Below are 57,671 nucleotides of genomic sequence, written 5' to 3'. Positions count from 1 at the left end.
CTGCACGCCCGCCTCTACCCAGGCCCTCGACGCCGGGTTGTCGTTCCGGAGGTCGGAGACCTCGAACTCACCGAGGCCGCCGTGAAACTGGCTCTCGCCGCCGCGATAGCGCTCGTAGCGCCGGAAATAGGGCAGGACGTCGCGATAGTTCCAGCCGTCGGCGCCGAGACGTTCCCAGTCGTCAAAATCCTCGTGCTGGCCGCGGATGAAGATCAGGCCGTTGATCGACGACGATCCGCCGAGCACGCGGCCACGCGGCCAGACGATGGCGCGGCCGCCGCTTCCTTCCGACGGCTCGGTCTTGAACAGGCGCGAGAAGCGCTCGTCGTAGATGGTCCGGTAATACCCGACCGGCAGCTTGAGCCAGAAATTCCGGTCCGATCCGCCGGCTTCGAGCAACAACACGCGGCAGGCAGGATCGGCCGACAGTCTGTTTGCGACCACACAGCCGGCCGACCCCGCACCGACGATGATGTAATCGTAGCCAAGCCCCGACATCACGCGGTCCGGTATTGTTCGATCGAGGCAAGATCGGGCGCAATGCCGAGACCCGCCTCGTCGCCGAGCTCGATCATTCCATCGCTGACGTGAAGCACGGGGCCGCAGAATTGATCCCGCAGCGGGTTCTCGTTGCTGTCGACCTCCAGCAATCCCTCGCCGCCGACGCCCGCCAGCAGATGCGCCGACGCCAACAGGCCGATGCCGGCGCCGAGATAGTGCGGACAGAACATCTTGCCTGACGTCAGGATGTCGCGGGCGATGCCGGCGCAAGCCGAAAGCCCGCCCCACTTGGCGATGTCAGGCTGGACGACACCGAGAACCGGCTCGCTCAGCACCTCGGCAAAGCCGGCGTAGCTCGCGATGTTCTCACCGGCCGCGAGCGGAAAACGGATCGTCTCGTGCAGCTGCTTCCATTCCTGCCGCGGACGGTCCGCGCGGATCGGCTCCTCGAGCCAGGCAAGGCCGAACGGCTCGAGCTGCGGCGCACGCTCGAGCGCCTGCGCGATGGTCCAACCCTGGTTGACATCGGCCGCAAGCATGCCATTGCCGACGAGGTCGCGCAGCGCGGCGAGGTTGGCCCGGTCGTCTGCCGGATCGAAGCCGATCTTCAGCTTCAAGGCGCGATAGCCGCGGCCGAGCGCCGCTTCCGCCGCTCGCTCCGATCCGACCGGATTGATACCGCTGGCATAGACCTTGATCCGGCTCCGCGATCCGCCGAGCAATTCCCACAACGCAACGTTCCGGCGGCGCGCATGGAGATCCCAGACGGCGAGATCGATGCCGGCGATCGATTGCGCGAATGGGCCCGCTTCGCCGGATTGCAACGCGAGCACCGAAGTTCCCTGCGTCAGTCGCTCGAATGCGGCACCAGGTTCGCTTGCCCTGAATCCGACAAGCGCCGGTGCCAGGACCTCATTGACCAGCCGAACACGATGCTCGGCGCCCGGCGCCGGAAAGTTGCACCAGACCTCGCCCCAGCCCACGTAACCGTCCGTGTCCTCGACCCGAACGAACACGGCAGGCCGGTCCCCCATCCGCCCGAACGAGGTGATGACCGGTGTCGTCAGAGGATAGCGAAAGCCAAAGGCCTGGACGCTCCGGATGGTGAAAGGCGGCGATGTCATGCGCGGAAACCTGCGGCGCCTACGACCAAAGCGGCGCTTGTATGGTCATCCTATTTATAATATGACTTGGGCAAACATCAACTGCAATCTGGGTGGACGCGTCGAATGGACGGAGCTGGCGTGAGACGCTTTGGTCTCGGGTTGATACCGTGGGTCGGTGCGATCCTGCTCTGGTATGCCGTGCGCTGGAGCGGCTTCGTCAACGCATCGCTGATCCCCGCCCCGCACCAGGTCGCCGCGAAGTTCGTCGAGCTTCTCACCAAGGAAGGCCTCCTGATCGACATCTTCGCCTCGACCAGGCGCGTCTTTTTCGGCGTCTCGCTTGGAATTCTGGTCGCGGTGCCGGTCGGCTTTCTGCTCGGATGGTATCGCCCGGCCCGCACCTTCGCCGACCCTATGATCAATTTCTTCCGCGCGCTGCCGCCGATCGCGCTGATCCCGCTCGTCATCGTCTATTTCGGCGTGGACGAGCTCGCAAAGCTCGTCATCCTGTTCTACGCCTCGTTCTTCTCCGGCGTGATCGTCATGTATGAGGGGGTCTCGCAGATCACGCCGCTCTATATCCGCGTGGCGCAGACGCTAGGCGCCAATCAGGCGGAAATCTTTCGCAAGGTGATCATTCCCCTCACCGTTCCGCACATCCTCACCGCGCTGCGGGTCGCGCTTGGCGTGGCCTGGGCGACGCTGGTGGCATCCGAACTGATCGCGGCCCAGCGTGGGCTTGGCGCCATGATCCAGAATGCGTCGACCTACTTCCTGCTCGACGTCATCTATGTCGGCATCATCTGCATCGGCCTGATCGCGCTGATCATGGACATGATCCTGCGCAAGATCACGGCCCGGTTGCTGGTCTGGCAGGATCGGGCCATCGCATGACCACGCGTGCACAATTCGACAAGGTTTCGCTTGCCTTCGAGACCCCGAAGGGACGCCTCAACGTCGTCGAGGATGTCAGCTACGATATCAGCGATGGCGATTTCATCGCAGTGATCGGCCCTTCAGGCTGCGGCAAGACCACGATGATGAGCATGCTCGCGGGCTTCCAGAAGCCGACGACCGGAAGCGTGCTGTTCGACGGGCGGCCCGTCACGGGTCCTGGTCCCGAGCGCGGCGTCATCTTCCAGGAATATGGCGTCTTCCCGTGGCTGACGGTGAAACAGAACATCGCTTTCGGCCTGACGCTCCGGGCCAATCACGTCGCGGCCGGCGAGCGTGATTCGATCTGCGATCACTATCTCGGCCTGATGGGGCTGTCCGACTTCGCCAACTCCTATCCGAAGCACTTGTCCGGCGGCATGCGGCAGCGGCTCGCGATCGCGCGGGCTTACGCGGTCAAGCCGCAGTTCCTGCTGATGGACGAGCCGTTCGGTGCGCTCGACGCCCAGACCCGTTCCAACATGCAGAACCTGCTGCTCAAGGTGCTCCAGACCGAAGGCAAGACGGTCATGCTGATCACCCACTCCGTGGAGGAGGCGATCTATCTCGCGTCCCGCATCGTGGTCGTGACCGCGCGGCCGGCGCGGATCAGGCAGATCATCGACGTGCCGTTCGCCTATCCGCGCGATGAATCGATCCAGGAACGGCCCGAATTCGGCGAGTTGCGAAGCTATATCAAGCATCTGGTGATGGACGAGTATCGCGCCCAGCAGGCGCAGATGCGTCCGGTCTCATTCTCGGAATAACAACACAGCGGAGGACGACCTATGGATCGGCGACAATTTCTGACCACGACGGCCGGGCTTGCCCTGGGGTCCTTCACCGCCGCAGCCCCTGCGATTGCTCAGGCAAAAACAAAAGTTCGGGTCGGCTATCTGCACACCGTTGCCGTCGACGGCCAGATCTGGACCGGCATGGACCGCGGTTCCTTCGAAAAGCAGGGACTGGATCTCGAGCTGCGGCAGTTCAATACCGGCCTCGAAATCTTCCAGGCGCTGATCGGCGGCAGCCTCGACGTGCTGGCGACGGGCGCCGTGCTCTCGAACTTCCCCGCCCGGGGCCAGGGCAAGGTCTTCCTCATCAACGACATCGAGGTCGCGACCGCACAGCTCTGGGTGCGCGGCGATCAGGGCATCAAGTCATTCGAGGATCTGAAGGGCAAGCGGATCGCAACTGCGACCGGCACCACCGCGCATGTGTTCCTGGACACCGCGCTGCGCGCGAACAAGGTCGATCCCAAACAGGTCGAGCTCGTCAACCAGACCATGCCGGCCGCCGTAACCGCCTTCATTTCAGGGGCGGTGCCTGCCGTCGCGCTCTGGGTGCCTTTCAACGTGACGGTTCGCGACAAGGTGCCGGGCGCGGTCAAGCTCGCCGACGCCTCAGCCTATTATCCAAAGGCCGCGATCATCGGCGGCTGGGCCGCGGCCAACGACTATTACGAGCCCAACAAGGAAACGCTGGCGAAGCTGATCCGTGGCTGGGCCGATGCCAATGACTACATCATCGCGAACAGTACCGAAGCGATGGAAAAGCTGCAGAAGGGCCATTACAGCCAGACGCCGATGGCCGACATCGACGAATCGTTCAAGGCGCAGAAGATGTTCTCGTCGCGGGACTGGAAGCGGATGTATTCCGACGGCACGGTCACCAACTGGCTGCAGCAATCGACCGACTTCTTCATGGCCAATGCCGGCATCAAGGACTTTACCCCGGCAAGCAAATATTTCGATCCGAGCCTGTATTTGAAAACGATTGCGTGACGCACCTGGACGCAAATCGCGTCCTAGAGGTAGCTCTCGAACGCGACCCGCTGCGCGGGCGTCAAGTGCAAGCCGTGCTTGGTGCGCCGGTCCAGGAAGTCGGCAGGCCGCCTGGCCCACTCATTCTTGCGGAGATACACCGCTTCGCATTCATAGAACTCACCGCCGAAATGACGGCCGAGGTCTACGGCGCGGCGGACCGGACCCAGCAGTTGGCGCGCGCGCGTCCCATAAAGACGCGCATAGTGATGGATGAGCGTTCGCGGCAAATCGGGATAGTCGCGTGCCAGCCGATTTGCGAACTCATCGAAGCTGCCGCCGATGTCGCCGCCCGGCAGCGGCCGATCCGCGGTCCAGGCCGACGACAGCTTCGGAAACCACGGCGCGAGGCGCTGCAGCGCCTGCTCCGCCAGCCGGCGGTAGGTCGTGATCTTGCCGCCGAAGATCGACAGCAGCGGCGGCACATCCTGCGCGCCATGAACCTCGAACACATAGTCGCGCGTCACGGCCGACGGATTGTCGGCGTTGTCGTCGTAGAGCGGCCGGACCCCGGAGAACGCATGCACGATCTCGCCGGCCTGCGGCGGCGTTCGGAAATAGCGGCGCAAGATCTGCAACAGGTAATCGGTCTCGTCCTCGCCGATCGCGACGTCCTCGGCGCGGCCGTGATAGGGAATGTCCGTGGTGCCGATCAATGCGAGATCGCCCTCATAGGGATTGACGAAGATCACCCGGCGATCGCTGTTCTGCAGCAGATAGGCCTGCGGCCCGCTCCAGAATTTCGGCACCACGATATGGCTGCCCTTGACCAGCCGTACGCTCTGGGCCGAGTTCAGGCCCGCCACGCCCTGGATGACATCCTGAACCCACGGCCCGGCGGCGTTGACCAGCGCGCGCGACCGCACGACCTGCGTTGTGCCGTCGTCGCCGTGCATTTCGAGCAGCCAGGTCCCGCCGTCGCGGCGTGCGCGCACCGCCCGCGTGCGCGGCAGGATGCAGGCGCCGTTCTGCGCGGCATCGATCAAATTGAGGATCACCAGCCTGCTGTCATCGACCCAGCAGTCCGAATATTCGAAGCCTCGCCGGAACTCCCGACGCAGCGGCGCGCCCTCCGGAGCGCACGACAGATCCAGGCTGCGGCTCGCCGGCAGTTGCTTGCGGCCACCGAGATGGTCGTAGAGCAACAGGCCGGTGCGGACCAGCCACGCCGGCCGTTGCTCCGGCGAATGCGGCAGCACGAAGCGCATCGGCCAGATGATATGCGGCGCCGACGCGAGCAGCACCTCGCGCTCGATCAGCGCCTCGCGCACCAGGCGGAACTCGTAATATTCGAGATAGCGCAGTCCGCCATGGATCAGCTTGCCCGAGCGCGACGAGGTGCCCTCGGCGAAATCATTCTTCTCGCAGAGCAGCACCTTCAAGCCGCGGCCGGCGGCGTCGCGGGCGATGCCGGCACCGTTGATGCCGCCACCGATGATGGCGATATCGACCAGCCCGTGATCCGTACCTGCGACCGGCGCAGTGCCCGTCATCGCTTGCTGCTGCGCCTTTTCTCGGCGCGGCGCGGCGCCGCCTTTGCGGTCGCGCGGGCCTTGTTCGGCTTCGGCGCCTGCAGACCGTAAGTGGAGAACCCCTTCGCGGTGTCGGCAATCTCCTCGTCGGTCAGGATGACGCGCGAATCGAGCGCCAGCGAGAGGTAGTACTGACGCGCGATGGTCTCGAGCTCGACCGCGAGCCACATCGCCTTGTCGAGATTGGCGCCGAGCGCGATCATGCCGTGATTGGCGAGCAGGCAGCCATTGCGGCCTTCGAGCGCCGCAATCGCATGATCGGACAATTCCTTGGTGCCGTAGCGCGCATAGCCGGCGCAGCGGATTTCGGTACCGCCGAACGCCGCCATCATGTAATGGCAGGCCGGGATCGGCTTGCGCGCGATCGCGAGCACGGTCGCGTAAGTCGAGTGAGTATGGACGATGGCGCCGACATCGGGCCGGGCGCGCGTGATGTCGAGATGGAAGCGCCATTCGGTGGACGGCTGCAGCGGCCCCTCCCACGCACCATAGTCGCCCTCGAGCGGCATCGAGGCGATCATCTCCGGCTTCATCGAATCGTAGGGGGTCGCCGACGGCGTGATCAGCATCCGGTCCTTGTAGCGGGCGGAGATGTTGCCCGATGTCCCCTGGTTGAGACCCGACGCATTCATCCACTGGCACTTGGCGATGATCGCCTCGCGCAACTGTCGTTCCTCACGGGTCATACGAACTGCCTTTCTCTTCAGCACGGATTGCGTGGCGGCTCGCCGGCCAGGAAGCGACGAACCTCTTCGGCCGCCTGCCCAGCGGCCACGGTGACGGTACGCACGGAGGCGCCGGCGATGTGCGGCGTCAGCGTGACGTTGGGAAGTCGCAAGAGCGGCCAGTCCGCCGGAACCGGCTCGACCGCGAAGGTGTCGAGCATGGCGCCGCCGAGATGCCCCGATGCCAGCGCATCATGCAGCGCTTCGTAGTCGACCAGCGGACCGCGCGCGGTGTTGATCAGGAACGCGCCCGGCTTGATCCGCACCAGAGCCTCGCGCCCGATGAAACGGGTGGTCTCCGGCGTCACCCGGGCGTGCAGCGTGACGACGTCGGCGCGGCCGAGCAATTCGCCGAGCGCGACATGCTCGACGCCGTCATTGCGGTCCTGGGCGCTGAGCTGGACATAGGGATCGGCGACCAGGATCTTGCAGCCGAAGGCCTTCAGCAGCTTGACCACGCGGCTGCCGATCGCGCCGTAGCCGACAATGCCGACCGTCATCTCGCCGAGCTCGCGCCCGGTGCGGTCGGCGCGATAGAGATCGCCGCGCCATTCCCCGCCTCGCAGCGCCTCGTGACCACTGCGGATCAGGCGTGTCTCGGCCAGAATGGCGCCGATCGTGAACTCCGCGACCGCACCCGCATTGCGGCCGGGCGTATTGACCACCAGCACGTTGTGGTCGCGCGCCGCCTGCATGTCGATGTTGACCGGGCCGCCGCGCGACACCGCGATGAACTTCAGCTTCGGCAACCGCTCCAGCATCGACCGCGAGATCGGCGCCAGATGGGTGACGAGCAGTTCGGCATCGCCGATGAAGCCGATGATCTCGTCGGGCTGCCCCATGAATTCCTTCAGACCGTCGAGCTTCGAGCCGGCGTAACCGTGCTCCATCGGCTCGTCCGGCCACGGCTGCTCCAGGGTGCGGATATCGACGCCATCGCCGCAGGCTGACCGGATGTGCTCGGCGAACACCGAGGGCAGCATGAAGCGGTCGCCGACAATGGCGATGGACTTAGACATGATCGCCTCCGGCGCGCAGCGCAGCGAGTTGCTTCCAGACCGGCCGCGACGCCAGCCTTGCCTCGAGATAGGTCGGGAAGATGCTGGCATAGCGCTTCGCCAGCGCAGCGTCCGGCGATTGCGGCGCACTGAGATGCGGCGCGACCCACTGCTCGGCGCAGGCGCGCATGTCGGGATAGGCATCGATCGCGACCGCCGCGATCATCGCAGCGCCCGCGGCGCCGGCCTCGGCGCGGCTGCAGATCCGGACGTCGCAATCCAGCGCGGCCCCGAGGATGGCGCCAAGCGCACGGCTCTTCGCCGCGCCGCCTGTGATCCTGACATCGCGCGGCAGCGACCCCATCGCCGTGTAACAATCCCGTGCGGCGAAGGCCAGGCCCTCCATCACGCCGCGCATCAGGTCGCCATAGCGGTGGCGCGACCGCAAGCCGAAGAATTGCGCGCTGGCCTCATGCGCGACGAACGGACCACGCTCGCCGGCATCGGAGATGAACGGGTGGAACAGCACCTCGCCGGGCCTCGCCCGCAGCACCTGATCGTCGAGCCGGCGGATCAGTTCGGCGCGCGTGCGCGTCACGCCTTCCGCCGCCAGCATGTCGCAGGCGAGATCGAGCATCCAGTCAATGTTCAGCGTCGCCGCCATGTTGGACTGCATTTGGGCATAATGACCGGGCACGGGGAACGGCATGGTATAGCCGGTTGCCTCCCGATTCAGTGTCACCGCGTCGGCGCTCGGTACCAGCCGCATATGCATGCCGGTCGACCCGATGATGGTGCAGCCGACATCGGGTGACGGATCGTAGAGCCCGGCGCCGAGCGCATTGCAGATCACGTCCACATAGCCGAGGCAGACCGGCACACCTTCCGGCAGGCCGATCTCGATGGCGGCGGCCGCGGTCAGCGGATGCGTCATGACCGCGCCGTCAACGACCGGCGGGAACAGGCGCGTCAGGTCGGCGATACCGATCAACCGCGCGGTCTCTGCGTCGAATGCTCGCTTGCGGAAATCGCCGCAGGAGAACGTGGCTTCCGACGGATCGGTTGCGCGTTCACCGGTGAGCAGGAAATAAAGCCAGTCCTTGCAGTGGAAGGCCGTGGTCGCGCTGGCGATCGTGTCGGGCATGTGGGCCTGCAGCCACGCCAGTTGCGGCCCTTGCTGGCAGGCATTGAGCCCGGAGCCGGTTCGACGGTAAAGGATCGCGTTGTGCTCGCCACCGCGAATCGCCTCGACCAGCCGCCCGGCGCGCGAGTCGAGCCACAGCAGCGCCGGCGCGACCGGCCGGCCGTCGTCATCGATCAGCCAGGTGCCGTCGCCCTGCCCGGTCACCGCGACGGCCGCGATCCGCGCCGACAGGTCAGGCACGGACTTCGCCAGCGCACGAATGACCGCGACCGTATCGCTCCAGGTCTGCGCCATGTCCTGCTCGACATGGCCGCCGGCCAGGCTGCTGTACGCATTCGGCCGCGAGACATCTGCGAGTTGCTCGCCGGTCAGCGTGAACGCCACCGCCTTGATCAGGGAGGTGCCGGCGTCAATGCCGATGATAACGTCGCGGCTGGCCGAAGCGGTCATCGTCACGCTCCCTCCGCATGGCGAATGTAGGTTCCGTCGCTGCCAAAGATGTGCAGGTGACGCGGCTCCAGCGCAAACGAGATGATCTCTCCCGGCCGCGCGGCGACACGGCCCGGTATGACCGCGATCAGCATGCGGCCACCGCAATCGCCGGCGACATGCGATTGATCGCCGAGCCACTGGTTGGAGACGACCTTGACCCTGACGTCACCGGTCCCGACCACGATCTTCTGCGGACGAATGCCGATCCGCACCTGCGGCGTGGCCGCGAGCGTCTTCGCCGCCTCAACGTCGAGTCCGGCGCCGGCGATATCGAAACCCATGTTGGTTCCGACCGACAGACGGAAGCCGCCATCGGACCGCGTCACCTCGGCGTCGAGCAGGTTCATCGGCGGCTCGCCGATGAAGCTTGCAACGAACAGATTGGCCGGTCGGCCCTTCAGCTCCTTCTCGCTGGCGAACTGCTGCAGCAGGCCGCCTTCCATGACAGCGATGCGGTCGGCCAGCGCACTCGCTTCGGTCTGGTCGTGGGTGACGAAGATCGCGGTCATGCCGCGCTCGGCAAGCAGGCTCTTGATCCGGCCGCGCAGCACCGCGCGCAGCTGCGGTTCGAGCTGCCCCATTGGCTCATCGAGCAGATAGAGATCGGCGTCGCGCACCAGCGCCCGCGCCAGCGACACGCGCTGCTGCTGGCCGCCTGAGATCGCGCGCGGATAGCTGTCGAGGATGTCCTCGATCTCGACCAGACGGGCGATCTCGCCGACGCGACGCGTCACCTCGGCTCGCGGCAACTGGGCAGATTTCAGCGCGAACGCGATGTTCTCGCGGACCGTGAGCGGCGGATAGAGCGAGTAGCCCTCGAACGCCATCGCGACCTTGCGCCGCGCCGGCGGCAGCTCGTGGATCCGCCGCCCGCCGAGCGCGATCGATCCGGCGGAGACGTCCTCGAAGCCTGCGATCATGCGCAATGTCGAGGTCTTGCCGCAGCCCGACGATCCCAGCAGTGCGACGATCTCGCCTTTTTCGACCGCCATGTCGAGCGCGCGCACCGCGTGCACCGGCTCCTTGCCGCGGCTGCGATAGACCTTGTCGATGCCTCGAAGCTCGAGCATGTCCATGACCATTCGCTCCTATGCCGCCTTGAGCCGGTGCGACGCCCCGATCCGCAGCCCGGTGGCGCGATCGAACAGCATCGCGGCGTCGGGCGCAAAGCGAACGAAAATAGCATCGTCAGCCGCGCCTTGCGGCGCATCCGGCGGTAGCGCCGCCAGCCACTCCGTGCCGTCGGCAAGACGGAGCAGCAGCACCGCCTTCTCGTGCATCGGCGTGATCGCGAGAATGCGCGCCGGGATGGCGTCGTCGGTGGATGCAGACGAGACCACGAGATCCTCGGGCCGGACGCCCAGCCAACATGCACCGGCAGGTGCTGCGCCATCGGCCGCGCCGAGCCGGATCCTGGCGCCGGCGATGTCAGCCGACAGCATGCCGTGCTCCGCTACTGGCGAGACTTCCGCGAGGTTGACGGTCGGATCGCCGAACAGGCGCGCGACCGCGACCGATGCGGGTTGGGCATAGATATCGGTCGGCGTCGCGACCTGCGCGAGCCGGCCGTCGATCAAGACCGCGATGCGGTCGGCGATCGCCATCGCCTCGCGATAGTCCTGGGTCACGTAGAGCACCGCGGCAGTGCCGCGACGCAGCAGGTTCGGCAGCTCGAGCCGCATCTCGTAGCGCAGCTTGGCGTCGACATTGCGCAGGGGATCATCCAGCAGCAGGACATCCGGATTGCCGATCAGCGCCCGTGCCAGCGCCGTGCGCTGCTTCTGTCCGTTCGACAATTCGCGCGGCGCGTGACCGAGCACGTGCTCGATCTTGAGCAGCCTGCTGATCGCGGCAACGCGACCGGCGACATCGCCGCCGCCGGCCCTGGCGCGCAGGCCGCTTGCGATATTGTCGCGGGCGGTCATGTGCGGGAACAAGGCAAAGTTCTGGAATGCCATGCCGATCCCGCGCCGCTCGGGCGGAGCACCGACGACCGAGCGGCCGCCGACCAGGATGTCGCCGTCGTCGGGCTCGAACATGCCCGCGATCATGCGCAGCAGCACGGTCTTGCCGCTGCCGGACGGTCCGAACACCGCCACGATCTCGCCTGGCTCGACCGCCAGCGACAATCCGTCGGCGGGCCGTGCCGCACCGAATGCTTTGCTCACCGAGTTGATCTCGAGACGCGCCATTGGATCAGCCTTTCACCGCGCCGAGCGAGAGACCCTCGACCAGGTAGCGCTGTGCATAGAGCGCGAGCAACAGGGTCGGCGTCACCGACAGCACGATCGCCGCCGCGATCTGGCCGTACTGTATACCTGACGCGGTGACGAAGGCGAGCGCGCCGACCGTCACCGGCTGCTTGTCGGCGGAGGCCAGGATCAGCGCGAAGACGAAATTGTTCCAGCAGAAGATGAACGACAGCAGCCCCGCCGCGGCGATCCCCGGCCCCGCCAGCGGCACCGCGATCCTGGTGAAGGCCTCGCGCCAGGAATGCCCGGCCAGTCGGTAGGCATGCTCGATATCAGGGCTGATATCCTCGAAATAGCCGCGCACGATCCACAGGATCAGCGGCAGCGCGATCAACTGATAGACCCAGACGATCCCGAAATAGGTGTCGTTCAGTCCGAGCTCCTGGTAGTACAGCGACAGCGGCAGCAGCACGAGCAGCGGCGGCGCGAAGCGGAACGACAGCAGCGTGAAGGCGATGCTCTCGCCGAGGCGGAATTTGAAGCGCGCAAAGGCGTAGGCCGCCGGGACGCCGAGCAGCAGCGCCAGCAGCACCGCCGCGCTCGACAGCACGACGCTGTTGAAGAGGTTGCGCATGAAGGAGATCTGCAGATTGCCCGCCGCGGTGCGCAGCTGGCCGGAGATCAGCGCCTCGTAATTGGCAAGCGTCGGCTCGAACAGGATACGCGGCGGGATCCGCAGGATCTGCTCATTGGTCTGGAACGACATCAGGAAGATCCAGACGATCGGAAACATGAAGAAGATCAGGATCAGCGCGAGCGCCACGCCGCGGAAGATGCGACCGGCAAGGCTGGAATGTTCCATTGCGCCTCTCCCCGTCACGCGTGGCCGTGCGCACGCGCGCGCAGCCGCAGCCAGTTCTTGATGAAGATGTTCGACAGGATGTTGGTGATGAGCCAGAGGATCATCAACAGCGCCGCCGATCTGCCGACATTGGTGTACTGGAAGAACTCCAGATAGGCCTGCACCTGGAACACCATCAGCCGGTCGCCCGGCCCGCCCTGCGTCATCGCATAGATGATGTCGAACTGCTGGATCGAATCGAGCAGCCGGAACAGCGACGCCGTGATGATGTAGGGCGCCAGCATCGGCAGCGTGATGCGGAAGAACACGAAGCTCGCCGGCACGCCGTCGAGTGCCGCGGCTTCGAACGGCTGCCGCGGCAGCGAGCGCAGCCCCGCCAGCAGCAGGATCATGATGAACGGCGTGTAGACCCAGACATCGACCAGCACGACCGTGAACAGCGCACTCGATGGATCGGAGGCCCATTTGAAATCGGTGACGCCGAACAGGCCGACCAGATAGGACAGGATGCCGAAGCTCGGATTGGTCATCAGCTTCCACATCAGCGCGGCGATCGCCGGCGCCGTCATCAGCGGCAGCAGCAGCATGATCGACACTGCATTGTGGAAGCGGGTCGGCCGGCGCAGCAGCAGCGCGATGCCAAGACCGAGCAGCAGCTCGAGCACGACCGTGACCACAGTATAGGTGATCGAGACGCGGAACGTATTCCAGAACGCCGGGTCGGACAGGAAGTCGATGTAGTTTCCGAGGCCGATGAAGCCGCGCAGATGAGGCAGGTTCAGCCGGTAGCGCTGCAGCGAGTAGACCGCCGCGGTCACGAACGGAACCAGGATCGCCACGCAGACGAGCAGCGCCGGCAGGCTGAGCAGATAGGGCAAGAGGCGCACGCGCGGCCTTGGTTTGGCCGGCGCTGCCTGCGCGTTCGTCTGGAGGAGTTGGACCATGCTCATGATGATAAGAGATCACGTTCGGCTGGCAAACGCCGCCGGCTCGGATGGGACAAGGGTCCGAGCCGGCGGATGGGTGCGGTGCGGGGGATCAGGCACCGCACAGTTGATCCGTCAGCCGAGACCGGCCTGCTTGAGCTGGCGGTTGATGCTGTCGGCGAGCTTGTCGAGCCCTTCGTCGACGCTGACCTCCTTGGCCACCATCTTCTGCAGCGAAGCGGCCCATTCCGTCGTCAGGTCGAAGAACAGCGGCTGCGCCGTGAAGTAGATCTTGGCGCCGGGCGACGACATGTCGTGCTGCTCGAGATAGCCGGGATAGGATTTCGCGATGCGGTCGCGGAATTCGCTGTCCTTCCACACCGATGCGCGCACCGGATTGACGAAGTCCATCTTGCGCGCGCCGAACAGATCGTGCTCGACGGATGCCGCCCACTGCATGAACAGCCAGGCCGCCTCCTTCTGCTTGGAGAAGCTCGACATCGCGAGCGACCAGATCCAGACGTTCGGGGTCGGCGCCTTGGCGGCCGGATTGGCCGCGAACGGCGCATAGCCAAGATGCCCCTTCTCCTTGTTGTCGCCGCCGTTCATGAAGTAGCCGAGGATGTCGGCGTCGAAGATCATGCCCGAGGCGCCGGCGCCGAGATCGGTGCCGACCTGGTACCAAGTGTAGGTCGACCAGTTTTTCGGGCCCGAGGTCTGGATCATCTTGACCCATTTGTCGTGGAAATCCTTCGAGGCCTTGGTGTTCATCGCGGCCTTCAGCTTGCCGCCCTCCATCACGAAATCCTTCTGGCCGAAGTTCGAATAGGCCGACAGGAAACCGGGATGGATGGTCGCCCAGGAGCGCGAGCCGCGCACGCCGACGCCGTAGGGACCGCCGGCGTCCTTGGTGATCTTGGCCGCGACCTCCAGCATCTCGTCGAGGTTCTTCGGCGGCTTGACGCCGACCTTGTCGAAGACGTTGCGGTTGTAGGTGATGTTGTTGAGCTCATAGCCCCAGGGGATGCACCACTGCTTGGCCTTGCCCGAGCCGAGCTCGGAGCCGGCGACGCCGTCCCACGCGGTCGAGGCGCGCAGGCCCGGAAGCACGTCGTCCCAGGCGAAGGCCGGATTGGTCTTGGCGGGGTCCTTGATGTAGGTGTTGAGGTCTTCGATCCAGCCCGCCGGACCATAGGTCCAGGTCATGTAGGCGCCGGTCATGAAGGCATCGTACTGGTCCGACTTCGACGACAGCGCCGCCGTCACCTTGTCGAAATAGACGTCCTCCGGGAAGATGTCGTAGGTGACGTTCATGCCGGTGAGCGTCTTGAACGCCTCGATGTCGCCGATCATCGCGTCGACATAGGGGTGCTTGTTGAGCAGCAGCTTGACGCTCTTGCCGCTCTGGGCCTTCCAGTTGAAGTCGGCGGCCATCGCCTTCGACATCGAGGAGGCGAAAGCGGCGTTGGCGGCGATCCCCGCGATGCCGAGCTTGGCGGCGCCGTCCAGGAGATCGCGGCGGCTGATGCGTTTGGCAGCGTAGGAGTCGAACAGATTCTTCTCGCGATCGAACATGTATTTCCTCTCCTTGTTGACGCTTTGTTTTATGTGTCCTTCCGGGTCTTGCTTCTTGTCTTGCCGGATGTGGTCTCCGGCTTGTCGGTGGCGAGCGCCTTTGCGGTCGCTTCGTCGATGATGAGGCCGTGCAGAACGCCGCTGCGCAGCACGCCGCGCAGCGCGGTCACCTTGGCCGGCCCGCCGGCGATGGCGACGATCCGGTGCTTCCTGAGGTCGGGCATGCTCATGGAGGTAGCGCGGGCCGACAGATCGGTGTCCAGCACCGTTCCGTCGGCGCTGAAGAAATGCCCGAGCAGGTCGGCGCAGGCGCCGACACGCTTCAGCTCGACGACCTCGTCGGGCTTGATCATGCCGCTCGACACCAGGAAGCCGTCGCGGCTGACCTGGCCGATGCCGACGAACAGCAGCGAGGCCTTGCGCGCCAGCGCGAAAACGTCGGCGATGCCGAATTGCTGCATCAGCACGGCGCGATCGGCGACCGAATTGGCGAACACCGGCACCGGCAGCAGATAGGCTTCCGCGCCGGTGCGCTCGGCGAGCTTGTGAATCACGTCGAACGGATTGGCGGCAAATTTCCGCGTCAGCCCGCCGAGCAGTGACACGAACTGCGCGTCGCGCGCCGGCGTCTGCGGCATCTGCTCAACGACCGCCGCGAGCGTGCGGCCATGGCCGAAGCCGATCACCTTGTCCTGGCCGCGCTCCAGGATCTGGCGCAGGAAGCTCGCGCCTTCCAGCGCCAGCGCCTTCAGCGGCAGATCGCCCTCGCCGAGATCAGGCGCGACGCGGCAGAACGAGAGGCCGAAGCGCTGCGCGAGATCGTTCTCGAGCGCGACGCATTCGGCGACCGGCCCCTCGACGAACACGCGGATCATGCCCTCGCGGCTGGCGCGTGCGATCAGGCGATGCGCCTTGGTGCTCTGGATGTTGAGGCGGTCGGCGACCTCGGACTGGGTGAGCCCCGCCGCGAAATACAGCCACGCTGCGCGCGTCGCGAGCGACGCCTCGCCGTCGATCACCGGCAGCCTGTCGGGCGGGGGTGCCATATCAGGAAAAGTCCGCTTGCAAATTTCTTCACGTCCTGCAAAAAATTGCAGAGGCCGAACGGGGCGTCAATCCCCCAAACGTGCTGCAGCGCAACCAATGTCGTCGCGCGCGCACCAGAGAGCGATGAGGTCGCATGGGAGGTCTGTATCTCGGCATCGACGTCGGAACCGGCGGCGTGCGCGCTTGTGCAATCGATGCGCAGGCCGCCATCCGCGGCTTTGCGTCCGTCGCGCTGGCTGCACCGCGCGTCGACGGCAACGCCATCGACCAGACACCAGAGCTGTGGTGGCAAGCCGCGACGGCGGCCATCCGCAAGCTCGGCGAGACCGTCGCTCTCGGCGACGTCACGCGCATCGTCGTCGACGGCACGTCGGGCACGCTGTTGCTGGTCGACGCCGCCGGCCGCCCCTGCTCGCCGGGGCTGATGTACAATGATGCCCGCGCCACGCGTGAGGCGACGCGCGTCGCGGCGGTCGCCCCGCGCGAGAGCGGCGCGCATGGCGCGAGCAGCGCGCTCGCCAAGCTGCTCTATCTGCAGAATGACGGCTATGTCGGCGATGCGCGCCACGCCGTTCACCAGGCGGACTGGATCGCCGGCCGGCTCGCGAACCATCACGGCATCAGCGACGAGAACAACGCGCTGAAGCTCGGCTACGACCCGGTCGCGCGCGCCTGGCCATCCTGGCTCGAACAGCTCGGCGTGCGCGACGATCTGCTCCCCGAAGTGCTGGTGCCGGGCACGCCATTTTCCGAGATGGATCCGCAGATCGCGCGGTCGCTAGGACTGCCGCTCACGGCGCAGGTCTCCGCCGGCACCACCGATGGCGTTGCGGCCTTCATCGCGACGCGCGCCGACCAGCCGGGCGATGCCGTCACCTCGCTCGGCACGACGCTGGTGGTGAAGCAGCTTGCGACCCAGCCGATCTTCGCGGCCGACCAAGGCGTCTATTCGCACCGGCTCGGCGAGCGCTGGCTTGCCGGCGGCGCCTCGAACTCCGGCGGCGCCGCTTTGCTGGTGCATTTCACCGCCGCCGAGATGGAGCGGCTGACACCGCAGCTGACGCCGGACCAGCCGACCGGGCTCGACTACTATCCGCTGCCAAAACCCGGCGAACGCTTTCCGATCGCCGATCCAGCGTTGGCCGCGCGGGTCACGCCGCGTCCTGCGGAAGATTGCCGCTTCTTCCAGGGTCTGCTCGAGGGCATCGCCTCGGTGGAAGCCCTCGCCTACCGCCAGCTGGCGCGGCTCGGTGCGCCGCGCCTGCGCCGCGTCATCGCCATCGGCGGCGGCGCGAAGAACGACGCCTGGACCAGCATCCGGCACCGCGTTCTCGGCGTTCCCGTCTCGGTCGCCGAGCAGACCGAAGCAAGCTACGGCGCCGCGCTGCTCGCGCTGAACGGAGGCCTGCCATGAAGGCCGATGCGACCGCGATCGCCGGCCTTCACGCCATCGTCGACCGCTTCGATCATGTGCTGCTCGACCAGTGGGGCACGCTGCATGAGGGGCTGGCGGTGTTCCCCGCGGCGCTGGAGTGCGTGGCGCGGCTGCGCGAAGCCGGCAAGCGGATCCTGGTCCTGTCCAACTCCGGCAAGCGCGCCGGCAGCAACCAGCGGCGGCTCGCGACGCTCGGTCTGCCGCCCGACGCCTATGACGGCGTGTTGTCCTCGGGCGAGGTCACCTGGCGCGGCCTGCATGCGCGCGAGCAGGCGCCCTTTGCCGAGCTCGGACGCGCCTGCTTCCTGATCTCGCGCGACGGTGACCGCTCGATCGTCGACGACACCGACCTTGTGGTGGTCTCGAACATGCGCGAGGCCGATTTCATCCTGCTCGGCGGTCTCGACGATGATGCGGCCGAGCCCGAGCGATGGCGTGAGCCGCTGGCAACCGCTGCCGCACGCCAACTGCCGATGCTGTGCGCCAATCCCGATCTGGTGATGTTCGGGGTCGCGGGCCTGATCCCCGCGCCGGGCGCGCTCGCCGCATTCTACCATTCGCTCGGCGGCACCGCGCTGTTCGTCGGCAAGCCGCATCCGCCGATGTTTGCCGCCGCGCTCGACCAATTGGGACGGCCGCCGCCGGACCGGATCCTCGTCATCGGCGACTCCCTCGATCACGATATCGCCGGCGGACGCACCGCCGGCATGCTGACCCTGCTGATCGGCTCCGGCGCCCACCGCGCGACGCTTGCGCAGGCGAGCGATCTGCCGCGGGCGATCCAGACCGTGGCCGGCACAGCGGCGCGGATGCCGCACTGGACGATGGACCATCTGACCTGGTGAGAACAGCCCCGATGCGACCGCCTCAAATGCTGGATGAACTGCGCCGAATGTCGGCACGCGTCGGCAGGAATATCCTGCTGGTGCAAGGCGCCGGCGGCAATTCGTCGGTCAAGGATGGCGACGTGCTGTGGGTGAAGGCGTCGGGTACCTGGCTCGCCGATGCCGAGGACAAGGAGATTTTCGTGCCGGTCGCCTTGTCGGCCGCGCGCGCGGCGCTGCTGCATGGCGACGAACGCGTGCCGCTGGCGCCGAACGCCGGGACGACGCTGCGCGCCTCGATCGAGACCTCGCTGCATGCCCTGATGCCGCACCGGATCGTGCTGCACGTCCATTCCGTCAACACCATCGCATGGGCGGTGCGCACCGACGCCCGCGACGAATTTGCCCGGCGCCTGGACGGACTGGCCTGGCGTTACCTCGACTATCGCCACCCGGGGCTGCCGCTCGCGCGCGCGGTTAGCGCGGCGATCGCCGATGATACGGTGGACGTCCTGATCCTCGGCAATCACGGCCTGGTGGTCGGTGCGGCTAGCTGCGACGCCGCCGAGGCTTTGGTCGCCGAGGTCGAGCAACGTCTCGCCCTCGAGCAGCGTAGCGCGCCGGCGGCAGATCATGACGCCCTCCGCACGATCTGCGTGGGCACCAACTATCGTCTGCCGCGGGATCCTCGCGGCCACGACATTGCCACCGACCGTTACAGCCGCGCGATCGCGACCAGCGGCTCGTTGTATCCTGATCACGTCGTCTTCCTCGGCCCGGGCCTGCCGGTCCTGGAACATCGCGAGAAGCTGAGCGCCATGATCGCGCAGACCACCGCGAACGGACTGCCGCCGCCGGTGGCGCTCCTCGTTCCCGACCTCGGCAGCCTTATCCGCGAGGATGCGAGCGACGGCGCGGAAGCCATGCTGAGCTGTCTCGCATTGGTCACCTGCCGCCTGCCCCTGACCGCACGGGTCAACTATCTGACCGCAGAGAACGAGCATGCGCTGCTGAATTGGGACGCCGAGCGCTATCGCCAGCAACTGACGGCCGATCGCTGATCGACAGAGACGTTCGTCGCTTCATCCCTTCTCGGCGGAAAGAAACAGGCGATAGGCCGGATTTTCGCTCTCGTTCCAATAGGGATAGCCGAGCGCATCCAGCGCCTGAACGAACCGGGCGCGCTCGTGAGGCTTGACCTCGATCCCCGCCAGGATGCGTCCATAGTCGGCGCCGTGATTGCGATAGTGGAACAGCGAAATATTCCAGTCGGGCGCCAGGCTCTCGAGGAATTTCAGCAGCGCGCCCGGACGCTCCGGAAACTCGAAGCGGTAGATGACCTCGTCCTTGAGCAGCGGAGCGCGACCGCCCACCATGTAGCGCACATGGTCCTTGGCCATCTCGTTCTCGCTCAAATCGAGGATCGGATAGCCTTCGCGCCGAAGCAGCTCCATGACCTCCCGCTTCTCGGCCTCGCCGCGGCTCAGCGCGATGCCGACGAACAGTTGCGCCGGCGCGGTGGTCTCGGCAAAGCGGTAGTTGAATTCCGTGATCGCGCGCGAGCCGAGGATGCGGATGAAGTGCCGATAGCTGCCCGGCTTCTCCGGCACGGTCACGGCAAGCAGCGCCTCGCGATGTTCGCCGACCTCGGCGCGGTCGGCAATGGTACGCAGCCGGTCGAAATTCAGATTGGCCCCGCTGTTGACGGCAATCAGACTCCCGTCACTGAGCGCGCCGCGCTCGGCGTAGGCCTTGAGGCCGGCCAGCGCCAATGCGCCGGACGGTTCGGCAACCGATCGCACGTCGTCGAAGATGTCCTTGATGGCGGCGCACATGGCATCGGTGTCCACCGTGACGACCTCGTCGAGCAGGTCGCGGCAGAGCCGGAAGGTCTCGGTTCCAACCTTGCGAACGGCGACGCCGTCGGCGAACAGTCCGACCTGATCCAGCGCGACGACGTTGCCCTTGGCGAGCGCGGCCGCCATCGACGCGGCGTCCGCCGGCTCGACGCCGACGACCTTGATCGACGGGTTGAGGAATTTCACGAAGGCGGCCACGCCGGCCGCCAGTCCGCCTCCGCCGATCGGCACGAAGATCGCCTCGATCGGATCGGGATGCTGGCGCAGGATCTCCATCCCGACCGTTCCCTGGCCGGCGATCACATCGGGATCGTCGAACGGATGCACAAAGGTCAAGCCACGCGCAGCCTCGATCTCCCTGGCCTTGGTTTGCGCGTCGTCGAACGTATCGCCATGCAGGACAACGTCACCGCCCAAGCGCCGGACGGCCTCGACCTTGATGGCGGGCGTCGTCCTCGGCATCACGATCGTCGCCGGAATGCCGAGCTTGCGCGCCGACAGCGCCACGCCCTGCGCATGATTGCCCGCCGACGCGCAGATCACGCCCAGCCTGCGCTGCGCGTCCGGCAGCCTGACGATCTTGTTGTAGGCACCGCGAAGCTTGAACGAGAAGATCGGCTGGAAGTCTTCCCGCTTCAGCAACACCGTGCGCGACAATCGTTCGGAGAGCCGCGGCATCGGGTCGAGCGGCGTCTCGACCGCCACGTCGTAGACCCGTGCGGTCAGGATGCTTTGGGCGTAGTCGTGGAGCGCGTTAGCGGTCATCGGGTCGCTTCTGTCGATGGGGAGGCAATCGATATCGGTTGCACCTTACCATCGTCGGCGCCGACCCGGCGAGCGGACGGCACGGAGCCGCCGCTGCATCCAGTTCGAAGCATCGCATGAGGGGAGGCTGGCGTGAAGCAAAGACCGCCGCTGCCAAAATATCGAAAACAACCCCATGCACAGTAGCCGGCGGCGGCCAGACTCGACCGAGCCACTTGACACGTCGGGCAACTCAGGGGTACATTTCTAGTATTCCGAATATTGCCAAACGCCTCCAGCGCTGCGGCTGAATCCGTGGCTTAGCCAAAATACCGCCCTGCACTGACCGCTTCAGGCCATGGGACGGGCCGAATTCCACCCCCTGCCATGGTCACCGGGCGCTTCCCAGCCCGATTCGGAGACGATCAGCGTGTCCTCGAGCTTGATGTAGCCGCGCGTTGGATGCAGCAGCGCGGTCTCGATCGAGATCACCATCCCGCGTTCGAGCGGCCGATCAGCGTCAGACGGCGAATAAGGCACCGGACCTGTCGCAGTCAGGCGCGGCGCTTCGTGGCTGACGAGCCCGATGCCGTGTGCGGTGAAGTCGAGCACGGCGCGATGCGGCGAGGCTTTGACGGCCGCCTCGCCCGCCGCGATGATGTCGCCACCCATGGCGCCCGGCCGGATCGCGCGCCGGGCCAACTGCTGGACGTCCTCGATTTCCTGCAGCAACTCGCGCAGCTCGCTGTCGGGTTCACCCAGGATGCCCATGCGGCTGAGGTCGCCGATATAGCCCCGGTAGTTTCCGCCGGAATCGATCGAGATCACGTCGCCTTGCACGAGACGCTGGCTGGAAGGCGCGCGGTTATGGCTCTTGCCCGCGGCAATCAGGCAATATTCGAAGACCAGATCGCGCTCCTGCTCCTCGCGGCGCAGATGGGCGACGACGTCGTGCTTGGTCATGCCCGGTGCGCAGCCACTGAACGTGGCCATCATCGCGTCGACGACCCGTTCGGAAGCCTCTCTGATGAGGTCCAGTTCGGCGGGAGACTTTACGGCACGCAGACGTTCCAGCGTGAAATGGACCTCGCGGAACTCGACGTCGCCAAGGCCGGCATGCAGATGATCCCTGGCATCGGCCGGCAGGAAGCCTGCCTCGATGCCGATGCGCCTGGCGGAGCCAGCGAGCTTCCTCACATGATCGATGACGAGGCCGATCGCATCGATCGTTCCCCACGCCTCCGCCTTGACAATCGGCGTCCATATCCGTCCGAGCGCGTGCTCGAACTTTTCCATGCGGTTGCCGATGTAGGCGGAATTTTCCGGGTGTCCTTTCTGATAGACGAACACCGGCAGATAGCGGCTGGTGCCGATTGCCTCCATGACGTCGAAGAAGAAGAAGCGATATCCACCGAGCAGATACTGCACATTGTGACGCGAGGTGACGATCAGGACGTCGAGCCCCGCTTCATCCATCAGCCGATCGAGCTTTGCAGTATCGAACGGCGCCGCCGTTGCGATCGTGTCGAAAGCGTTGTCCATGGTATGACCTTTCGTCTTTCACTGTCCCGCGGCCGGTTTTGCGGCCAGCGATTTCGGTGCGGCGCTCGCGCCCGCGTTTTCGCCAAACAGAACCACCGGGCGCCCGTGCGGCTCGACGCCGAGGAACGTAAAGGCAAGGCCGATCAGGAGGCCCGCGCCGGCAAGAAAGCAGAACGCCGGCGTCACCGCCGCGGCGGTCGCACTTGGATGCACGAGATTATCCGCGCCGGCGATCAATGCGAGACACAGGGGACCTACGATCTTGCCGATCCCATTCGAGAGCTGGGCAAGGCCGACTGCGCGTCCCGAGAGCTGAACCGGGAAGATTTCCGCCGGATAGGGTCCGATGTTCGAAAATCCGCCATCGAAGAACACGGCGCCGACGATCAGGAAGACCAGGAACAACGGTACCGAGCCGGCAAAGTCGTTGTGAAAATAGGCGGCGAGCGCCAGCGACGCCGCGGTGCCGTAGCCCATCAACTGACCACAGGGCTTGCGGCCGATCCGATGGGCGAGGAAGGCGAAGCCGGTCCGGCCGAGCACGCCGGCGAGGCTGACATAGATGAACATCTTTGCCGCATCCTGGGGCGCGACGCCGAGCAGAAGCGCCACGATCGTCGGCCCCCACAGGAACACGCCGTAATTCGCCGTGCTGGCGCCGAACCAGATCAGGACCGTCAGCCAGAAGCGCCGCTGCTCGGCAAAGAGATCGGCAAATGTCGCCGGGCTCGCCGGCGGCAGCGCAGGCAGCACGAAGGACTCGCCACCGACCCGGTAGAGTTTCCGGATGCTCGCCTGCGCCTCGCGCACGCGGCCCTTGCTGATGAGCCAGCGCGGCGATTCCGGCATGATGATCATGGTCAGAATTCCGAGGAGGATCGGCAGGAAGCCGACCGCCGCCAATCCGCGCCAGCCGACCAGCGGCAGCAGGAAGCTCGCCGTCACCGATGCCGACAGCACGCCAAAGGCGACCGGGACGACCACGAGACTCGTGACCAGCGTGCGATGGCGGGTCGGTGCGAATTCGACGATGGCAGGAACCGCCGCCGCCGCGCCGGCGGCAAGGCCGAAGCCGACGAAGAAGCGCAGGATCGCAAACGCAACCCAGCCGTCTTCCGGAATGAACGCGATCGCACCCGAGGTCAGGCCGCAGAGCAGAACGCCGGATATCGCCAGCGGCTTGCGCCCGAAACGATCCGCGAGGACGCCCGCGACGAACGCCCCCAGCATCGCCCCGATGCCGGCGCTCATCAGCATGATCGAGGTCTGCCCGAACGTCAGGTGCCATTTCGGCGCCAGCACCGAGACCAGAAATCCGACCACAAAGAAATCGAAGAAATCGACCACGCCGGTGACGGCGAAGATGATGATCGATAGCCAATAGCGCGTCGTTACCGGCGCTTCGTCGAACGGCACTGCGCTCGTTTGCTCCGCCATGGTCTCCCCCTGTTGTTGTCAAGCCGCCTTCTTGTTTGAATTCAGAAATGCCGTCATCGCCTCCGCCACCCGCTCGGGGGCCTGGATCGACGCGACATGGCCGACGCCTGCGATGGTCCTGGTCTCGACGCGGGCAAGATCGCAGGCGAGCGCAAATGTTTCCGCATTCGGGATCAGCCGGTCATCACCGCCCGCCAGCAAGAGCGTCGGGCGATCAAAGCCGGTCAGATCGGCGGCGACAGGCTGCGCAAGCAAGGCGCCGCGGCGCGCCTTCTGGCCCTCGTCGCGGCTGGAGCCGCGGAAGATCTCGATCAGTTCGGGTCGCGCCCGCAGATAAGCCGGCGGGAAGAAGAACTCGGCAATCTTCGATGCGTTGGCGATGGTGTCCGCACGGTAAGAAGCGAGCTTGCGGAAGACATCCGCATTGACGTCGAGCGGGCTTCTGTTGACCTTCCAGGTGCTGCTCAGGATCAGGCGGTCGATGCGATCGGGATGACGGGCCGCCAGCACCTGCGCGATCTGCCCACCCAGCGAGGTTCCGAAGACATGGGCAAGATCGTAACCGAGCCCTCCGATCAAGGCCGCGGCGTCGTCGGCCAAATCGGCCAGCGAATAGGACGACGGAGGGTTTCGGGTGGCACCGGAGTCGCGCTGGTCATAGGCGATCACCGTGAAGTTCGCCGCAAGGACAGGCGCAAGGCCGTCGAACATCGCATGATCAGCCTCGCCGCCATGCAGCAGCACGATCGGCTCGCCGCGCCCGGTTTTCTCAAACGCCGTGACGATGCCGTTGGATTCGAACGATTGCATCGGTGTCCCCGCTAATGCAGCAGCGTTGAAAGCGCGCCGGCCAATTCCTTCGCCGGATCCGACGGCAGCCACGGCATCCGCCAGGCCACATGGCCATCGGGGCGCACCAGCACGGCGCCACGCATGCCGAGCTGGAATCCGTCCGCCGGATCGGTTGACGGCAACTGTTTCAGCGACAGCGGCAAGGCGGTCTTCTCCGACACCTGCTTCCCCGCCTCCAGCCACTCGCTGCCGAGTGGCCCCGTGACGACGGTGAACTGCTTGTCGAACCAGTCGAGCGTCGATTTCTTGCGCGAAGGCTCGAGCCACATGTGCGGAAATCGCGCGCCGGGACGATCCGTCGGCGTGTAGTAGCGGGAGTTCAACGCTTTCGCGACGGTGCCATCGGGGATCACCGCGCCCTCCTCGTAATTGTGACCGAGGTTCTGCCCGATGCTGTGCAGGTGATTGTCCATGTCGTTGATCCAGAACCTGATCCGGTCCGGATCGCGCGATCGCACGGCGTCGTCGGTCAGCCCGAATCTCAGCCGATTGCCGTAGCTGAAATTGGCATTGGATTGCGCGATCGGACGTCGCTCGCTGGAATAGCTGTCGAGCAGCTTTTCGTCCGCAAAGCCCTTCAGCACGAAGGCCAGCTTCCACGCGAGGTTATGCGCGTCCTGAACGCCGGAGTTCAGGCCGAAGCCGCCGGTCGGCGGAAAGCGGTGTGCGCAGTCTCCGACCAGAAACACCCGGCCCTTTCGAAAGGTCTCGGCCACCTGCATGCTGACGCGCCAGATCGAGCGGTTCAAAAGCGTGACATCGAGATCGGGAACGCCGACATGGCCGCGCGCGATCTCGATGAACTCCTGGTCGGTCCACGGCCGCTCGCGATCGTCCTTGGTCAGGCCGATTTGCGTCACCGTCAGCCAGCGATCCCGGCCATTGGTGTTCAGGATGCCGGCGCGCGGCAGGTCGGGCTTGTCCGGGACGATGATGAAGCCTGCGGCCTCGCGCGCGATCGGCAGCCGCGACAGATCGGCACGCCAATACTCGTTCGACATCACCGCAAGCGTCGAGGGCCCGACCATCTCGATCCCGGCGCTGCGCCGCGTCTGGCTGCCTGCACCATCGGCGGCGATCAGGTAAGTCGCCGTCCAATGGGTCACCTCGCCGGTCTTTTCGCACCGTGTCGTGACGTTGACGCCGCTGTTGGTCTCCTCGAACGATTCGCAGGACGTGTTGAACAGCACCGTGGCGTGTTTGGACTTCTCGACCACCCGCAGGATTTCCTCCTCGACGGCGTCCTGGGCGACCAGGCTCTTCCAGGCGGGGGTATGACCGACATTCGGTTCGGGACGGGTGCGGCCGAACTCGTGGCCCGCGATGCTGTCGAGGAACACGAACATGTCGGAATTGTCCTGCAGACCGCGGTCGCGGATCGCCTGCTCGATCCCCCACTGCCGGAAGATCTCCATGGTGCGGACCCAGCAGCCGCGCGACTTGGGATGATCCGTCGTCGTCGGGCTCTTCTCGACCACCACGCAGTCGATGCCGAAGCGATCGAGCAGCAGCGACATCGCAAGGCCGACCGGCCCGCCGCCGGCAATGAATACGGACGTCTGGCGTGCCTCATCGGTGGCGATGCCCATCCTCGTCTCTCCTCCGTTTGATCGTTGCGAGGAGACTGCGCCTTTTTTGGTATCTCACAAGAATATGTTTGATATGGTATCCATCTCGATTTGAGATGGAGCGCCCGTCATGGACCTGCGGCAGATCCGCTATTTCGTCGCCGTCGCCGAGCGTGGCGGCTTTGCCGCCGCAGCGAGCACGCTGAACGTCGCCCAGTCGGCACTCAGCCGCCACGTCAAGGAACTCGAGGAGGAATTGGGCGGCGCCCTGCTCGAACGCGGCGCGCGCGGTGTCTCGGTCACGGAATCCGGCAAGGTGCTGCTCGCGCGCGGGCGCTGGCTGCTCGGCACGATCGACGACATCAAGGCCGAGGTGCGCACGGAAAATCGGGAGCCGAGCGGTACGGTGCGGATCGGCGCGCCACCGAGCCTCGGCGATATCCTCTACCCGCCGCTGGCCCAGGCCTTCGTCAAGCAATTTCCACGCGTGCGGCTCGAGTTGAGTGAGGGCCTGACGGAAAGCGCATCCGAGCGCCTGCTGCGCGGTGAGCTCGATCTGGCGATCGTGACGACGCCATCCCCCAACGACCATCTCGACTATGAAACGCTGGTCGTCGAGCAGGTGTTCCTGATCGGGCCGTCGCGCGACCCGTTGCTGAAGCGCGGCCGGCTGACCCGCAAGGAGTTCGACGCCTTGCCGTCCGCGGTGGCCCCGCTCAGCCGCAACCCATTCCCGTCGACCATGCTCTGCGCGGTGCGGGTCGATAACAGCACACCGATGAAACGCATGGTGGCATCTGGCCTCGGCTACGCGCTGCTACCATTCTCCGGCATTCACCAGGAGGTGGCTGCCGGGGTGCTGTCGGCGGCGCTGTTGCCGTGGATGCGCGCCGAGCGCGTGCTGGCGCTGCCGCGCGGACGGCCCGTGAGCCGGGCCACGCGTGAAGCGATTGCCGCGCTGAAGAAGATCTGCCGCGCTTTGATCGACGCGGGAATTATTCTGACAGCGCCGGCGCGCAAGAGCTAAACCCGCCGCTCCACGCAAGCGGTCTGCTCATTCCTCGCTGTAGCCCGACGCACGGGCCGTATCCGTTGCGTCCGGCTGCAGCTTCCGATCGACCAATCCGTCTTGACCATGGTTGTCATGACAACTATAGAGTCATTCCAAGATTGGCGATCAAGCCGGCTGTTCCCGCCGTGAAAAGACGCGAGCCGTGAGCGGCTCTGCGAGCGACTTTTCGCGGCCGGCGGTTAGTCGAAGGGAGGACGTTATGAACGCTGCTTCGCAGACCCACGCGGCAAGGCTGAGCGAGATTTCCCGGCTCATCGACGACCGCCCCGGCGAACGCATCTTTGAAGTCGATCGCCGGATCTTCACCGATCCGGACGTGTTCGACGTCGAGCTGCGATATGTCTTCGAGGCCACGTGGAATTTCATCGGCCTGGAATCCCAGGTCGCTCGGCCCAACGATTTCGTCACCACCCATATCGGCCGGCATCCAATTCTGGTGATGCGGAGCGCTGAGGGCAAAGTCGGCGCCTTCCTCAACACCTGCCGGCATCGCGGAACGATCGTCTGCCCGTTCAAGCAGGGCCGGCAGAAATTCCATGTCTGCCGTTATCACGGCTGGGCCTACGACTCGGGCGGGCGCAACATCTCCGTGACGGAGGAAGCGAGCGGGCAGTATCCGCCGTCGTTCTCGAACAGCAATCACGACCTTCTTCCGGTCGCGCGGCTGGGCTCGTATCGCGGATTCCTGTTCGCGAGCCTCTCGGCCGACGTTCCGCCGCTGGAAGAATTTCTCGGCGACACCCGCGCGTTCCTCGACCTCATCATCGATCAGAGCGACAGCGGTGAGGTCGAATTCGTGCCGGGCGCCAGCACCTACACGTTCGATGGAAACTGGAAGCTGCAGTTCGAGAACGGGCTCGACTACTATCACTTCGCGACCACACACAGCTCCTACGTCGATATCCTGAAGAAGCGCAATGCAAGCGCCGGACCGGATGCCGGATTCACCGCGGAGCCGGAAGGCGAGCAGGAAGGGCAAGGCAGCTTCAGCTTCGATTACGGTCACGCCGTCAACTGGTCGATCAAGCGCACGCAGCTCTATGGCCGGCCGCTCGGCATGGATCCGGCGGGTCTCGACGCCGTGCGGCAGCGCGTCGGCAGCACCCGCGCCAAATGGATGCTGCGCCAGCGCAACCTCACGATTTTTCCGAACCTGCAGGTCATCGACATCCTGTCGGCGCAGGTGCGAACCTGGCGGCCGCTGGCACCCGACAAGACCGAGATGGTGTCGCATTGCCTTGCTCCGGTCGGCGAAAGTGCCGCGGCGCGCACGCTTCGTATTCGCAACTACGAAGACTTCTTCAATGCCTCCGGGCTGGCAAGCTCGGACGACAACGTCATGTATGAGTTCTGCCAGACCGGCTATGACGCGACGACCGCCGCGCCCACGCAAGGTTATCTGCGCGGCATCGCGGAGGTCGGCCACGGCGAGAGCGCGCACACGCGCGAGCTCGGCATCACCCCTTCCGAATGGTCGTTCGGCCCCACCAGCTTCGGCGGCGAGACGAATTTCCATCCCGGGTATCGCGAGTGGCGCAGGCTGCTGCAGCACGCTGCCGGGGAGACGGCGTGATGGCGGCCGACGCAATCAAGCAAACCGATGCCCGCGCGGTCGCAGCCGCGGTCATCTTTCGCGAGGCCCGCCTGCTCGACACCGGCGAATGGGCCGACTGGGTCGCGATGTACAGCGAGGATGCCGTCTATTGGGTGCCGGCCTGGCTCGACGAGTACACCACCACCAATGATCCCGACACGCAGGTCTCGTTGCTCTACCACGATGCGCGGCGCGGACTGGAAGAGCGGATCGCGCGCATCGAGTCGCGCAAATCGATCACCGCGCTGCCGCTGCCGCGCACCGTGCACCAGATCTCGAACCTGGAAGCGTGGGAAACCGGCGCCGATCAGATCACCTGCCATTCGGTGTTCTCGGTCCACGTCTACGACCCGCGCATGGCCAAGGAACATCTGCGGCACGGGCGCTACGAGCACACGCTGCGGCGTGACGGCGAGACCTGGAAGATCGCGCGCAAGGTCATCACGCTGGTCAACGACCGCGTCCCGACCGTGCTCGATTTCTACAGCATTTGAGAGGGCACATGACGGACGATCAGGGAACCTGGCACGAAGCGGCCGCACTCAGCGCGCTGAACGAAGGCGAGCCGTACGGCATCGAAATCGGCCGCCACCACATCGCGCTCTATCGCGTCGGCAATGAGTACTACGCCACGAGCAACATCTGCACGCATGCGGAGGCGCTGCTGTCCGACGGCATTCTGGACGGCTGCGAGATCGAATGCCCGCTGCATATGGGCCGCTTCGACATCAGGACCGGCGAGGCGCTGACCAGCCCGGTCGAGATCGACATCCGGACCTATCCGGTCCGCGTGGCGGGCGACAGGCTCGAAGTCTGCCTGCCCGCATAAGACAACCATCAAAAATCAAGAATCGGGGGAAACAGGGATGACCGAAGTCGTGATGGACAAGGCGGCGATAACGACCGCCGATCCGCAGATCGAACGCACCACAATCCGCAAGGTCGCGCTGCGCCTGATGTGGTTCGTGATGGCGATGTATTTCCTCGCCATTCTCGACCGCGGAAACATCTCCTTTGCCGCGCTGCAGATGAACAAGGAGCTCGGGCTCAATGCCGAGAAGTTCGGCATCGCGGTCGGCATCATGTACTTCACCTATTCCATCTTCGAGATCCCGAGCAATCTCATCCTCAGCAAATACGGCGCGCGCGTCACGCTGACGCGGATCGCGATCCTGTGGGGCATCGCCACGATGCTGATGGCATTCACGCAGGGTCCGCTCAGCCTCTATGCATTCCGCGGCTTCCTCGGATTTGCCGAGTCCGGCCTGTTTCCCGGGGTGATGCTGCTGCTGAGCCTCTGGTTTCCATTCAGCTACCGCGCCCGCTACAACGCGATGTTCAACTATGCGGTGCCGATCTCCTATATCTTCGCCTCGCTGATCTCCGGCGCGATCCTCGAGCTGAACGGGGTGTTCGGCATCTCGGGTTGGAAATGGCTGTTCATCCTCGAAGGCCTGCCGCCCGTCATTCTCGGGATCGTCGGCATCTTCTATCTGACCGACCGCCCGCAGCAGGCGAGCTGGCTGTCGACGGCGCAGCGCAACTGGCTGACCAGCGCGCTGGAGCGCGACGCCAAGGCGACCGGGGTGGTGCATGCCGAAGGCGTGCTCAGGACCATCACCAAGCCGATGGTGCTGCTGTTCGGCCTGTGCAATTTCGGCCTGTTCTGCGGCCTGGCTTCGCTGTTTCCCTGGCTGCCGCAAATCATCAAGTCGTTCGGGCTGCCGAATTCACAGGTCGGTTTCGTGACCGCGATCCCGCCCGTCGCCGGCCTGATCGGCATGATCGCGTTGTCGCGGCACTCCGACCATGTCGGTGAGCGCTTCTATTATGCGGCCATGACCTTCGTGATCGCAGCGGCCGGCTTCGCGATGGCGGCCTTTTCAACATCGCCGGTTTGGATCATCATCGGATTCATGGTTGCCAATGTCGGTGTCTATGGTACGCAGGCCGTGTTCTGGACTATTCCCCAGTCCTACATGTCGCGGCAGAGCGCGCCGGGCGCGATCGGCCTGGTCAGCACCATCGGCAGCATCGGAGGCGCCACCATCCCGATCGTGATCGGACGCGCCAAGGACGCCTCGGGCAGTTTCACCACCGGATTCCTCGTGGTAACAGGCGTTCTCCTGGTCGCGGCGGCGTTGGTCCTGATCGCGCGCACTCAACTCGTGAAAGAATGAAGAGCCGGACTGGCGCAAACCGCAACAGAGCCCCTGACCCGCGCCGCGCCGCGCAAGGGAACACGGGCTCGGAGCTGGTGATCGATTTCGAACGTTACGTGCCCACGGTGCTGTCCAGCCTGGTCGCGAAGTTGCGCGCCAATGCCAATGCCTTCTTCCCGCAAGCCTACGGCGTATCGCTCGCGGAATGGCGGGTGCTGTCCTTTCTCAGGGAGCATGAACCGGCAAGCGCCTACGACATCTGGACCAATGCGCAACTGGACAAGGCCGTCGTCAGCCGCGAGACGGCCTCGCTGAAGAAAAAGGGCCTGATCGAGCTGACGCCGGTGCGAGGCAACGCCCGGAACCGGACCGAGATTCGGCTGACAGCGCAAGGCGTGGCGCTGCTCGATCGCAGTCTGGATGAAATCCTGCGCCGGCACAGCAACCTCACGGCCGGCCTCGACGCCAAGGCGCTGGAGAGCTTCTTCCGGGTCGTGGCGCATATCGAGCACCGCATTCCCCACATGGCCGACCAGACCTCGAACGCCGTGCCGGCCCATGCGCCGGTCAAACGCATTGCGAAGCGGAGGCCGCCGACCGGCGCCTAGCAACACTTGTCCGGTGAGGAACCCGCGTAATTTATGTTTCAGTAAGCAAGTTGTAGCTAGGATCGATCAGTGAGTTGCGTATGGGAGACTTCCAGTGATCGACTTTGACGAACTTCGTAGTATCGCCGCGGATGTTCGTATCTTTATCGACGCGTCGGAAGACAAGGGTGGCGCCTTGAAGGCCATCATCGAGGCCTACGACGTCGTTCTGGGGATTTTCCCGGCCGGCCAGGGAATGGATCTTCACGTGGTCAAGGGCAACGAGGTCCTCAATCATATCGCGCAGACCCAGGCCTCGTCGGGCTTTACCCACACCGCCATCGCATTCCAGACCCGTGAGCAGGCTGTTGCGCTTCAGCAACTGATGGCCGCCTAGCCACCGGCGTTACGCGCCCCTGTTGCGGGGGCGGCCGAAACGATCGCATCGGCGATCACGCAATCTCGATCAACGACCGAAGCGGCCCTGGAAGATCGAGGGTCGGATCTAATTTCCTCTCCCTGCATCTCAGGGCACCGGTAGATCAAGCAACGGTTGCTGAACCGCGTTGCGCAGCCGTTCGGCATGGTACTGCGCGACACAATCCCAGGGGTACTCGACCAGGAAATCGGCAATGCGCAGCGCCGCCGCGGCGGGCTCCGCGTACCGGATCGAACTGTAGACGGCTTCCCAGCGCGCGCAGAACGTCAGCTCCGAATCGCCGCGTTCGCCGCACAGCTCGTAGACCGTGATCGCGTCGGCAAAGCCCTTCGGCCGGATCTGGTCGACGCTGCGGAACGCGAATCTGTGTTCGGCACGCGCCTTCACGGCTGCACTCACCAGGACCTGCGTGCCGTAGTTCTTGTTGAGGCCTTCGAGACGCGAGGCCAGATTGATGGTGGCGCCGAGCGCGGTGTAGCTCATGCGGGCGGCGGAGCCGACATTGCCGACCACGGCATCGCCGAGATGCAGGCCGAACCGCGTGCCATAGGCCGGCCAGCCTTCGCTGCGGAAAGCCCGGTTGAGCTCGGCATTGCGGTGAACGCAGTCCAGCACGGCCTCGCAGGCATGAACGACGTGATCGGGATCCTCGTCCGGCGCGTTCCACAGTGCCATCACGGCGTCGCCGATGAACTTGTCGATGGTGCCATGGTGTTTCATGATCGCCTCCGACATCGCGGCGAAATAACGCGAGGTGAAGATCATGACTTGCGAGGGGTCCGCCTTCTCGGTCTTCGCGGTGAAGTCGGCGACGTCGGTGAAGAGAACCGTGACCTCGCGCCTGATGCCGCCGAGCTGCAGCGAGGCTCCGGACTGCATCAGCTGACGGACGATCGGCTGCGGAATGAAGCTTGAGAAGTTGCGTACGACGGTGCGCATCGTAAACACCGAGCGGCCCAGTTCATCGATCTCGTCGATGGCCGATTGCATCCGCGGCCGGTCGGCGAGCTGAAAGCGCTGGATCTCGTCGGTCTGCCGCGCCAGCTCGCGCAGCGATCGGGCGAGCAGCGAGCCGAGCCAGAACGCGAAAGGGAGCATCGCGATCACAAAGCCGAGCGCGACGGCGAACAGCGCGCGCCGCTCCGAGATGATCTTGGCGAAAAACTCGTCGAGCGGGGCGACCACCGCGAGGTGGATGTTGGCCGCACCGGCCGTCTCGATGCGGTGAAAGGCCGCGACGAGGGTCCGTCCGTCGGCGTCGGTGAAGAACTGCTGGGCGAGCCCGTCGGTGCGCCAGGCCTGGATCGCCGCGGACAGGCCGGGAAGCTTGAGGACGTCGATCCGGGGCAGTGCGTCGCTGCGTTCCGTCATCAGCTCGCGCATCTCGGGATGGCCGACGATGCGGTCGGCGTCGTTGAACAGGAAGGCCAGCCCCGATTTTCCGAGCTTTTGCCGGCTCAGCATCTCCTCGAGGCGATTGAGCAGCAGGTCAGCGGCCACCACCCCGCGGCGGCCCTCCCTCAGCGGCGTGCGCAGCGTGTAGCCGGGCTCCCCGGTCGCGTAGAACACATAAGGCCCGGTGAGCAGCGTCTTGCGATCCTTTAAGGCATCGACATACCAGGGACGCCGCCGCGGGTCGTAGCTGTGCGGCCCCGCCACCTCGGCGACCTTGGTCAGGTTTTCCGACAGGAACAGCGTCACCGGTGCCGCGGCGGCCGCCCCGGAGCGGGCAATGACGACGACGCGGTAGACGGCGTCGGCGGCGACATTCAGCGCCGTGCGGAATTGCGGCTTGGCGCGATCGATGACGTCCATCTCAAGGAAGGAGCCGTCTTCGTACCCGACATAGAGGTTGAAGATCTGCGGATTGTTGCGCAGCATCGAGGCCAGCAGGGCGTAGAGCCTGACATTGTCGGCGACGTCGGCCTCCTGGATGGCCGGAATTCCTGCCAGGATCTCGAGGTTGTCGCGCACATTCTTGAACTGCGCGTCGATGCGATCGGCGCCGATTTGCCCCACCTTGTCGATGAAGGTGCTCGCGGCCATCTGCGTGATCGACGAGACCCGCCTGAAACTGAGATAGACCAGCGTCAGTCCGACCACCAGCACCGCGGCGATGACCACCGTGATGATCGAGGTGCGGAAGCCGATACGAACCGGCCCCCGGCCGGTCTCGCGCGCATCACTCATCGAGCTCGTCGTTCGCCTCCGCTAATATTTGCGCACGATCGGCTTCGTCGGTGTAGTAGCCGGCGCGGCCGGCGAGAGCTGGAACGTCACCCACGCCGTCCACCCTTCCGGCCGGTTCTCTGCGGCGAAATCCTTGTAGCCACGAAGGTTCAGATAGCCCTGATAGCCGTCGGCCACCGGGAAGATGAATCCGACCTGCGGGCCGATGCCGGCGACGCGTCCCTTGAAATCACCGAGCGTCGCGCCGGCACCGCTGTCTCCGGTGAGCTGCTGGAAATAGTAGCCGGCGACACCGACATGCACATTCTTGGCGACGAACTTCGAAAGTCCCCAGTCGACGTGAAAGTCGATGCCGTTCTGGTACTGCAGATCCTTGTTCATTCCGTTGTAGGTGACGCCCGCCAGCACCGAGAACTCCTGGCCGGTTTCCGGATTGAGATAGGTATAGGCGCCGCCGACATCGATCGCAGTGAATCCGAAGCTGAGATTGGCGAGGCGGCTGCTGTCATAGGTCCCGCTCGGGATGTTGCCGAAGATGTAGAACATCTCGTTGTTGACACCCTGATTCCATTTCAGCGTGCCCTGGTAGAAGACATCGGAGACCGTGTTGCGGTTGTCGGTTGCGACGCCCGAGACCGTATTGCCCCGCGGCCCCGTCAGCGTCGCGTCCACGCCGACGCCGATATTTCCCGGCGCGGTAAGGAAGGTTACGGCGGCCTGGCCTCCAAGCACCGACTGAGCCCAGGTGTAGGTGAATCCTTCCACGAGAACGTCGGCATGCGCATTGAGACCGGCGACGACCGATCCGGGCACCCGGTTGCCGATGACGAAATTCTTGCCCGCGTTGGCGCTTTGGTCGAGGTGGATGTAGATTGTCTCATAGGCCCAACCAGGCATGGCCGGCGCGGCGGTCAGGCTCGCGAACGCGCCGGGCAGCCAGAAGCTCACTCCACCCGCGTCGGCCAGCGCCGTTCGCGGCATTGCCGACAGCGCGAGCGCGCCGATGATGCCCAATGCGGCGCACCTGTGATTTCTGACCATCCTCATCCTGATCTCCCCACTTCATTCAGGCCATCCTAGCGGATTCGCACGCGCTTCAGTTAACCGCCTGCGCCTCCGGGAACTTCCATTTGCCGTTCAGGATTTCCGCCCGCGGACGGTAGAGCCGGACCGTGTAGTTCCAGCCCTTCATGGTCGGCAGGCAATTCGGGAGCTTGCCGTCGCAGCCGCCGAACTGGACCGCGACGGAGCCGTCCGGGCCCTTCGCGCCGGTGATATTGTTCAGCGTGTAGGCGTCGTAGGAATTCTTCTCGAAATATCCCTTGGCGTTGTAGACGCTGATCGACCAGAAGCCGTCGACCGGGACGTCGCGGACGGTCAGCTTGTAGACCGTCGTGCCATCATTCTTCGTAGGCGTGATGCTCAGATAGGTGGCGTCCTTGTCGGGATTGCCGCCCCAGCCGGCGGCCGTGCCGATCAGATGCCTGACAGGATCGACGTGCCCCTTGGGTCCGAAAGCATGCGCAAAGCCTCCGGTGTAATCATTGAGCGCAAGCAGCGCTTCGCGAATGGCTTTCTGGCTGGCGGGGTCCCAGTTCGGAAGTTCGAGCTTGCCGGTGCCTTTCTGGCTAACCTTGATCGCATCCTGCAGCGCGTGGACCTGTTCGAGATCCTTCGGATCGTTTGGATTGACGAGCGTCCGAATTCCGACCACCGCGTAGCGCGTGCCGACGTTGTCGCGCGTCAGCGTGCGCTTGCCGGCACCGTAATAGACCGCGGGCACATAATGATCCTCGCTGATCACCTGCAGTGCCATATAGCGCTTGCCAGGGTCCGGCATCGTGATCGTCACCGGCCCGGCGTCGAGGTCGAACACCCCTGATGTATAGAGCGTATCGCGGTTGAGCCGGATGACGGTCTGGTTGTCGATGCTGGCCGGCTCGCGGCGATGGTTGAGCATTCCGAGGCCGACCCCCTTGGCGAGATTGCCCAGATAGAGGTCGGACTCGGCACGGGCAAAATTGTCCACCGTGACGGGCACCGGCGATTGCGCGAGCGATGCACTTTGGCCCACGAGGCAAAGGACACCACCAAAGAGGAAGTTCCGCAGCATCATTTCGTGCTCCCGGTGGTGACGGTCTTCACCTCTGTGAAGTCGCCCGGCTTCCAGCTCTTGTCGAAGGCCGCTGCTTCCGGCCCATAGATGCGAATATAGGCAAACCAACCCTTGCCGGGCTGTGTCTTGATCCAGTGCGCCTCGTGGCCCGTGGGCGCGTCAGGGCCGAAATAGAGCTGCGCCGGTGCGCTGCCCTTGATGTCCTTCAGTTCGAACATCGAGCGCAGCGCGCCGCGATCCTGATCGGTCTGCACCTGCGATCGCGTCGCCGTGTCATAGACGGTGACCGACCAGAACAGTTTGCCGGGCACCGGCTGCGGCATGCTCAGCGTGTAGTTCTTGCCGCCATCGAGGAAGGCGCCGTTGTTGTCACGCACACTCATCCAGTAGAGCGAACGAGCGCCCGCCGTGCGGCGGAACATCGCCGGTGAGGTGACGATCGCCTGCGCGAACCAGCGGTCGCGCGCCTCGAGATCCATGCCGGCCGGCGTCTCGAATTGCGCGCTGCCCGGCGTCAGGCCGACCCACTCCCATTTGCGATCCGGCCAGTTGATACGATCGGGCCGTGCGCTGTCGAAGGCCGACACCAGCATCTGGTCGCGCCCAGCCTTGGCCGCACGCGCGAGGATGTCGGTCATGCGCGCGTCGGGCGCGAACGGCTTGCCCTTCTCGATACCAAGTTCGGACAGCAGCCCATACATCGGCAGGAACGACGGAACGATCGGCTCCTCGTCGACGATCCGCTTGAGCACCTGCCAGAACTGACCGTTGTCCTCCCAACGCAGCGAGGAACTGTCCAGCTTCTCCTTGCTCGTATCGACGATCGCAAGATTGGCGTTGCTGCCGAGCGGATGGACCTTCAAGGCGCGCAACGCGTCCATCGCCTTATCGACGTCGCCGCCGACTGGCAGCGCCCGCACAGCGAGAAGGTTCTTATAGGTTTTCGAGCGGCCGACGTAGTAGCCCTCCGGGACCTTGCCCTTGTAGTCGGGAGGAAGCACGAGGTGCTTGCCGCCCTTGCCGGCATCGGGACCAGGCAGGCCGAGGTCCTGCACCCAGCCCTGGTTATGGTCGTTGACCAGGCCGATATAAGCGCCGGGCGGCAGCTCGATGACGTAGGGCCCCTTGGACAGGTCGAGCGTAGCAGAACCATACGGGGTATCGGAGTTCAGCGTGAAGCCGACCTGGCGCGGCCCGGTCGCGGCGATTCCCATCTTCTCGCCGTCCTTGATGCCGACCTCACGGTTGCCGTTGAAGATGCCTTCGACCGACACGGTCGGATACCAGAACCGATAGGCGGTGATCGCCCGCTGGAAGTCGGCGTCATCGCGTGCGCGCCTGGTCGTATCCGCCGTCGGATAGCCGCGCTCGAACGCGTAAGGCGCTTGGGTTTGCGCCGACGCCGGGATAACGCAAACGAGCCCAATGGCGGCGGTGGCGAGCAAGAGACGGACCTTCATCACGCAACTCCCTGTTGTACCGATAACTGATTCCCGGCGCTTCATTTCGTTGAACCGCCTGTTGTGGTGGCGATCCGCTCGACGTCGGGCAGCTTCCACACCTTGTCGAAAAACTCCTTCTTTGGCGCGTAGAAGCGCGCCATCAGCTCGAACTTGCGCGCGGGGTCGGTCGGCAGCCAGTTCGTCTCCTGCCCGGCCGGAGCCGCCGGCCCGATATAGATGTCGACTGAGCCATCCGGGTTCTTCTTCAGGTCGGGGATTTGCGAGGACCGGCTGGCCCGAGCGACGTTCTTGATCAACGCATGGGTCGCGCGATCGTAGGCGGTCACCGACCAGTATTGTTCGACCGGAACATTGGCCGGGACGTTGAGGCGGTATGTCTTGCTGCCGTCGAAGGCATCGCCCGCCTTGTCGCGGATCGAGATCGCATAGAACTGACCGGCGCCCAGGCGCTTGATGCCGATATAGGCGTAGCTGTAGGCGAGAGCGCGGCTGTCGGTCGGGTACGCGTTCGGATCGGCGAACCCGTCGGAGTAGGCCTTGACGACGTCCGGCGGCGCCGGGAATGTCCAGCGGCTGGTCTCGGAGAAAAACGGCGGCAGGCCGGCGTCGTATTTCGCCGCCAGCCAGGCACCCGCCTCCTTCGCCGCCGACGCAAGCACCGTCTTCATCGCCTCGGACGGAGCGAACGGCCTTCCCTTCTCGATGCCGATCGACTTGAGGCTATCGATCATCACCCGATCCCGGTCGATCCACGGCTCGTCCTGTACGATCCGGTTCAGATGCTCGAAGAAAGCCGCATCGTAGCGAATGGTGGAATCGAAATCGGTGTCCTTCACGTCGCTGAACACCGTCGCCGGCGGGCTGGCCGCCTGCGCCAGGGAATAGACCTTCATGCGCTTGCCGTAGGCGATCGCGGCCTGGACGTCGGCATCGCCGTGGCTCTTGAGGTTGGAGCGCAGAAGCATGTAGCCGCCGAACGTGTCGGACTGCAGCGCGATGTAGCCGTCGGGCTTCGGGCCGTTGTAACCCGGCGGCAGAATCAGGAACTTGCCGCCGGCACCCTTGTCGACGCCGAGCAGGCCCGCATCCTCGAGCGGCATCTGCCAGACCGTGACGATATTGCCGTTGAATGATCCGTTCGCATCGCCAGGCGGGAGATCGAGCACGATCGGACCATTCCGCGTGTCGAAGAACGTCATAAAGTACAGCGCGTCCGGATTCGGCGTCAGCGTCTGGTTGTGCCAATCAAGCGGACGCCCCCAATAGATCACCTGCCCCACCTTGCCCGGCGTCCTAGTCAGCATCTCCTGCCGCATCAGATCGGTGTTGACCGCGGGAATGCCCCAGATCACGGCCTCGACAGCACGGCGTTCGATCAGGCGGCGATTCAGATCATCGCTGGACGGCGTTTGGGCATACGCCGATGCAGTCGACATCATCAGCGCAAGTCCTGCGGCGATCAATGGCTTCATGACAATCTCCATCACTCAAAACGGATTCACATAATTGACGATCGCGAGCTGCCGCAGGATCACGCGGCGCACGACATGGGTCGGCTTCAGATGGTCGGTGTAGATCGCCGCCGTTCCGGTCGAGCCGGCCGGCAGGCGGTTGGCGAACGCGGCATCGTCGAGCCTGACCCGCACGACGAAGGGCACCGCCTCGATCGCCTTCGGCGCAACGGCCGTGCCCGAGGTCGTGACCTGGCCGGTCGCGATCGCCTGCAGCACGCTTTCGACCTTCCCTGAGTAGATCTGCCCGGGCGCGAACTTGAAGGTCACCTCGACCTCCTGCCCGGGCGCAACGTAGCGCGCGTCGATCTGGTTGATCTCGACACCGATGATGGTGTTCGAGGTATCGATGAACGCCATCACCGGCGACAGCGGCAGGTTCGACACCCGCGCGCCCTTGCGCAGCGCGAGGTTGGTGACATAGCCGTCGGCCGGCGCCCGCACCAGTGTCTTGTCGCTGTTCCACTGTGCGGCCTCGAGCTGGCCGCTGAGCTGGTCGACCTCGGACTGCCGCTGCTCGACGTCGAAGCCGCGCCCGGCGTCGCGTTCGTAAAGCGTCGTCATCTGCGCAAGCCGCGTCTTCGACAGCTTGAGCTGCGCCGTGATCGCCTTGACCTGCGCGTCATAGGGCGTCGGATCGATCTTGAACAGAACGTCGCCGGCCTTCAGCGGCACGTTGGCGACGACGGGCACCTCGGTCACCTCGCCCGCGACGTCCGGCACGATCGACACCGCGTTGCGCACGACCAGCGCCGAGCCCTGCGGCGCGCCCCAGCCCATCGGCACCAGCAGGCCGAACAGCAGCAGAACCAGCACGATGAAGGGAGACGCCTTCCAGAACAGGTTGAAGCGCACGATCTTGAAATGCACCAAGAGGAACAGCAGCACCAGATAGACGTTGAAGATCGCGACACCCATCACGCATCTCCCGCCCGGCGCGGCGCCGGCACATCGACATAGGCCCAGATGAACGCGATCGGCCACAGCGCAAAGCCGCAGATCAAGGTGATCCAGCCGGCGACCATCACGGCCTGCGCATAGGGGTGATTGCGCGATTTCGCGATGTGCCCGGGCAGCCAGCCGGCGATGCAGAACACGCCGATCGCGCTCGCGACTAGGATGACGAGCACGATCCAGGCGAAGATGTCGTAGCCGCTCATGGCTTCGCCTCCGTCGCGGCGCCGGCCGCGGTCAGGGGCGGAAAGACCTCCTTCCAGTCCTGCTTCATGTCGACCACGGTCCAGCCACCCGCGCTGGCGGCATCCAGCGCCTTGTCGAGCTTGCCGATCCTGGATTGCCGGTCGTAGGCATATTCACGAACCGCATCCGTGTGGTGCACGATGCCGGCGAAGCGCGCGCCCGACCCCGCCACGGTCCATTGCAGCATTTGCAGGTCGCCATCCGAGTTGCCGAACGCAAAGATCGGGCGGCGGCCGATGAACCGGTTGATGCCGACCGGCTTGCCCGGGCCGTCATCGATGAACTCGACCTTGGCTTCTTTCATCAGCACGGGCTTGCCGTCGGCGCCGATCTGGAATTTCACCACGCCGGACGAGCCGACCACCTGCTCCGGCGGGATGCCGTAGACCCGCTCCATCCACGGCCGCATGAATTCGACGCCGCCGCCGGATACGACAAAGGTCTTGAAGCCGTTGGCCCTGAGATAGGCCAGTAGCTCCAGCATCGGCTGGTAGACCAGGCTGTCATACGGCCGGTTGAAGCGCGGATGCCTGGCGGTCGCGAGCCAATCGCGCACCAGATTTGCGAACGCATCGGTGGTCATGCCGGCATGCGTCGCCATCACGATCTGCAAGAGGCCCTTCTCGCCGCTCGCGGCCAGCGCCTTGGTGTCCTTCTCGATAAGCGCCTTGAAGGGTTGCCGCGTCTTCCAGTCCGGATGCTCCGGCGCCATTGCCTTGACGCGGTCGAACGCGAAGGCGAGCTGGAAGTAGAACGGCTGCTCGGTCCACAGCGTGCCGTCATTGTCGAACGTCGCGATCCGCTCGGCCGGCGGAACGAAGTCGCGCCCGCCCTGTGTCGTGACGCGCGCGACGAAATCGACGATCGCCGATTTCGCCGCGCCGTCTTTCCAGGACGGTAAGGGATCGACCTGGCTCAGCGCGCACGCCGGCGCCAGCGCGCTGAGCGGCAGGGCGATCAACGCGATCAGCAGCAATCTCTTCGAGACGGCAAAGGCACCAACATCGCGGCTCATCTCGCAGGCCTCCTCTGCCGGTTGAGCGACAGCACACGATCGTCAACCGGATTGAGTTGTCCCGGCGCCCTGTGCCTTGCGGCGCGCGCCGTCTCGTGTCGTATGCTGCGCCGGGCACCGCCGATGTGGCGCAGCAGCCGGTGCGGTGACCAGCGCGCCGCGCCGGCAGACGGCGCGAACAGCTCGCGCTCGACCGCGCCGATCTCGTCATCGAGCGCGGCATCATGGGCGACGGCCTTGAACGCCTCGACCGTATGCTGCGGCGCGACCGGCTCGAACCGCTGCAGCCAGTCGAGCAGCGCGAAGTAGACCGCCTTGGCATCGCCACGGCGCGCGGCGCGCCGCAGCTCGCTGAAGGCGAACGCTTCCGAGCGGAGATAGGCCTCGCGACGCCGGCGAAGACGCGCCGCGATCGCCCGCACCATCCGCGGCATCAGCCAGCCGAGCCCGGCAAGCGCCAGGAGCACGAGCGCGATCGACAGCCAGTGGTCGGCGACGACATCGCGCAGCGCGCCCCATGACCGGCGCGGGCCGGAGGTGCCGACGGAGGACGCAGCGCCGGCTGCGGGGTTCGCCTCCACGTGCAGCGTTACCGGGTCGAGATGTGCCACATCGATGCTTTGCGCGCCGGTGTTCCACCAACGCAGGTCGATCGGCGGCAGCACATAGTCGCCGGCCTTCTCGAGCATGTAGACGCCGCTGTCGGTGCGCGCCGAGGACAGCACATCGGTGCGCCCGTCGGTCTTGTCCTGGAGCGACGGCTGCGCAGGATAGAGCTTGAGCCCGTCGAACGTGGTGAACTTCACCGGCGGCAGCAGCATCGCGGGAATGCCTTCGGCCTTGACGGTGACGGTCCGCGTCACGGCGTCCCCGGTCTTGAGCTGATCCGACGAACGGTTGACGGTCTGCTCGATCGACAGATTGCGCGCGGCCAGGAACGGCTGCAGGGCGGAGGCCGCGTCCGGGATGAAGGCCTCAAATGCGATCGGCGGCAGCGCGAGCGTGGCCTCGCGCGTCGCCGGCGGCTCGGCGGCGTATTTGATGGTGATCGCCTGGCCGGCGATCGCGTAGCTGCCCGGCTCCTGCGGATGGATGGCGAATTCGAACCGGACGCCGGCATAGGTGAGGTCGTCCCGCTGCTCGTTTTCATTGATGCTCCGCAACTGACGGGTCACGGCATTGCGGACCTGGAAGTCGGGCAGCTCGGGTGGCGCCGTCATGTAGTTCGGCGCCAGCACGTCGATCCGCAGCGTGGCCGCCTGCCCCACCACGACGCGCGGCGGATCGATCGTCACCCGCAAGATCGGCTCCGGCGCGGTTTGCTGGGCGAGCGCCGCGCAGGGTATGAGCAGTCCGATCATCAGGGCTACGGCGGCGAGCGGGTGCCTCATGGCTTCGTCCCCGCCGGCCGCGTCGCGTCCTGGATCGCAAATTTCAGCTTGAGGAAGTCAGCCGGCGTGGTCTGGACCTGACGCATCCAGGCTTCGGCGGCGCCGGCCGTGGTGAGATCCGTCGGCTTCACCTCGATCCGCTTGCCGCCCTTCTGGGTCGGGTCGACCCGCATCTCGTCGGCCTTCTCGTCCGGCGGCGCGCTGTCGTCCTGCTCCTGCTTCTTCCGCTTCTCCTCTTTCGCCTTCAGCGCCGCCACCACGATGGCACGGTTGGTCTTCGCGGCGACATGGCCGGGCGCGATCTTCAGAACCTCGTCATAGGCGGCGATCGCCTTCTCATAGGCGTGGTTCTGCGCCTGGGCGTTAGCCAGCGCAAAGCGTCCCTCGAGCGTCTCGACATGCGCGAATTCCTGCGCAGCCGTCAGGAAGTCGAACGCACGATAGGCGGCGATGCCGCGCCACATCGGATCGGAGAAGCGCTTGGCCGCGGTCGCATAGTCACCGCGATCGAACGCGATGCGTCCTTGCTGATCCGGCGTCAGCCACAGATCGGCAAAACGGCGCGGCTCCTCCGCCCTCGCGGATGACACGTGCGACAGACAGACGAAGGCGACAACCCAGGCCACCGTGGTGCCGCGCCGGAACCAGAGCAGGCTGAGCAGTGCAATCGGCAGCAGCAGCCAAAAGCCCTCATCGCGCCATTGCGTACCGAACGCGTCACCCTGCGCGGCCTGATAGCGGGTTTCGATCCGGCGCTCGAGCGCCGCGATGTCGGCGTCGTCGATGCTGACCTGGACGACGTCCGAACCGAGCGCGAACCTTTCGCCCTTGTTCGGCGTGACGCTCAGCTTGACCAGGCCGTTCCGTCCGGCGGCCTGGCGAACCGCTCCCTCCTCGTCGCCACCGTCGTCGGCGACAAGCAGGATCGTGCCGGGAACGGTTTCGGTCGCGAGCGCTTCTGCGGCGAGCGCCACCGCCGCGACGGCGTTCTTCCCGGGCGACGGCATTAGGCCCGGGGCAAGCGCGGCGAGAAAGGGTTCGATGACGGCGCGATCGTCGGTCAGCGGCATCACCAGATGCGCGGTGCCCGCATAGGCGATCAGCCCCGTGCGCGCGCCGGCGCGCGCCGCAAGCAGATCCCTGATCTTCTGCTTGGCGCGTTCGAGCCGCGTCGGCGCGACGTCGCTCTGCTCCATCGTTGCATCGAGCGACAGCGCGATCATCAGCGGCGCCTTGTCCTCGACGAAGGGCGGCAGCTCACGCCGCCAGGTCGGGCCGGACAACGCGACGATGCCGAGCGACAGCGCGGCGGCGACCAGATAAAGCGGGCTGACGCCGCGTCCCGTCCCCGGTTGCACGATGAGATGGTTGAGCAGATGCGGCGCGATCACCCCGCCCCATTGCGCTAGCGGGCTCTGCCGCCACCGCACCCATGCGAAGACGGCAGCGACGGGAATCAGCGCGAGCAGCCACAGCGGCCGCAGCAGATGGAAGGGAATCGCGGCCGCGTCATGCATGGCCGGGTGCTCCCCTTCGTCCCAGCCCGCTTTCCAGCGAAAGGCCGAGCCACAGCAGCAGCGACAGCACCACGGCGGCGCCGAGCGGCCACTGGAACAGCGGCTGCTTCGGCCGCCATGACAGCGTATCGAGCTTGGCCGGCGCGAGACGGTCGATGTCCGCGTAGATCGCCTGCAACTGCGCACCGTCCTCGGCACGGTAGAAATGGCCGCCGGTCGTGGCGGCGACCGACCGCAGGACGCCGAGATCGACGCGGTTCTCGCCGGTCGCGGCCGGATCGCCGACGCCGATCGTGTCGATCACGAGGCCGTTCTGGTGCGCGATGTCGGCGGCATGCTCCGGAGGGACGCGGCTCGCCGTATCGTTGCCATCGGTGAGCAGGACGAGAAGCTTTTGTCGCGCCTTGCTTGTCTCGAAGGTCTTGATCGCAAGCCCGATGGTGTCGCCGATCGCAGTCTGCTGTCCGGCCATGCCGACCTCGATCTGCGCCAACAGCGCGGTCGCGGTCTGCAGATCCTGCGTGAACGGTACTTGCACATAGGGCCTGGTGCCGAACAGCACCAGCGCGACGCGGTCGCCGTGCCGATGCGCGATGAAATCCGCGACCACGCGCTTGACGCCGTCGAGCCGCGTCAAGGTCGCGCCATCGCTGCCGCGGAAGTCGCGCTGGTCCATCGAGCCGGAGATATCGATCGCGAGCATCAGATCGCGCGCCGAAACCTCGCGCGTGACGGGATCACCGACCCATTGCGGCCGCGCCAGCGCCGCGACGACGAGCGCCCAGATCAATGCGGCCGTCACCATCTGGATGCGCCGCCGCTGCAGCACGACGGCGCCGCGCTGCGGGGTCTGTCCGGTTGCCGCCGCAAGGCGGTCGAAGAACGGCACCATCACGGACGCCTGCCGCGCGCGATACGGCGGCAGCAGCCACCACACCAGGATCGGCAGCGGCAGGAGCGCGAGCATCCAGGGCCATGCGAACTCAAACATGGTGCCCCCTGATCCAGCGCCGCACCAGATCCTGCAGCGCCATTAGATCGGCGGCATCCGCCGTCGTCCGCCTGTACGGCGCGGTCGCGAGCTGCCGTCCCGCGCCTTGCGAGAATTCGTTCCCGCCATAGCTACGGTCGAGGAACGCAAGCCAGCCCGCGCCGGCAAGTGGCGCGACGGTTTCGCGCGGAAAGGCATCGAGCGCGGTCTGCCGCACCAGCAGCGCAAGACTCGCGGCCATTCCCTCCGGGACGCCGCCTTGTGTCTGCAGCAGCCGGTCAAGCTCCGCGAGCGCCGCGCGCCGATAGCGGTTGGCGCGGAAACGCCGCAGCAGGCGCCACGTCGCAACAACAACGCCTGCGGCAACCAGCACGATCACGATCCGCGACGCCCATGTCGCCGGAAGCAGGCTCACCGACGGGGGCAGCGGGATATCGATCAGGCCCGCGACGGGATCCACAATGACGGGTTGGGGATCAGCCAAGAGCCGCCTCCGCTCGGGCGTGACCGCCACCGCGTCCGTGCCGGGCCGGCAGCCCGCCCAGGAGACGCCGGATTTGCGGCGCCGTTTCCTCGGCTGTGCTCAGCGGCAGCACCGGAATGCCAAGCTCGCGCGTCCACGCGAATACGCCGCGCAGCCGCTCCTGCGACGCCTGCGCGATACTCTTGCGGACGCTCTCGCGGCCGACTTCGAGCTGAATCTGCAGCTCGCCATCGGTGACGGTCATCCGGCTCGAGGCAGGCAAATCGCTTTGCAAGGGATCGTGGACCAGCACCGCGACCACGTTGTTATGCCGGGCGATCGCCCCGATCATCCGGCGCGTCGCGGAATCGGCGCCATCGAAATCGCTGATCAGGATCACCGTGGCGTCGTGCATCGTCCGCCGCTCGGCATGCTCGAGCGCCCGGTTGAGCATACCTGACGCCGGGACGATGCCGCGGCCGACGCCGAGCGCCTGATTCTGCGCGACGATGGTGGACAATATCTGCAACACCGTCGCCCGACTGCGCCGCGCCGCCAGTTCGACGACATCGCTGTCATTGAACACGATCGCGCCGATCCGGTCGCCGACGCCGAGCACACGCCAGGCGCCGATCGCGGCGGTCTCGGCCGCGGTGACCGACTTCATGGCGCGCCGGCTGCCGAAGAACATCGACAGCCGCTGATCGACCACGAGCAGGGCCTGACGGTCGCGCTCCTCGTTGAAGACGCGCACATGCGGCTTCTGCAGCCGCGCCGTGACCTTCCAGTCGATCTCGCGGACATCGTCACCCGGGCGATAGTCCCTGATCTCCTCGAAGTTCAGCCCGCGGCCGCGCATGCGCGAGGCGAACCGGCCCGACAGCAGACTATGCACCGGCTGGCGCGGCAGGAACGAAACCCTGCGATCCCTGAATTCGAGCGCAATCAGGTCGTCGAGACTGACGTAGACACCGGGCGTTCTGGCTGATGTCTCCGTCATCATGGCCCTCACGCTGCAGCGACAAGCTCGGTGATTTTGTCGATCACCTGGTCGGGGCTGATGCCCTGCGATACGGCCTCGTAGCTCAGGATCAGCCGGTGCCGCAGGCAGTCGTGGATGACGGCGCGGATGTGGTCGGGCGTGACGAAATCCTGCCCGTCGAGCCATGCGCGCGCCCGCGCGCAGCGGTCGATGGCAAGGCTGCCGCGCGGGCTGGCGCCGATCTGGATCCATTTACTCAGGGGTTCGCCGTAGCGGCCGGGAAACCGCGTCGCATAGATCAGGTCGACGATATATTTCTGTGCGAGGTCGGAGACGAAAATGCCATCGAGCTCGCCGCGCGCATCGAGGATCGCCTGCTGCGGCACCGGCGGCGGCTCGGCAGCTCCGGCTTCCGGTTTCCGCGCATTCTCGGCGCGATTGAGCTTGATGATCTCGCCTTCGGTCGCCTCGTCGGGATAGGTGATCACGACATGCATCAGGAAGCGGTCGAGCTGCGCCTCGGGAAGCGGATAGGTGCCCTCCTGCTCGATCGGATTCTCGGTGGCGAGCACCATGAACAGGTCTGGCATCTTGTAGGTCTTGCCGGCAACGGTGACCTGACGTTCTTCCATCGCTTCCAGCAGCGCCGACTGCACCTTGGCCGGCGCGCGGTTGATCTCGTCCGCGAGCACGAGGTTGGCGAAGATCGGCCCCTTCTGGAACTGGAACTGGCCGCCCTTCTCGGTCTGCAGGTAGATCTCCGCGCCGGTCACGTCCGACGGCAGCAGATCCGGCGTGAACTGCACGCGCGACAGGTCCGCGGCAAGATTCTTCGCCAGCGTCTTCACCGCCCGCGTCTTTGCTAGTCCCGGCAGGCTTTCGATCAGAAGGTTGCCGTTGGCCAGCAACCCGATCAGCATGCTCTCGACCAGATGATCCTGCCCGAGCACCGACTTGCCGATGCGCGCCTTGAGATCGAGCACGGCCTCGCGCGCCGCGGAGTCCTTGGCAGTTCGCCGCGCCGGGGCGGCCGCTAACTGTGTTGCGGCGTGATCTGACATTGCACTACGGCTCCTTGGACCCCGTAAACCACCTGTAATAGGGGTTCCGTCTCGCCGCTTGGCTGAGGCTCGCCATCTCGCGCGCGTAAGCCTGCCGGTTGCCCGCATAGGCGCTGAGGCCGGCACGATAGAACGCATCAAGGTCTCGCCTTTCGCTCAGCAGCGAGGCGGTGAATTGCTCGTCCGCTCCCTTGAGCGGCGGTTCGCTACGGTACTGCCAGATGTGCGAAATCGTCCGGCTGAACTCGTCCGGACGAACCCATGTCGCGTATTCGATCCGCGGCCTGTCGTCCGTCACCGCCGGCGCGTCCGCCGCGTAGCGCACGAGCCCGTCGCGGTCGGTGATCCAGGTTGCGATCAGCGCCGCGACCGAGTTGACGCCGACCGCGGAAAGCGCCGCAGACGTCTCGGGCTGATTGAATCTCGCGCTGATGCGCTCCGCATCCAACTGAATCGGACGACGCGACCCGACAAGCAACATTTCATGCAGCTCCGATGTCCACAGAGACGCGTACGGAAACACATCGATGAAGCTGCGAACCAGTGCGCGCGTGTCCTCGTCGTTCTGCGTTGGCAGCGGCAACCACTGCGCGACAATCCCGTCGTCGTTCAGTCGCGACGAAGCCAGACGATAAAAATCGCGAGAATAGAGATTGACGACGCCCACCGCCGATGGCGGCGGCGGCTCCAGCGTGATCAGGTCGTAGGTCTGGCTCTCGCGCTGCAGGAGGCGACGGCCGTCGCCCAAGCGCTTCTCCAATCCCGGGTCGGACGCGGCGTTGAAGGTGCCGTCGAATATCGGAGCCGCACGAAGGACCGCCGGGAGCAGCTCACCCACCACCCTCCTGTCGAGAGCAGGGAATTGCGAGAGAGCGCCGGCCGTGATGCCCGTGCCGTAGCCGATCACCAGGGCTGATTTCGGCTCGCCATTGTGAATGATGAGAGGCAGGAGCGCTTGCAGCCGCATGTAGCGCAGCGACGGCATGGCGTCGCCGGAATTGGATACGCCCTGGATATAGAGCCGGCGGAAGCGGCCGGTGTTGACCACCGCAACCGTCCCACCCGGGCTCTCTTCATAGAACATGATTTTTCCCGACCGCGCTGCCGGAAGCAATTGGGCAAATCGGTCGGACGGCGTGGCGACCGCAGCGACGATGCAGGCCGCGCCGACCGCGACTGCCAGTCCAACACCGGTGCGGCTCGAACGACCGCCCCAGCAGGCAATGACACCCAGCAGGCCGGCGCCGATTGCGAGCAATGCAAGGGTGTGGACAAGCCCGAGCCAGGGCAGAAGCACGAAGCCGGTGAGAAGCGCGCCGCCTACACCGCCCAGGGTATTGACCGCCACGACGGCGCCAACGTCCTGCCCGATGTGCGCATCCCGCACCACCAGACGCAGCGCCACCGGAAAGGCCGCCCCGAGCAGCAAGGTCGGCACGAATACGATGCAGAACGCTGCCACCGCGAAGCGGGCGCACATGCCGGCGAACTGGTTTTCGGTAAGGCGGAGCACGAACGCCTCGGTCGCCGTCTGCGCGACCACGAGCCAATGGCCCAGTGCCGCGATCTCGATCAAGGCCAGGAACCCGGCGGCCGCGATCAGAAGGCCAAAGACACTCCAGGGATCGCGGATCCGGTCGATCACGCGCGCAACGATCGCGGCACCCGCCGCAAGTCCCGCGAGGTACGTCGCAAGCACCACGGAAAACGCGAAACTGCGCGTACTCATGAACTGAACGATGGACTGGGACCAGATGACCTCATAGCCGAGGGCAATTGCGCCGGCGGCGGCGTAGAGGGCGACGGCCAATCCGACCCGACGCGGTTGATGCGCCGCCGCGCGGCCGGCAGGCTTGATCCTCGCCGACGCCAGGGGAATCCGGCCGAGCACCGTTGCCCCCGCCGCCGCGAGGACATTGAGGGTCGCCGCCGCGATCGAGGTCCCTTGCACCCCGAACAGCGGAATGAGGACAAACATCGGCAGCAGAGCGCCAAGAATCGCGCCGGCGGTGTTGGCGGCGTATAGCCGGCCACCGACGCGGCCGGCATCGCCGGAATTCTGCAGCACCGCGCGCACAAGGACCGGCAGCGTTCCACCCATCAGAAGCGGGGCGATGCCGACCAGAACGAACACCATGGCCCATGCGAGCAGGCCGCTCGCGCTCTCGATCGCCACGAAGACCGGCGCGATATTCGCCAGGATCAATGTGGTGGCGACGCCGGTTATGCCGATGCCGATCTCGATCGCGATGTAGAGTTTCGCCGGCTGGCTGGCGCGGTCAGCCCTTCCACCAAAGATCAGGCCGCCCAACGCCAGGCCGGTAAAGAAGGCGCTCACGGCGGTCGTGATGGCGTAGACATCAGCGCCGACCACGAGCGAGAGCTGCTTGATCCAGATCACCTGGTAGATCAGGCCGGCGGCACCCGAGACGAACGCCAGCGCCGCTGCGACGAGCCTCCGGCTCGCGCCGGCGTCCAGATTCTTTCGGTGTGCTCGGGTCGCGGTCGATGCAGACCCTATGCTCGATCGAGCATCCATCCGCTTGTCCCCTTGGATACAGTGCGAGACAGGCCGATACCACTGGCCTGTCTCGCAGGGCCTCGCGACTATTCGAGACCACGCTTCTTGAACGATTCATCGACCTTCTTGTCGACCGCACGACGAATCTGGTCGATGCTGAAGCTCGCAATCCGCTGGCTTGGCGGATATTCAACAAGGGTCTGCAGGAACGCTGCCGCCTTGATTTGTGCCTGAGCGATCATGTACGCGTTCTCTACCCGCCATTGATCGTACATGCTGCCCGATATCTCCGCGTGCTCGTACGGATCCATGCGCAGATTGAATATCTTTGGCACGCGCAAAGGCGTGAACGGGTGGGCCCAGACGTCGAACTGGCCGGGCTGATCCTGCCGTTCAAAGGTATGTTTCCAATCGCCGTTTCGCATCGCAACGAGATCACCGTCGTCGTTGAAGTAGTAGAACTCGTTGCGTGCGCTCTTGTCGGCCTTGCCCGTGATGTAGTCGAGCTGGTTGAACCCGTCGAGGTGATTGCGGAAGGTGGTCGAGCCGCCTTGCGGCTGCCAGCCGGTGAGCAGGCGATCCTTCACCCCGGGATCGCCGGCGGCGGCAAGGAGCGTCGGGAACCAGTCGAGACCTGACACGATTCCGTTGGCAACCTCGCCTGCCTTGACGTGGCCGGGCCAACGGATCATCGCCGGCACACGGAACGCGCCTTCCCAATTGGTGTCCTTCTCCGACCGGAAGGGCGTCGTCGCTGCATCCGGCCAGGTGAACGCGTTCGGGCCGTTGTCCGTGCTGAAGACGACGATCGTGTTGTCTGCGATCTTCAGGTCATCGAGCGTCTTGAGCAGCTTTCCGACGTTCATGTCCATCTCGACCATGCCGTCAGCGTATTCATTGCCCGGCATGCCGCTTTGCCCGCGCATCGAAGCACGAACGTGGGTAAAGATGTGCATGCGAGTGAAGTTCATCCAGGTAAAGAACGGCCTGTTGGCCTTTGCCTGTCGCGTGACGAAATCGATCGCAGCACCTGTAGTCTCGTCATCGACTGTCTCCATCCGCTTCCTGGTAAGCGGGCCGGTATCCTCGATCTTGCCGTCGGCGGAAGCTTTGAGGACGCCACGCGGCGAATAGGCTTTGACGAAAGCTGCGTCGTCCTTCGGCCAGTATGGCCGCTCGGGCTCTTCTTCGGCGTTAAGATGATAAAGATTGCCGAAAAACTCATCGAAGCCGTGATTAGTCGGCAGGTATTCATCACGATCGCCGAGATGGTTCTTGCCGAACTGACCTGTGGCGTAGCCGAGAGGCTTCAGGGCCTGCGCGATAGTTATGTCGCCCTTCTGCAAGCCGACCGGTGCTCCCGGAATACCGACCTTGCAGAGGCCGGTCCGCAGGCAGACCTGTCCGGTGATGAAGGTGGAGCGGCCGGCGGTGCAGCTATTCTCGGCATAATAGTCGGTGAAGATCATGCCTTCATTGGCAATGCGGTCAATGTTCGGTGTTTTGTAACCGACCAGCCCGCGGGTATAGGCGCTGATGTTGGACTGGCCGACATCGTCGCCGAAGATCACGAGAATATTCGGCTTGGCCGCGTTCGGCTGCTGCGCTGACGCGGGAGACCCGGCAAATGGCGCCAGGCTTGTCGCGACCAACGCCGCCGCGAACAAGCCACGAAGCAGCCCTCCGCGACTACCGGACTGCCTGGCAACGATATTGCTCTCATCGCTCATTCTTACGCTCCTTGCTTGTCGAAAGGTTTTTGCGACGGTTGAGAATCGGGTCGGCGCACCACGCAGCGAAAGCCGACATGGCTGGTCGACGTATCGACCGGTTCGGCATGCCGTGCGGCGGGGCGATAGCGGCGGCAATAGTTCGGGGCACAGAGATGCGAGCCGCCCTTCAGCACCTTCCGCGGAATCTTGATCGCGGGCTGGGCGGGGTCGTAGCTCGCCTCCTCGCGACCGCCGCGCGGATTCTGCGGGATGCAGCAGGGCTTCGCGGCGTCGGCCTCATGACGGGCGGACCACCAGTCGGCGGTCCACTCCCAGACATTGCCGATCATGTCGTGGACGCCGTAGCCATTGGGCGGAAACGCGGTCACCGGCGAGGTCCGGTCGAAGCCGTCCTCGCAGAGGTTCTGAATCGGGAAATTGCCCTGCCAGGTATTGGCCATGTGCTTGCCGCCGGGCGTCAAGGCGTTGCCCCAGGCGAACTCCTCGGCCTCGAGCCCGCCGCGCGCCGCGAACTCCCACTCGGCTTCGGTCGGAAGCTCCTTGCCGGCCCATTTGGCGTAGGCGAGCGCATCGGCATAGGCGACGTGGACCACCGGATGGCTGCCGAGCACGTTGATGTTGCTGCGCGGGCCGTAGGGGCGGCGCCAGTTCGCGCCCTTCATCAAGGTCCACCATTGGCTCCAGTCGCGCAGGGTGGTGACGCGGCGCGGCGGCTGAAACACCAGCGAGCCGGCGTAGAGCATATGCGGCAGCGCACCCGGATATTGCGCAGGATCCGGCGGTCGCTCGGCGACCGTGATGTGCCCGGTCTCCCGCACGAATTCGCGGAATTGAGCGTTGGTCACCGGGGTGCGGTCGATCCAGAAGCCGTCGACCGAGGCGCGATGCGCCGGCGCCTCCTCGGGATAGTGATGGTCGGAGCCCATGCGGAACGTGCCGCCGGGAATCCAGACCATGTCGTCGGTCTGGACGGGGTCGTCACGCTCTCGTTCAGTGGAGGCGATCTCTACCCGGGACATGGCGATGCACCTCTTTGGGCATTACCGCGAGCAGTAGTCCCAGAAGCCCTGTGTTCGAGACGGGTCGGTGTAGTACCAGCACATGCCCGCTGCCGGTGCCGGTCCCGCCCAGGCGGCTGCGCTCGCCGCGCTGACGAACCCGATCGCTGCGCCGGCCGCGACCGCGCCCCCGACCGGCCAGCCGTACCAGCCGGGCCGCGCCCAACCTACCGGCCGCGGTCCGACCCAGCGCGTGCGGCCGCCGTGCCAGCCGGGGCGAACGCCCGGCCCCACCACCGTCCGGCTCCGGTAAGCTACCGCACCGCCGCGCGGTCCGACGGCAACGCCGCCCCGGCGCGCGACAGCGCGCACCTGCACAACGTTGCCGCTGCCTTCCTGCTGTGTGATGATCGGCAGTGAAGCGGAAGAGCCGATGCTGACCGCCGACGCGGGGCCTGCTTGCGCGACGATCGCGGCTGCTCCGACGAGCGCCAAACGGAAAATCCTGTTGAAGATCGTAGCCTTACGATCTCGGTGACCGAACGTCGTGCATGATTGCGTCGTGCCTGAGTGCATTGTCGCGCCCTTCCATTTTTCTGTGCTGCACTTTTCGGCAGCGTTGATCCGTCAGGTCTTCTTCCCTTTCTCCTCCGTTGCCAATCCATGTGCACACTTGCATGCACAGTGCTCTTCATCGTGCCTCGTTCCACTGGACGTTGTCACGAGCGAATTCTGCTGTCAGTTCAAACGATAGCGAAACGCACTATACAAGTGATGTGCACTTTGTGCCAATCTCAACCCCGAGGCGTGCAGGCTTAACGAAAGATGCTCCAATTCGATCAATCCGATCCGGTCGGCCTTATTGCTTTCTCGGAAAAACAAGCGAAAATCCGCACGTTTGCAAATCCGCATCACGATCTCGCCATGCGAATCAAACCAATTTAGGCACATTGTCGCGGGGCACACTTTTTGTACCGACTTGCACCGACTTCAAGCATTTGGTTTTAGTAGATTAATCGCGCTGCAGTTGTGAACGTGGATATGGGCCAACACCTGACGGTTAGCACCGGCGAGCTTGACGGCTTCGAGGGTCTTTACGATGCCGTCAAAGGCTCGCATGTCGATGTCATGCAGCTTGAGCGCGGCAAGTTGCGCGGCACATTGTCTCACGTCGGGATCGGTGATTTTTCGCTCAGCATCGGCGCATTCAATGTCGGGGTCCGCACCCAGCGCATCTCGACCGATCCCAAGCTGATCATCGGGATGCTGCTGAACGCGACCGACCGTGTCACGCATTGGGCGTTCGACATGCAGCCGGCCGATGTGCTGGTGATTCCGCCGTCGGTCGAGCATGACGGGGTCTTTCACAGCGCTTCGTCCTACGCGGCCATCCGCTTCGACCTCGCCGATCTGCCCGACATATTCGGCGGCGAGCCGCGGCTCGCCGACGCCGAAACCTGGCAGGCGAAGAACCACTTTCGCGCCGACCCCACGATCGGCATGGGCGCGGCGGACAAACTGCCACGGATCGTCGCGCACCTTGCGCGCTATCCGGACGCCTTGACGGACGCGTCGGCCGCCTTCTGGAAGCGCGCGATCATCGACTGCGTGACCGCGACCGTCGTGACCTCGCTGCCGCCCGACGGAACGAGCTATCTGCCGTCGGCGATGCGCCTGGTGCGCCATGTCGAGGACTATCTGCACGCCGCGGGCACGCGCCCGGTCCATGTCTCGGAAATCTGCACCGAGCTTCGGCTGTCGCGACGCAGCCTGCACCGCGCCTTCCACGAGGTGTTCGGGGTCGGCCCGGTAACATTCCTGCGCTACAAGCGGCTCTGCATGATCCGTTCGATCTTGCGCGAAAGCACCCCGGACCAGACCACCGTCTCCAAGGTTGCGATCGAACAGGGCTTCATCGAGCTCGGGCGCTTCTCGCAATATTACCGCACGATGTTCGGGGAATATCCGTCGCAGACGCTTGGCTACGCCGGGTAGAGCGTTTTCGAGCGAAGTGGATACCGGTTCGCGTGAAGAAAACGCGTCAAAATGAGAATCTAGAGCCCCGTTCCGATTCAATCGGAACGGAAAGGGCTCTAGCGCGATCCAGCCGCTGCGCGCGCAAGCTCATTTCGATCGCCCCGGATCGCCATTGCCCGACAGCACCTGCGCGGCGCCGCCGATGCCGCGGCGGAAGGCTTCATCGAAGGTGACGCCGCGAAACTGCCATTTGTAATCCTTGTCGTGCCAGGCCATCCGCCATTGCGTGGCCCAGCCGAGATCCTTGTCGTCCCAGACCAGCCGACCGAGCAGGGTGGCCTCGCCGCCTTGCGGCGCGACGATCGAACTCAGCTTCGCCGGCGGCGTCTTCAACAGTTCGGCAGCGGTGAGGTTGGCGCTCGTCAATGCCGCTGTATCGGGCAGCACGAAGCGCATGCCGCGTTTTCCGGCCGCAGCCGCAAGCGCGTCGCGTTGCAGGTCGGACTGCGTCCCGTCGGATGTGACGACGTAGTCCTTCGGGCCGTGCTGCATCTCGGCGAAGACGCCGAGCACCGGTCGCTGCGACCGCCACGGCTTGAGACCGAGCCTGGCGAGAATGCCGTCGATCTTCTTCTCGTCGAAATTCACCGTCAGGTCGTAGGGCCGGTCGCGGGTGCCCTGCTCGTCATGATGCGGCTTGCCGGCATATTGATCGTGATAGTCGAAACTGCTGACGACCGCCTTGGCCTTCGATTTGTACGCGGCAAGCCGGTGGTCGCCTGCCAGCATTGGCTGACCGGAAACCTTGATCAGGACGTCCTCCAGACACGCCCCGAAGCCTACGATGCGGTTCGGCTCGCCCTGGCCGGTGACGACGGTTTGCGCGCGGTAGAGGCTGTCGTCTGCTGCGGCCATCGCACCACCGCAAGCGATCCATGCAGCGGCAAGCAGCACGCGAACCGCGCCGCGTGCGAGCATGCCGATCAGATCTCGCTTCGTCTCAAGCAAGGCAGCCATGGTCACCCTCCGCTCGGTCACTTCATTGACGGCTCAGATTGGCGGTATTTCCCGGTCGCGCGCCAGCGCGTTCGGGCATGAGCGCCATTCCATCAACCCCACTGCGCGCTATGGCCACGCGCGGCAGGCATGACATATGCTCGGAGCATGCGCGGCAGCGCCGCGAGCGCTGCCCAACACAAGAGCACCGAGCAGGAGACGTTCCGTGAGATGCTATGAGTTGCAAGGCCCCGGCGGCGTCGACGCGCTGGCGCTGGTCGACAAGCCGGTTCCGCAAGCCGGACCCGGCGAAGTCCTGGTGCGGCTGAAGGCGGCGACGCTGAACTATCGCGACCTGCTCACGGTCAAGGGCGGTTACGGCTCGCGCCAGAAATTTCCGCTGGTGCCGGTCTCCGACGGCGCCGGCGTGGTCGAGGCGGTCGGCGCCGGCGTCAAGAGCTTCGCACCCGGCGATCGCGTGATCGGCAGCTTCTTCGAAAGCTGGCTCGCCGGCGAGCCAAGCGAGGCGCGGATGCGCGCGGCGCTCGGCGGCAGCGTCGACGGCGTGCTGACCGAGTACCGGGTCTTCCCCGCGCATGCGCTGGTGCGCACGCCGGATCATCTGAACGACATCGAGGCCGCGGCACTGCCATGCGCCGGCCTCACGGCGTGGAGCGCGGTGGTCAAGCTCGGCGACCTCAAGCCGGGGCAGACGGTGCTGACCCAGGGCACCGGCGGCGTCTCGCTGTTCGCGCTGCAATTCGCCAAGATGTGCGGCGCCCGCGTCATCGCGACATCCTCCAGCGACGCCAAAATCGCGCGGCTGAAGCAGCTCGGCGCCGATGTCACGCTCAACTACAAGTCCACGCCCGATTGGGGCAAGAAGGCGCGCGAGCTCACCGGACGCGGTGTCGATCTCGTCGTCGAGGTCGGCGGCGTCGGCACGCTGAACGAGTCGATCCGCGCCACCAGGATCGGCGGCACCATTGCCTTCATCGGCGTGCTCGCGGGTCCCGCCTCCTCCGACACGCGGCTGCCGCTGATGGTGATGCAGCAGCAGCGGTTGCAAGGCGTCACCGTCGGCTCGATCGAGGATCTGCAGGCGCTGTGCGACGGCATCAGCCTGCACGGCGTCAAGCCTGTCATTGACAAGGTGTTCGCGTTCGACCAGGCCAAGGCAGCGTTCGCCCACATGGCGAGCGGCGCGCATTTCGGCAAGATCGCGATTGCGATCGGCTAGCACGCGCACGATCAAGGCCTGGAGCATCCTGAGATTGCGCCGAACAGCGACGGCGCTGCGCTCCCTCGCCCCGTTCTTACGGGGAGAGGGTTGGGGTGAGGGGCTGCCTCCGCATATGTCTGGTGATAGCTGTATTCGCGGAGACTCCCCCTCACCCGGAACGCATCGAACGATGCGTTCCGACCTCTCCCCGCACGCGTCGCACGCGGGGCGAGGTGAAGCGGAGCCGCCGCTCGATTTAGGTAAGCTCATCCCGCTCTAGTCTTACTGTGTCATAAGTGGATCGGCGGGTCGCGCCCTTTGATGAGCCGGATGCAGCAAGGACACCTTTGCAT

51 protein-coding genes (1 of these 51 running past the window's edge) are annotated in these 57,671 nt (G+C 65.2%); 15 read left to right on the top strand and 36 right to left on the bottom strand.

Annotated features, from left to right (window positions below; translation table 11 throughout):
• Both Q2M23_RS17935 and Q2M23_RS17930 read right to left on the bottom strand, forming a co-directional pair.
• Positions 1-498 carry the 5' portion of a GMC family oxidoreductase gene (locus tag Q2M23_RS17935; RefSeq protein ID WP_316396313.1) on the bottom strand. Its footprint begins 1,098 nt before the window's first position, so only the first 498 of its 1,596 coding nucleotides appear in the window; its start codon is at positions 496-498; its stop codon lies beyond the left edge, outside the window.
• Positions 498-1,625: a mandelate racemase/muconate lactonizing enzyme family protein gene (locus tag Q2M23_RS17930; protein WP_316396312.1), complete on the bottom strand. Its 1,128-nt coding sequence runs from the start codon at positions 1,623-1,625 to the stop codon at positions 498-500. The genes Q2M23_RS17935 and Q2M23_RS17930 overlap by 1 nt, the downstream gene beginning before the upstream one ends.
• A gap of 120 nt (positions 1,626-1,745) precedes the next feature.
• Here Q2M23_RS17930 and Q2M23_RS17925 point away from each other — a divergent pair, with 120 nt between their 5' ends.
• The 3 genes from Q2M23_RS17925 to Q2M23_RS17915 are packed head-to-tail and all read left to right on the top strand — an operon-like array spanning position 1,746 to position 4,324.
• Positions 1,746-2,501 carry an ABC transporter permease gene (locus Q2M23_RS17925; protein WP_225163506.1) on the top strand — a complete coding sequence of 252 codons (756 nt, stop codon included), beginning with the start codon at positions 1,746-1,748 and terminating at the stop codon, positions 2,499-2,501.
• Complete coding sequence (locus tag Q2M23_RS17920; protein WP_316396310.1) at positions 2,498-3,307, top strand: ABC transporter ATP-binding protein; 810 nt, start codon at positions 2,498-2,500, stop codon at positions 3,305-3,307. Before Q2M23_RS17925 ends, Q2M23_RS17920 begins: the two co-directional genes overlap by 4 nt.
• 21 nt (positions 3,308-3,328) lie before the next feature.
• Complete coding sequence (locus Q2M23_RS17915; protein WP_028335663.1) at positions 3,329-4,324, top strand: ABC transporter substrate-binding protein; 996 nt, start codon at positions 3,329-3,331, stop codon at positions 4,322-4,324.
• 23 nt (positions 4,325-4,347) lie between these two features.
• Here Q2M23_RS17915 and Q2M23_RS17910 read toward each other — a convergent pair whose 3' ends face one another.
• From Q2M23_RS17910 to Q2M23_RS17865, 10 genes are all read right to left on the bottom strand, one after another.
• Positions 4,348-5,856 (bottom strand): glycerol-3-phosphate dehydrogenase, encoded by a 1,509-nt coding sequence (locus Q2M23_RS17910; RefSeq protein WP_316396308.1) that lies wholly within the window; start codon positions 5,854-5,856, stop codon positions 4,348-4,350.
• Positions 5,853-6,581 carry a class II aldolase/adducin family protein gene (locus tag Q2M23_RS17905; protein ID WP_168856289.1) on the bottom strand — a complete coding sequence of 243 codons (729 nt, stop codon included), beginning with the start codon at positions 6,579-6,581 and terminating at the stop codon, positions 5,853-5,855. Before Q2M23_RS17905 ends, Q2M23_RS17910 begins: the two co-directional genes overlap by 4 nt.
• A gap of 17 nt (positions 6,582-6,598) precedes the next feature.
• Positions 6,599-7,639, bottom strand: a complete 1,041-nt coding sequence (locus Q2M23_RS17900; RefSeq protein ID WP_253638976.1) for a 2-hydroxyacid dehydrogenase — start codon at positions 7,637-7,639, stop codon at positions 6,599-6,601.
• Positions 7,632-9,212 carry an FGGY-family carbohydrate kinase gene (locus Q2M23_RS17895; protein ID WP_168856287.1) on the bottom strand — a complete coding sequence of 527 codons (1,581 nt, stop codon included), beginning with the start codon at positions 9,210-9,212 and terminating at the stop codon, positions 7,632-7,634. Before Q2M23_RS17895 ends, Q2M23_RS17900 begins: the two co-directional genes overlap by 8 nt.
• A gap of 2 nt (positions 9,213-9,214) precedes the next feature.
• Positions 9,215-10,330, bottom strand: coding sequence for an ABC transporter ATP-binding protein (locus Q2M23_RS17890; protein ID WP_410469735.1), 1,116 nt, complete (start codon positions 10,328-10,330; stop codon positions 9,215-9,217).
• A gap of 12 nt (positions 10,331-10,342) precedes the next feature.
• The gene (locus Q2M23_RS17885; RefSeq protein WP_253638973.1) at positions 10,343-11,446 is read right to left on the bottom strand and encodes an ABC transporter ATP-binding protein; all 1,104 of its coding nucleotides are present in this window, start codon (positions 11,444-11,446) and stop codon (positions 10,343-10,345) included.
• Between the two features lie 4 nt (positions 11,447-11,450).
• Entirely contained in the window at positions 11,451-12,308 is an 858-nt protein-coding gene (locus tag Q2M23_RS17880; RefSeq protein WP_057021036.1) for a carbohydrate ABC transporter permease, read from the bottom strand.
• A 14-nt stretch (positions 12,309-12,322) separates the two neighbouring features.
• A complete protein-coding gene (locus tag Q2M23_RS17875; protein WP_316396303.1) occupies positions 12,323-13,252 on the bottom strand; it encodes a sugar ABC transporter permease in 930 nt (309 codons plus the stop codon).
• A gap of 117 nt (positions 13,253-13,369) precedes the next feature.
• A complete protein-coding gene (locus Q2M23_RS17870; protein ID WP_028335671.1) occupies positions 13,370-14,809 on the bottom strand; it encodes an extracellular solute-binding protein in 1,440 nt (479 codons plus the stop codon).
• Positions 14,810-14,838: 29 nt separating this feature from the next.
• Complete coding sequence (locus Q2M23_RS17865; RefSeq protein ID WP_076823802.1) at positions 14,839-15,855, bottom strand: sugar-binding transcriptional regulator; 1,017 nt, start codon at positions 15,853-15,855, stop codon at positions 14,839-14,841.
• Positions 15,856-15,989: 134 nt separating this feature from the next.
• On the opposite strand from Q2M23_RS17865, the gene Q2M23_RS17860 reads away from it, so the two are divergent.
• From Q2M23_RS17860 to Q2M23_RS17850, 3 genes are read left to right on the top strand one after another with little or no spacing between them, the layout of a single operon-like run.
• Positions 15,990-17,270, top strand: a complete 1,281-nt coding sequence (locus tag Q2M23_RS17860) for an FGGY-family carbohydrate kinase (RefSeq protein WP_253638971.1) — start codon at positions 15,990-15,992, stop codon at positions 17,268-17,270.
• Positions 17,267-18,136 carry a TIGR01459 family HAD-type hydrolase gene (locus tag Q2M23_RS17855; RefSeq protein WP_316396301.1) on the top strand — a complete coding sequence of 290 codons (870 nt, stop codon included), beginning with the start codon at positions 17,267-17,269 and terminating at the stop codon, positions 18,134-18,136. Before Q2M23_RS17860 ends, Q2M23_RS17855 begins: the two co-directional genes overlap by 4 nt.
• An 11-nt stretch (positions 18,137-18,147) precedes the next feature.
• Positions 18,148-19,176: a class II aldolase/adducin family protein gene (locus tag Q2M23_RS17850; protein WP_253638969.1), complete on the top strand. Its 1,029-nt coding sequence runs from the start codon at positions 18,148-18,150 to the stop codon at positions 19,174-19,176.
• Positions 19,177-19,197: 21 nt separating this feature from the next.
• Here Q2M23_RS17850 and ilvA read toward each other — a convergent pair whose 3' ends face one another.
• From ilvA to Q2M23_RS17825, 5 genes are all read right to left on the bottom strand, one after another.
• On the bottom strand, positions 19,198-20,739 hold the full coding sequence (ilvA, locus tag Q2M23_RS17845) for a threonine ammonia-lyase, biosynthetic (RefSeq protein ID WP_316396300.1): 1,542 nt from the start codon (positions 20,737-20,739) through the stop codon (positions 19,198-19,200).
• A 330-nt stretch (positions 20,740-21,069) separates the two neighbouring features.
• Entirely contained in the window at positions 21,070-22,260 is a 1,191-nt protein-coding gene (locus tag Q2M23_RS17840; RefSeq protein ID WP_316396299.1) for a Xaa-Pro peptidase family protein, read from the bottom strand.
• A gap of 18 nt (positions 22,261-22,278) precedes the next feature.
• Positions 22,279-23,697, bottom strand: coding sequence for an MFS transporter (locus Q2M23_RS17835; protein ID WP_316396298.1), 1,419 nt, complete (start codon positions 23,695-23,697; stop codon positions 22,279-22,281).
• A gap of 18 nt (positions 23,698-23,715) precedes the next feature.
• Complete coding sequence (locus Q2M23_RS17830; RefSeq protein WP_253638966.1) at positions 23,716-24,507, bottom strand: alpha/beta fold hydrolase; 792 nt, start codon at positions 24,505-24,507, stop codon at positions 23,716-23,718.
• An 11-nt stretch (positions 24,508-24,518) separates the two neighbouring features.
• Entirely contained in the window at positions 24,519-26,138 is a 1,620-nt protein-coding gene (locus tag Q2M23_RS17825) for an FAD-dependent monooxygenase (RefSeq protein ID WP_316396297.1), read from the bottom strand.
• Between the two features lie 109 nt (positions 26,139-26,247).
• On the opposite strand from Q2M23_RS17825, the gene Q2M23_RS17820 reads away from it, so the two are divergent.
• The 7 genes from Q2M23_RS17820 (at position 26,248) to Q2M23_RS17790 (ending at position 31,929) form a co-directional block, all read left to right on the top strand.
• A complete protein-coding gene (locus Q2M23_RS17820) occupies positions 26,248-27,144 on the top strand; it encodes a LysR family transcriptional regulator (protein WP_316396296.1) in 897 nt (298 codons plus the stop codon).
• A gap of 244 nt (positions 27,145-27,388) precedes the next feature.
• Positions 27,389-28,762 (top strand): aromatic ring-hydroxylating dioxygenase subunit alpha, encoded by a 1,374-nt coding sequence (locus tag Q2M23_RS17815; protein WP_316396295.1) that lies wholly within the window; start codon positions 27,389-27,391, stop codon positions 28,760-28,762.
• Complete coding sequence (locus tag Q2M23_RS17810) at positions 28,762-29,277, top strand: aromatic-ring-hydroxylating dioxygenase subunit beta (protein WP_076823774.1); 516 nt, start codon at positions 28,762-28,764, stop codon at positions 29,275-29,277. Before Q2M23_RS17815 ends, Q2M23_RS17810 begins: the two co-directional genes overlap by 1 nt.
• Before the next feature lie 8 nt (positions 29,278-29,285).
• Positions 29,286-29,612 carry a non-heme iron oxygenase ferredoxin subunit gene (locus tag Q2M23_RS17805; protein ID WP_076823771.1) on the top strand — a complete coding sequence of 109 codons (327 nt, stop codon included), beginning with the start codon at positions 29,286-29,288 and terminating at the stop codon, positions 29,610-29,612.
• 37 nt (positions 29,613-29,649) lie between these two features.
• A complete protein-coding gene (locus Q2M23_RS17800) occupies positions 29,650-30,963 on the top strand; it encodes an MFS transporter (RefSeq protein ID WP_168856273.1) in 1,314 nt (437 codons plus the stop codon).
• Positions 30,964-31,040: 77 nt separating this feature from the next.
• The gene (locus Q2M23_RS17795; protein ID WP_316396294.1) at positions 31,041-31,553 is read left to right on the top strand and encodes a MarR family winged helix-turn-helix transcriptional regulator; all 513 of its coding nucleotides are present in this window, start codon (positions 31,041-31,043) and stop codon (positions 31,551-31,553) included.
• Positions 31,554-31,647: 94 nt separating this feature from the next.
• Positions 31,648-31,929: a hypothetical protein gene (locus Q2M23_RS17790; protein ID WP_057021052.1), complete on the top strand. Its 282-nt coding sequence runs from the start codon at positions 31,648-31,650 to the stop codon at positions 31,927-31,929.
• A gap of 129 nt (positions 31,930-32,058) precedes the next feature.
• Here Q2M23_RS17790 and Q2M23_RS17785 read toward each other — a convergent pair whose 3' ends face one another.
• The 18 genes from Q2M23_RS17785 to Q2M23_RS17700 form a co-directional block, all read right to left on the bottom strand.
• The gene (locus Q2M23_RS17785; protein WP_316396293.1) at positions 32,059-34,161 is read right to left on the bottom strand and encodes an adenylate/guanylate cyclase domain-containing protein; all 2,103 of its coding nucleotides are present in this window, start codon (positions 34,159-34,161) and stop codon (positions 32,059-32,061) included.
• Positions 34,162-34,182: 21 nt separating this feature from the next.
• Positions 34,183-35,208, bottom strand: a complete 1,026-nt coding sequence (locus Q2M23_RS17780; protein ID WP_316396292.1) for a transporter — start codon at positions 35,206-35,208, stop codon at positions 34,183-34,185.
• A 49-nt stretch (positions 35,209-35,257) separates the two neighbouring features.
• Positions 35,258-36,277 carry a DUF1254 domain-containing protein gene (locus Q2M23_RS17775; protein WP_316396291.1) on the bottom strand — a complete coding sequence of 340 codons (1,020 nt, stop codon included), beginning with the start codon at positions 36,275-36,277 and terminating at the stop codon, positions 35,258-35,260.
• The gene (locus tag Q2M23_RS17770; protein WP_316396290.1) at positions 36,274-37,737 is read right to left on the bottom strand and encodes a DUF1254 domain-containing protein; all 1,464 of its coding nucleotides are present in this window, start codon (positions 37,735-37,737) and stop codon (positions 36,274-36,276) included. The genes Q2M23_RS17775 and Q2M23_RS17770 overlap by 4 nt, the downstream gene beginning before the upstream one ends.
• A 41-nt stretch (positions 37,738-37,778) precedes the next feature.
• Entirely contained in the window at positions 37,779-39,212 is a 1,434-nt protein-coding gene (locus Q2M23_RS17765; RefSeq protein WP_316396289.1) for a DUF1254 domain-containing protein, read from the bottom strand.
• Positions 39,213-39,227: 15 nt separating this feature from the next.
• Positions 39,228-40,169 (bottom strand): HlyD family secretion protein, encoded by a 942-nt coding sequence (locus Q2M23_RS17760; RefSeq protein ID WP_316396288.1) that lies wholly within the window; start codon positions 40,167-40,169, stop codon positions 39,228-39,230.
• Positions 40,169-40,411, bottom strand: a complete 243-nt coding sequence (locus Q2M23_RS17755; RefSeq protein WP_057021056.1) for a DUF3302 domain-containing protein — start codon at positions 40,409-40,411, stop codon at positions 40,169-40,171. Before Q2M23_RS17755 ends, Q2M23_RS17760 begins: the two co-directional genes overlap by 1 nt.
• Positions 40,408-41,466, bottom strand: a complete 1,059-nt coding sequence (locus Q2M23_RS17750) for an HAD family hydrolase (protein ID WP_316396287.1) — start codon at positions 41,464-41,466, stop codon at positions 40,408-40,410. Before Q2M23_RS17750 ends, Q2M23_RS17755 begins: the two co-directional genes overlap by 4 nt.
• On the bottom strand, positions 41,463-42,857 hold the full coding sequence (locus tag Q2M23_RS17745) for a hypothetical protein (RefSeq protein WP_316396286.1): 1,395 nt from the start codon (positions 42,855-42,857) through the stop codon (positions 41,463-41,465). The genes Q2M23_RS17750 and Q2M23_RS17745 overlap by 4 nt, the downstream gene beginning before the upstream one ends.
• A complete protein-coding gene (locus tag Q2M23_RS17740) occupies positions 42,854-44,374 on the bottom strand; it encodes a VWA domain-containing protein (RefSeq protein WP_253638953.1) in 1,521 nt (506 codons plus the stop codon). The genes Q2M23_RS17745 and Q2M23_RS17740 overlap by 4 nt, the downstream gene beginning before the upstream one ends.
• Complete coding sequence (locus Q2M23_RS17735; protein WP_316396285.1) at positions 44,367-45,365, bottom strand: VWA domain-containing protein; 999 nt, start codon at positions 45,363-45,365, stop codon at positions 44,367-44,369. The genes Q2M23_RS17740 and Q2M23_RS17735 overlap by 8 nt, the downstream gene beginning before the upstream one ends.
• Complete coding sequence (locus Q2M23_RS17730) at positions 45,358-45,849, bottom strand: DUF4381 domain-containing protein (protein ID WP_253638951.1); 492 nt, start codon at positions 45,847-45,849, stop codon at positions 45,358-45,360. Before Q2M23_RS17730 ends, Q2M23_RS17735 begins: the two co-directional genes overlap by 8 nt.
• Positions 45,842-46,828, bottom strand: coding sequence for a DUF58 domain-containing protein (locus tag Q2M23_RS17725; protein ID WP_310881887.1), 987 nt, complete (start codon positions 46,826-46,828; stop codon positions 45,842-45,844). Before Q2M23_RS17725 ends, Q2M23_RS17730 begins: the two co-directional genes overlap by 8 nt.
• A gap of 8 nt (positions 46,829-46,836) precedes the next feature.
• Complete coding sequence (locus tag Q2M23_RS17720) at positions 46,837-47,871, bottom strand: AAA family ATPase (protein ID WP_245311888.1); 1,035 nt, start codon at positions 47,869-47,871, stop codon at positions 46,837-46,839.
• 4 nt (positions 47,872-47,875) lie between these two features.
• The gene (locus Q2M23_RS17715) at positions 47,876-50,410 is read right to left on the bottom strand and encodes a fused MFS/spermidine synthase (RefSeq protein ID WP_316396284.1); all 2,535 of its coding nucleotides are present in this window, start codon (positions 50,408-50,410) and stop codon (positions 47,876-47,878) included.
• Between the two features lie 68 nt (positions 50,411-50,478).
• Positions 50,479-52,122: an arylsulfatase gene (locus Q2M23_RS17710; protein WP_141339640.1), complete on the bottom strand. Its 1,644-nt coding sequence runs from the start codon at positions 52,120-52,122 to the stop codon at positions 50,479-50,481.
• A gap of 2 nt (positions 52,123-52,124) precedes the next feature.
• A complete protein-coding gene (locus tag Q2M23_RS17705) occupies positions 52,125-53,144 on the bottom strand; it encodes a formylglycine-generating enzyme family protein (RefSeq protein ID WP_316396283.1) in 1,020 nt (339 codons plus the stop codon).
• Positions 53,145-53,165: 21 nt separating this feature from the next.
• Positions 53,166-53,618 carry a hypothetical protein gene (locus tag Q2M23_RS17700; protein ID WP_316396282.1) on the bottom strand — a complete coding sequence of 151 codons (453 nt, stop codon included), beginning with the start codon at positions 53,616-53,618 and terminating at the stop codon, positions 53,166-53,168.
• A 546-nt stretch (positions 53,619-54,164) separates the two neighbouring features.
• On the opposite strand from Q2M23_RS17700, the gene Q2M23_RS17695 reads away from it, so the two are divergent.
• Positions 54,165-55,118 (top strand): AraC family transcriptional regulator, encoded by a 954-nt coding sequence (locus Q2M23_RS17695; RefSeq protein ID WP_253638946.1) that lies wholly within the window; start codon positions 54,165-54,167, stop codon positions 55,116-55,118.
• Between the two features lie 129 nt (positions 55,119-55,247).
• Here the strand turns inward: Q2M23_RS17695 and Q2M23_RS17690 are convergent, their stop codons facing one another.
• A complete protein-coding gene (locus Q2M23_RS17690) occupies positions 55,248-56,117 on the bottom strand; it encodes a DUF2066 domain-containing protein (RefSeq protein WP_316396281.1) in 870 nt (289 codons plus the stop codon).
• Positions 56,118-56,322: 205 nt separating this feature from the next.
• Here Q2M23_RS17690 and Q2M23_RS17685 point away from each other — a divergent pair, with 205 nt between their 5' ends.
• Positions 56,323-57,336 (top strand): NAD(P)-dependent alcohol dehydrogenase, encoded by a 1,014-nt coding sequence (locus tag Q2M23_RS17685; protein WP_316396280.1) that lies wholly within the window; start codon positions 56,323-56,325, stop codon positions 57,334-57,336.
• Positions 57,337-57,671: the final 335 nt, after the last annotated feature.

This window comes from Bradyrhizobium sp. 33ap4, from assembly GCF_032654765.1.
Classification (GTDB): domain Bacteria; phylum Pseudomonadota; class Alphaproteobacteria; order Rhizobiales; family Xanthobacteraceae; genus Bradyrhizobium; species Bradyrhizobium australafricanum.
Note: the sequence above shows the minus strand (reverse complement) of the source record. Positions and strands in the feature narration are given on the sequence as shown.

Coding starts and splice junctions, on each gene's coding strand:
- Q2M23_RS17930 (WP_316396312.1), bottom strand. CDS start 1,625: ATGACATCGCCGCCTTTCACCATCCGGAGCGTCCAGGCCTTTGGCTTT.
- Q2M23_RS17920 (WP_316396310.1), top strand. CDS start 2,498: ATGACCACGCGTGCACAATTCGACAAGGTTTCGCTTGCCTTCGAGACC.
- Q2M23_RS17915 (WP_028335663.1), top strand. CDS start 3,329: ATGGATCGGCGACAATTTCTGACCACGACGGCCGGGCTTGCCCTGGGG.
- Q2M23_RS17910 (WP_316396308.1), bottom strand. CDS start 5,856: ATGACGGGCACTGCGCCGGTCGCAGGTACGGATCACGGGCTGGTCGAT.
- Q2M23_RS17905 (WP_168856289.1), bottom strand. CDS start 6,581: ATGACCCGTGAGGAACGACAGTTGCGCGAGGCGATCATCGCCAAGTGC.
- Q2M23_RS17900 (WP_253638976.1), bottom strand. CDS start 7,639: ATGTCTAAGTCCATCGCCATTGTCGGCGACCGCTTCATGCTGCCCTCG.
- Q2M23_RS17895 (WP_168856287.1), bottom strand. CDS start 9,212: ATGACCGCTTCGGCCAGCCGCGACGTTATCATCGGCATTGACGCCGGC.
- Q2M23_RS17890 (WP_410469735.1), bottom strand. CDS start 10,330: ATGGACATGCTCGAGCTTCGAGGCATCGACAAGGTCTATCGCAGCCGC.
- Q2M23_RS17885 (WP_253638973.1), bottom strand. CDS start 11,446: ATGGCGCGTCTCGAGATCAACTCGGTGAGCAAAGCATTCGGTGCGGCA.
- Q2M23_RS17880 (WP_057021036.1), bottom strand. CDS start 12,308: ATGGAACATTCCAGCCTTGCCGGTCGCATCTTCCGCGGCGTGGCGCTC.
- Q2M23_RS17875 (WP_316396303.1), bottom strand. CDS start 13,252: ATGGTCCAACTCCTCCAGACGAACGCGCAGGCAGCGCCGGCCAAACCA.
- Q2M23_RS17870 (WP_028335671.1), bottom strand. CDS start 14,809: ATGTTCGATCGCGAGAAGAATCTGTTCGACTCCTACGCTGCCAAACGC.
- Q2M23_RS17865 (WP_076823802.1), bottom strand. CDS start 15,855: ATGGCACCCCCGCCCGACAGGCTGCCGGTGATCGACGGCGAGGCGTCG.
- Q2M23_RS17860 (WP_253638971.1), top strand. CDS start 15,990: ATGGGAGGTCTGTATCTCGGCATCGACGTCGGAACCGGCGGCGTGCGC.
- Q2M23_RS17855 (WP_316396301.1), top strand. CDS start 17,267: ATGAAGGCCGATGCGACCGCGATCGCCGGCCTTCACGCCATCGTCGAC.
- Q2M23_RS17850 (WP_253638969.1), top strand. CDS start 18,148: ATGCGACCGCCTCAAATGCTGGATGAACTGCGCCGAATGTCGGCACGC.
- ilvA (WP_316396300.1), bottom strand. CDS start 20,739: ATGACCGCTAACGCGCTCCACGACTACGCCCAAAGCATCCTGACCGCA.
- Q2M23_RS17840 (WP_316396299.1), bottom strand. CDS start 22,260: ATGGACAACGCTTTCGACACGATCGCAACGGCGGCGCCGTTCGATACT.
- Q2M23_RS17835 (WP_316396298.1), bottom strand. CDS start 23,697: ATGGCGGAGCAAACGAGCGCAGTGCCGTTCGACGAAGCGCCGGTAACG.
- Q2M23_RS17830 (WP_253638966.1), bottom strand. CDS start 24,507: ATGCAATCGTTCGAATCCAACGGCATCGTCACGGCGTTTGAGAAAACC.
- Q2M23_RS17825 (WP_316396297.1), bottom strand. CDS start 26,138: ATGGGCATCGCCACCGATGAGGCACGCCAGACGTCCGTATTCATTGCC.
- Q2M23_RS17820 (WP_316396296.1), top strand. CDS start 26,248: ATGGACCTGCGGCAGATCCGCTATTTCGTCGCCGTCGCCGAGCGTGGC.
- Q2M23_RS17815 (WP_316396295.1), top strand. CDS start 27,389: ATGAACGCTGCTTCGCAGACCCACGCGGCAAGGCTGAGCGAGATTTCC.
- Q2M23_RS17810 (WP_076823774.1), top strand. CDS start 28,762: ATGGCGGCCGACGCAATCAAGCAAACCGATGCCCGCGCGGTCGCAGCC.
- Q2M23_RS17805 (WP_076823771.1), top strand. CDS start 29,286: ATGACGGACGATCAGGGAACCTGGCACGAAGCGGCCGCACTCAGCGCG.
- Q2M23_RS17800 (WP_168856273.1), top strand. CDS start 29,650: ATGACCGAAGTCGTGATGGACAAGGCGGCGATAACGACCGCCGATCCG.
- Q2M23_RS17785 (WP_316396293.1), bottom strand. CDS start 34,161: ATGAGTGATGCGCGCGAGACCGGCCGGGGGCCGGTTCGTATCGGCTTC.
- Q2M23_RS17780 (WP_316396292.1), bottom strand. CDS start 35,208: ATGAGGATGGTCAGAAATCACAGGTGCGCCGCATTGGGCATCATCGGC.
- Q2M23_RS17775 (WP_316396291.1), bottom strand. CDS start 36,277: ATGATGCTGCGGAACTTCCTCTTTGGTGGTGTCCTTTGCCTCGTGGGC.
- Q2M23_RS17770 (WP_316396290.1), bottom strand. CDS start 37,737: ATGAAGGTCCGTCTCTTGCTCGCCACCGCCGCCATTGGGCTCGTTTGC.
- Q2M23_RS17765 (WP_316396289.1), bottom strand. CDS start 39,212: ATGAAGCCATTGATCGCCGCAGGACTTGCGCTGATGATGTCGACTGCA.
- Q2M23_RS17760 (WP_316396288.1), bottom strand. CDS start 40,169: ATGGGTGTCGCGATCTTCAACGTCTATCTGGTGCTGCTGTTCCTCTTG.
- Q2M23_RS17755 (WP_057021056.1), bottom strand. CDS start 40,411: ATGAGCGGCTACGACATCTTCGCCTGGATCGTGCTCGTCATCCTAGTC.
- Q2M23_RS17750 (WP_316396287.1), bottom strand. CDS start 41,466: ATGAGCCGCGATGTTGGTGCCTTTGCCGTCTCGAAGAGATTGCTGCTG.
- Q2M23_RS17745 (WP_316396286.1), bottom strand. CDS start 42,857: ATGAGGCACCCGCTCGCCGCCGTAGCCCTGATGATCGGACTGCTCATA.
- Q2M23_RS17740 (WP_253638953.1), bottom strand. CDS start 44,374: ATGCATGACGCGGCCGCGATTCCCTTCCATCTGCTGCGGCCGCTGTGG.
- Q2M23_RS17735 (WP_316396285.1), bottom strand. CDS start 45,365: ATGTTTGAGTTCGCATGGCCCTGGATGCTCGCGCTCCTGCCGCTGCCG.
- Q2M23_RS17725 (WP_310881887.1), bottom strand. CDS start 46,828: ATGACGGAGACATCAGCCAGAACGCCCGGTGTCTACGTCAGTCTCGAC.
- Q2M23_RS17720 (WP_245311888.1), bottom strand. CDS start 47,871: ATGTCAGATCACGCCGCAACACAGTTAGCGGCCGCCCCGGCGCGGCGA.
- Q2M23_RS17715 (WP_316396284.1), bottom strand. CDS start 50,410: ATGGATGCTCGATCGAGCATAGGGTCTGCATCGACCGCGACCCGAGCA.
- Q2M23_RS17710 (WP_141339640.1), bottom strand. CDS start 52,122: ATGAGCGATGAGAGCAATATCGTTGCCAGGCAGTCCGGTAGTCGCGGA.
- Q2M23_RS17705 (WP_316396283.1), bottom strand. CDS start 53,144: ATGTCCCGGGTAGAGATCGCCTCCACTGAACGAGAGCGTGACGACCCC.
- Q2M23_RS17695 (WP_253638946.1), top strand. CDS start 54,165: ATGGGCCAACACCTGACGGTTAGCACCGGCGAGCTTGACGGCTTCGAG.
- Q2M23_RS17690 (WP_316396281.1), bottom strand. CDS start 56,117: ATGGCTGCCTTGCTTGAGACGAAGCGAGATCTGATCGGCATGCTCGCA.